This is a genomic window from Runella limosa DSM 17973, from assembly GCF_000482465.1.
Lineage (GTDB): Bacteria > Bacteroidota > Bacteroidia > Cytophagales > Spirosomataceae > Runella > Runella limosa.
Map to the genome: position 1 here is coordinate 57,672 of NZ_KI519422.1, position 57,671 is coordinate 115,342.

General features: G+C 44.9%; 56 protein-coding genes and 1 riboswitch (2 of these 57 cut by a window edge). Of the genes, 22 read left to right on the top strand and 34 right to left on the bottom strand.

The features are described from left to right. The 4 genes from rlmB to K339_RS0118145 form a co-directional block, all read right to left on the bottom strand. Positions 1-787, bottom strand: partial view of a 23S rRNA (guanosine(2251)-2'-O)-methyltransferase RlmB gene (gene rlmB, locus K339_RS0118130; RefSeq protein ID WP_028524865.1) — the 5' portion only. The gene continues 2 nt to the left of window position 1, outside the view; only the first 787 of its 789 coding nucleotides appear in the window; the start codon lies at positions 785-787; only part of the stop codon is in view: it crosses the left edge, with 1 base visible at position 1. Between the two features lie 87 nt (positions 788-874). Continuing rightward, positions 875-1,135, bottom strand: a complete 261-nt coding sequence (rpmA, locus tag K339_RS0118135) for a 50S ribosomal protein L27 (protein WP_028524866.1) — start codon at positions 1,133-1,135, stop codon at positions 875-877. 45 nt (positions 1,136-1,180) lie between these two features. Continuing rightward, positions 1,181-1,492, bottom strand: a complete 312-nt coding sequence (rplU, locus tag K339_RS0118140) for a 50S ribosomal protein L21 (protein ID WP_028524867.1) — start codon at positions 1,490-1,492, stop codon at positions 1,181-1,183. A gap of 88 nt (positions 1,493-1,580) precedes the next feature. After that, entirely contained in the window at positions 1,581-2,396 is an 816-nt protein-coding gene (locus tag K339_RS0118145) for an Fpg/Nei family DNA glycosylase (RefSeq protein ID WP_028524868.1), read from the bottom strand. 161 nt (positions 2,397-2,557) lie between these two features. On the opposite strand from K339_RS0118145, the gene K339_RS0118150 reads away from it, so the two are divergent. Then, complete coding sequence (locus K339_RS0118150) at positions 2,558-3,823, top strand: DEAD/DEAH box helicase (RefSeq protein ID WP_028524869.1); 1,266 nt, start codon at positions 2,558-2,560, stop codon at positions 3,821-3,823. A gap of 63 nt (positions 3,824-3,886) precedes the next feature. Here K339_RS0118150 and K339_RS0118155 read toward each other — a convergent pair whose 3' ends face one another. Then, the gene (locus K339_RS0118155; protein WP_028524870.1) at positions 3,887-5,164 is read right to left on the bottom strand and encodes a sensor histidine kinase; all 1,278 of its coding nucleotides are present in this window, start codon (positions 5,162-5,164) and stop codon (positions 3,887-3,889) included. Between the two features lie 6 nt (positions 5,165-5,170). On the opposite strand from K339_RS0118155, the gene K339_RS0118160 reads away from it, so the two are divergent. Then, entirely contained in the window at positions 5,171-5,857 is a 687-nt protein-coding gene (locus tag K339_RS0118160; protein WP_028524871.1) for a 2'-5' RNA ligase family protein, read from the top strand. A gap of 7 nt (positions 5,858-5,864) precedes the next feature. On the opposite strand, the gene K339_RS0118165 is transcribed toward K339_RS0118160, so the two are convergent. The 7 genes from K339_RS0118165 to K339_RS0118195 form a co-directional block, all read right to left on the bottom strand. Then, positions 5,865-7,307, bottom strand: a complete 1,443-nt coding sequence (locus tag K339_RS0118165) for a sigma-54-dependent transcriptional regulator (RefSeq protein ID WP_028524872.1) — start codon at positions 7,305-7,307, stop codon at positions 5,865-5,867. A 109-nt stretch (positions 7,308-7,416) separates the two neighbouring features. Further along, positions 7,417-8,589: an ABC transporter permease gene (locus K339_RS0118170; protein ID WP_028524873.1), complete on the bottom strand. Its 1,173-nt coding sequence runs from the start codon at positions 8,587-8,589 to the stop codon at positions 7,417-7,419. Between the two features lie 5 nt (positions 8,590-8,594). Next, a complete protein-coding gene (locus tag K339_RS0118175; RefSeq protein ID WP_028524874.1) occupies positions 8,595-9,845 on the bottom strand; it encodes an ABC transporter permease in 1,251 nt (416 codons plus the stop codon). An 11-nt stretch (positions 9,846-9,856) separates the two neighbouring features. Continuing rightward, positions 9,857-10,522 (bottom strand): ABC transporter ATP-binding protein, encoded by a 666-nt coding sequence (locus K339_RS0118180; protein ID WP_028524875.1) that lies wholly within the window; start codon positions 10,520-10,522, stop codon positions 9,857-9,859. A 24-nt stretch (positions 10,523-10,546) separates the two neighbouring features. Continuing rightward, a complete protein-coding gene (locus K339_RS0118185; protein ID WP_028524876.1) occupies positions 10,547-12,022 on the bottom strand; it encodes a TolC family protein in 1,476 nt (491 codons plus the stop codon). A gap of 7 nt (positions 12,023-12,029) precedes the next feature. Beyond that, positions 12,030-13,280, bottom strand: a complete 1,251-nt coding sequence (locus tag K339_RS0118190; RefSeq protein WP_028524877.1) for an efflux RND transporter periplasmic adaptor subunit — start codon at positions 13,278-13,280, stop codon at positions 12,030-12,032. Between the two features lie 153 nt (positions 13,281-13,433). After that, on the bottom strand, positions 13,434-14,357 hold the full coding sequence (locus K339_RS0118195) for an Rpn family recombination-promoting nuclease/putative transposase (RefSeq protein WP_028524878.1): 924 nt from the start codon (positions 14,355-14,357) through the stop codon (positions 13,434-13,436). A 243-nt stretch (positions 14,358-14,600) separates the two neighbouring features. On the opposite strand from K339_RS0118195, the gene K339_RS0118200 reads away from it, so the two are divergent. The 4 genes from K339_RS0118200 (at position 14,601) to K339_RS0118215 (ending at position 19,664) form a co-directional block, all read left to right on the top strand. Further along, entirely contained in the window at positions 14,601-15,065 is a 465-nt protein-coding gene (locus tag K339_RS0118200; protein ID WP_028524879.1) for a (2Fe-2S)-binding protein, read from the top strand. A gap of 10 nt (positions 15,066-15,075) precedes the next feature. After that, positions 15,076-17,205, top strand: a complete 2,130-nt coding sequence (locus K339_RS0118205; RefSeq protein WP_028524880.1) for a xanthine dehydrogenase family protein molybdopterin-binding subunit — start codon at positions 15,076-15,078, stop codon at positions 17,203-17,205. A 130-nt stretch (positions 17,206-17,335) separates the two neighbouring features. Then, complete coding sequence (gene lpdA / locus K339_RS0118210) at positions 17,336-18,727, top strand: dihydrolipoyl dehydrogenase (RefSeq protein WP_028524881.1); 1,392 nt, start codon at positions 17,336-17,338, stop codon at positions 18,725-18,727. Positions 18,728-18,890: 163 nt separating this feature from the next. Continuing rightward, positions 18,891-19,664 carry a hypothetical protein gene (locus tag K339_RS0118215; protein ID WP_028524882.1) on the top strand — a complete coding sequence of 258 codons (774 nt, stop codon included), beginning with the start codon at positions 18,891-18,893 and terminating at the stop codon, positions 19,662-19,664. Between the two features lie 3 nt (positions 19,665-19,667). Here the strand turns inward: K339_RS0118215 and K339_RS0118220 are convergent, their stop codons facing one another. From K339_RS0118220 to K339_RS0118235, 4 genes are read right to left on the bottom strand one after another with little or no spacing between them, the layout of a single operon-like run. Then, positions 19,668-20,174 (bottom strand): hypothetical protein, encoded by a 507-nt coding sequence (locus tag K339_RS0118220; RefSeq protein WP_028524883.1) that lies wholly within the window; start codon positions 20,172-20,174, stop codon positions 19,668-19,670. A 57-nt stretch (positions 20,175-20,231) separates the two neighbouring features. After that, positions 20,232-21,362, bottom strand: coding sequence for a hypothetical protein (locus tag K339_RS0118225; protein WP_028524884.1), 1,131 nt, complete (start codon positions 21,360-21,362; stop codon positions 20,232-20,234). A 38-nt stretch (positions 21,363-21,400) separates the two neighbouring features. Then, positions 21,401-22,552, bottom strand: coding sequence for a Ppx/GppA phosphatase family protein (locus K339_RS0118230; protein WP_028524885.1), 1,152 nt, complete (start codon positions 22,550-22,552; stop codon positions 21,401-21,403). Between the two features lie 19 nt (positions 22,553-22,571). After that, positions 22,572-23,021, bottom strand: coding sequence for a hypothetical protein (locus K339_RS0118235; RefSeq protein WP_028524886.1), 450 nt, complete (start codon positions 23,019-23,021; stop codon positions 22,572-22,574). 370 nt (positions 23,022-23,391) lie between these two features. On the opposite strand from K339_RS0118235, the gene K339_RS0118240 reads away from it, so the two are divergent. After that, positions 23,392-24,051 carry a porin family protein gene (locus K339_RS0118240; protein WP_028524887.1) on the top strand — a complete coding sequence of 220 codons (660 nt, stop codon included), beginning with the start codon at positions 23,392-23,394 and terminating at the stop codon, positions 24,049-24,051. Between the two features lie 93 nt (positions 24,052-24,144). Here K339_RS0118240 and K339_RS0118245 read toward each other — a convergent pair whose 3' ends face one another. The 10 genes from K339_RS0118245 to rplM all read right to left on the bottom strand — a co-directional run bounded on the left by K339_RS0118245 (position 24,145) and on the right by rplM (position 30,780). Continuing rightward, positions 24,145-24,525 (bottom strand): LytR/AlgR family response regulator transcription factor, encoded by a 381-nt coding sequence (locus K339_RS0118245; protein ID WP_037301173.1) that lies wholly within the window; start codon positions 24,523-24,525, stop codon positions 24,145-24,147. Positions 24,526-24,781: 256 nt separating this feature from the next. Next, a complete protein-coding gene (mscL, locus tag K339_RS0118250) occupies positions 24,782-25,120 on the bottom strand; it encodes a large conductance mechanosensitive channel protein MscL (RefSeq protein ID WP_028524889.1) in 339 nt (112 codons plus the stop codon). A 57-nt stretch (positions 25,121-25,177) separates the two neighbouring features. Beyond that, positions 25,178-26,068, bottom strand: coding sequence for a DUF3078 domain-containing protein (locus K339_RS0118255; RefSeq protein ID WP_028524890.1), 891 nt, complete (start codon positions 26,066-26,068; stop codon positions 25,178-25,180). 33 nt (positions 26,069-26,101) lie between these two features. Further along, a complete protein-coding gene (locus tag K339_RS0118260; RefSeq protein WP_028524891.1) occupies positions 26,102-26,932 on the bottom strand; it encodes a mechanosensitive ion channel family protein in 831 nt (276 codons plus the stop codon). 1 nt (position 26,933) lies between these two features. Continuing rightward, on the bottom strand, positions 26,934-27,137 hold the full coding sequence (locus tag K339_RS34085; RefSeq protein WP_037301054.1) for a hypothetical protein: 204 nt from the start codon (positions 27,135-27,137) through the stop codon (positions 26,934-26,936). 24 nt (positions 27,138-27,161) lie between these two features. Further along, positions 27,162-27,782, bottom strand: coding sequence for an RNA polymerase sigma factor (locus tag K339_RS0118270; RefSeq protein WP_229598769.1), 621 nt, complete (start codon positions 27,780-27,782; stop codon positions 27,162-27,164). A 195-nt stretch (positions 27,783-27,977) separates the two neighbouring features. Beyond that, complete coding sequence (gene tsf, locus K339_RS0118275) at positions 27,978-28,817, bottom strand: translation elongation factor Ts (protein WP_028524893.1); 840 nt, start codon at positions 28,815-28,817, stop codon at positions 27,978-27,980. Positions 28,818-29,021: 204 nt separating this feature from the next. Next, positions 29,022-29,828: a 30S ribosomal protein S2 gene (rpsB, locus tag K339_RS0118280; RefSeq protein ID WP_028524894.1), complete on the bottom strand. Its 807-nt coding sequence runs from the start codon at positions 29,826-29,828 to the stop codon at positions 29,022-29,024. A gap of 119 nt (positions 29,829-29,947) precedes the next feature. Next, on the bottom strand, positions 29,948-30,334 hold the full coding sequence (gene rpsI / locus K339_RS0118285) for a 30S ribosomal protein S9 (protein WP_028524895.1): 387 nt from the start codon (positions 30,332-30,334) through the stop codon (positions 29,948-29,950). Between the two features lie 2 nt (positions 30,335-30,336). Beyond that, complete coding sequence (gene rplM / locus K339_RS0118290; RefSeq protein WP_028524896.1) at positions 30,337-30,780, bottom strand: 50S ribosomal protein L13; 444 nt, start codon at positions 30,778-30,780, stop codon at positions 30,337-30,339. A gap of 276 nt (positions 30,781-31,056) precedes the next feature. Here rplM and nadB point away from each other — a divergent pair, with 276 nt between their 5' ends. Both nadB and K339_RS0118300 read left to right on the top strand, forming a co-directional pair. After that, positions 31,057-32,640: an L-aspartate oxidase gene (gene nadB, locus K339_RS0118295; protein WP_028524897.1), complete on the top strand. Its 1,584-nt coding sequence runs from the start codon at positions 31,057-31,059 to the stop codon at positions 32,638-32,640. A gap of 106 nt (positions 32,641-32,746) precedes the next feature. Then, the gene (locus tag K339_RS0118300; protein WP_028524898.1) at positions 32,747-33,991 is read left to right on the top strand and encodes a DUF5690 family protein; all 1,245 of its coding nucleotides are present in this window, start codon (positions 32,747-32,749) and stop codon (positions 33,989-33,991) included. Positions 33,992-34,135: 144 nt separating this feature from the next. On the opposite strand, the gene K339_RS0118305 is transcribed toward K339_RS0118300, so the two are convergent. Continuing rightward, positions 34,136-35,050 (bottom strand): RraA family protein, encoded by a 915-nt coding sequence (locus K339_RS0118305; RefSeq protein ID WP_028524899.1) that lies wholly within the window; start codon positions 35,048-35,050, stop codon positions 34,136-34,138. Positions 35,051-35,274: 224 nt separating this feature from the next. Between K339_RS0118305 and K339_RS0118315 the strand changes: the two genes are divergently transcribed. From K339_RS0118315 to K339_RS36085, 3 genes are all read left to right on the top strand, one after another. Next, a complete protein-coding gene (locus K339_RS0118315; RefSeq protein ID WP_051398097.1) occupies positions 35,275-36,708 on the top strand; it encodes a mandelate racemase/muconate lactonizing enzyme family protein in 1,434 nt (477 codons plus the stop codon). Between the two features lie 307 nt (positions 36,709-37,015). Further along, positions 37,016-37,435, top strand: a complete 420-nt coding sequence (locus K339_RS0118320; protein WP_028524901.1) for a hypothetical protein — start codon at positions 37,016-37,018, stop codon at positions 37,433-37,435. Between the two features lie 133 nt (positions 37,436-37,568). Continuing rightward, positions 37,569-37,985 (top strand): hypothetical protein, encoded by a 417-nt coding sequence (locus tag K339_RS36085; protein ID WP_157607650.1) that lies wholly within the window; start codon positions 37,569-37,571, stop codon positions 37,983-37,985. 492 nt (positions 37,986-38,477) lie between these two features. Here the strand turns inward: K339_RS36085 and K339_RS0118330 are convergent, their stop codons facing one another. Next, a complete protein-coding gene (locus K339_RS0118330; RefSeq protein WP_028524902.1) occupies positions 38,478-39,911 on the bottom strand; it encodes a TonB family protein in 1,434 nt (477 codons plus the stop codon). Between the two features lie 149 nt (positions 39,912-40,060). Between K339_RS0118330 and K339_RS0118335 the strand changes: the two genes are divergently transcribed. Together K339_RS0118335 and K339_RS0118340 are read left to right on the top strand one after the other, a co-directional pair. Further along, the gene (locus K339_RS0118335) at positions 40,061-41,335 is read left to right on the top strand and encodes a glycosyltransferase family protein (RefSeq protein ID WP_157607651.1); all 1,275 of its coding nucleotides are present in this window, start codon (positions 40,061-40,063) and stop codon (positions 41,333-41,335) included. Positions 41,336-41,366: 31 nt separating this feature from the next. Then, positions 41,367-42,686, top strand: coding sequence for a serine hydrolase domain-containing protein (locus K339_RS0118340; protein WP_028524904.1), 1,320 nt, complete (start codon positions 41,367-41,369; stop codon positions 42,684-42,686). Between the two features lie 80 nt (positions 42,687-42,766). On the opposite strand, the gene K339_RS0118345 is transcribed toward K339_RS0118340, so the two are convergent. Beyond that, positions 42,767-43,648: a hypothetical protein gene (locus K339_RS0118345; protein WP_037301058.1), complete on the bottom strand. Its 882-nt coding sequence runs from the start codon at positions 43,646-43,648 to the stop codon at positions 42,767-42,769. After that, positions 43,645-44,583 carry a stage II sporulation protein M gene (locus tag K339_RS0118350; RefSeq protein ID WP_028524906.1) on the bottom strand — a complete coding sequence of 313 codons (939 nt, stop codon included), beginning with the start codon at positions 44,581-44,583 and terminating at the stop codon, positions 43,645-43,647. The genes K339_RS0118345 and K339_RS0118350 overlap by 4 nt, the downstream gene beginning before the upstream one ends. A gap of 112 nt (positions 44,584-44,695) precedes the next feature. On the opposite strand from K339_RS0118350, the gene K339_RS0118355 reads away from it, so the two are divergent. The 8 genes from K339_RS0118355 (at position 44,696) to pruA (ending at position 53,662) form a co-directional block, all read left to right on the top strand. Then, positions 44,696-45,406, top strand: a complete 711-nt coding sequence (locus tag K339_RS0118355) for an RDD family protein (protein WP_028524907.1) — start codon at positions 44,696-44,698, stop codon at positions 45,404-45,406. Between the two features lie 22 nt (positions 45,407-45,428). Continuing rightward, positions 45,429-47,141, top strand: a complete 1,713-nt coding sequence (locus K339_RS0118360; protein WP_028524908.1) for a GMC oxidoreductase — start codon at positions 45,429-45,431, stop codon at positions 47,139-47,141. A gap of 10 nt (positions 47,142-47,151) precedes the next feature. Next, complete coding sequence (locus tag K339_RS0118365) at positions 47,152-47,601, top strand: nuclear transport factor 2 family protein (RefSeq protein ID WP_028524909.1); 450 nt, start codon at positions 47,152-47,154, stop codon at positions 47,599-47,601. 323 nt (positions 47,602-47,924) lie between these two features. Then, positions 47,925-48,377, top strand: coding sequence for a hypothetical protein (locus tag K339_RS0118370; RefSeq protein ID WP_028524910.1), 453 nt, complete (start codon positions 47,925-47,927; stop codon positions 48,375-48,377). A gap of 127 nt (positions 48,378-48,504) precedes the next feature. After that, positions 48,505-49,122: a hypothetical protein gene (locus K339_RS0118375; protein ID WP_028524911.1), complete on the top strand. Its 618-nt coding sequence runs from the start codon at positions 48,505-48,507 to the stop codon at positions 49,120-49,122. Between the two features lie 38 nt (positions 49,123-49,160). Further along, positions 49,161-49,721, top strand: a complete 561-nt coding sequence (locus K339_RS0118380; RefSeq protein WP_028524912.1) for a YceI family protein — start codon at positions 49,161-49,163, stop codon at positions 49,719-49,721. 133 nt (positions 49,722-49,854) lie between these two features. Beyond that, positions 49,855-51,948, top strand: coding sequence for a prolyl oligopeptidase family serine peptidase (locus K339_RS0118385; protein WP_028524913.1), 2,094 nt, complete (start codon positions 49,855-49,857; stop codon positions 51,946-51,948). Between the two features lie 82 nt (positions 51,949-52,030). Continuing rightward, entirely contained in the window at positions 52,031-53,662 is a 1,632-nt protein-coding gene (gene pruA, locus K339_RS0118390; protein ID WP_028524914.1) for an L-glutamate gamma-semialdehyde dehydrogenase, read from the top strand. A gap of 78 nt (positions 53,663-53,740) precedes the next feature. On the opposite strand, the gene K339_RS34095 is transcribed toward pruA, so the two are convergent. From K339_RS34095 to K339_RS34100, 4 genes are all read right to left on the bottom strand, one after another. Continuing rightward, a complete protein-coding gene (locus K339_RS34095) occupies positions 53,741-54,028 on the bottom strand; it encodes a 2TM domain-containing protein (RefSeq protein ID WP_037301062.1) in 288 nt (95 codons plus the stop codon). A gap of 249 nt (positions 54,029-54,277) precedes the next feature. Continuing rightward, complete coding sequence (locus tag K339_RS0118400) at positions 54,278-54,496, bottom strand: hypothetical protein (RefSeq protein ID WP_037301065.1); 219 nt, start codon at positions 54,494-54,496, stop codon at positions 54,278-54,280. 71 nt (positions 54,497-54,567) lie between these two features. After that, complete coding sequence (locus tag K339_RS0118405; protein WP_028524916.1) at positions 54,568-57,120, bottom strand: TonB-dependent receptor; 2,553 nt, start codon at positions 57,118-57,120, stop codon at positions 54,568-54,570. Then, a riboswitch (TPP riboswitch) is annotated at positions 57,111-57,206 on the bottom strand. Its footprint overlaps the gene before it by 10 nt. A 62-nt stretch (positions 57,207-57,268) precedes the next feature. Next, positions 57,269-57,671, bottom strand: the 3' portion of a protein-coding gene (locus K339_RS34100; RefSeq protein ID WP_037301067.1) for a phosphatase PAP2 family protein. Its footprint extends 194 nt past the window's final position; the window shows 403 of its 597 coding nt (coding positions 195-597); its start codon lies beyond the right edge, outside the window — the gene reads right to left on this strand; it ends in the stop codon at positions 57,269-57,271.

Here is a 57,671-nt window from a genome sequence, read left to right on the forward strand (position 1 = left end):
ATCCCCGTTGGCGGGCTGCCTCGTAGATAATCATTCCCGCAGCAACTGATACATTCAACGAAGCTACTTTTCCAGTCATTGGAATTTTTACGGCCATGTTTGCGCGGCGAATCACATCAGTGGATACGCCGTCTTCTTCTGAGCCCATTACAATAGCCGTAGGGGTCGTAAAGTCAATATTTGAAGTAACTTGTGCCGCTTTTTCGGTACAAACCACTACCTGAACACCGCTATCTTGCAAATACTGCACTGTATCTATCAAGTTATTTTCACGACAAACAGGAAGGTGATTGAGCGCACCTGAAGAGGTTTTGAGCGCATCGCTGTTGATTTGGGCCGCTCCACGCATAGGGACTACCAACGCATGAACACCCATACATTCGGCCGTACGGGCAATAGCTCCAAAGTTACGAACATCGGTGATGCGGTCGAGGAGCAATAATAAGGGCACTTCGCCTCTTTCATAGATGTCAGCCAACACGTTATGAAGCGAAACGTAGCGAATCGCGGACATAAACGCAATGACTCCTTGGTGGTTTTTTCCAGTAATGTTATTCAACTTTTCCATCGGAACGCGCTGAACGGGTATTTCACGCTCGTTGGCTAGCTGAATCACTTCGGCGAAACTCTGTTCGCGATAGACCATAATTTTATCAATTTCGGTCCCTGCGCGGAGCGCTTCTAAAAGCGGTTGTAACCCAAAAATAAGCTCTTTTTCGCGAGCCTTGTCCACGGGCTTGGTGGTATGAATGCGGCGTTTGGGATTTTCGTCTCGTTGGTATGCCATGGGATTATTTTTTAGAGCATGGTAGCAAAAAACCCGTCCGAATATCTTCAGACGGGTTTTTTACCAAAATTTCTCTGTAAAAAATGCTTATGCTTCAGCCAATTCGATATGAACAAATGACTTGTTGTCACGGCCACGGCTAAATTTAACCACCCCGTTTGTCAAAGCAAAAAGCGTATAATCGCGGCCTACACCTACGTTACGACCTGGGTGGTATTTAGTACCACGTTGACGAACGATGATGTTACCCGCTACGGCTGGCTGACCACCGAAAATTTTAACGCCAAGGCGTTTACTTTCTGATTCGCGACCGTTTTTCGAACTACCTACACCTTTTTTGTGTGCCATTTCTTTAGGTATTTAAAAATTTCAAAAAGCTATTTAAGAAAAAAATTAAGCTACGATTGCGTCGATTTTAACCTTTGTCAAAGCTTGACGGTGACCGTTTTTCTTCTCGTATCCTTTACGGCGTTTCTTTCTGAAAACGATTACTTTCTCTCCCTTAAGGTGTTCTACGATTGTAGCCTTTACACTCGCACCGTTTACCGTCGGCGCGCCTACGCTGATGGCACCTGCATTGTCCACCAACAAAACTTTGTCAAATACGAGCGCAGCGTCCAAGTCACCAGCCAAACGGTTGGTAAAGATTTCTTGGCCCTCTTCTACTTTAAATTGCTGTCCCGCGATTTCTACGATTGCGTACATGATGATTATGATTAAAACAGTTTTTTCCAAAAATGGAGTGCAAAAATAATGGATTTCGCAGGATTTAGCAACTTCTGTTTGAAAAATATTAGGGAATTACTTGACATACAGGGCAAAAGTACGTAGCTCGCCCGCCTACTCGGGTCTGCACAATGTCGGCATGGCCTTCGGGGCAACGTTTGTGCTGGTCAGGCGTATCAAATGGTGATGTATCCCATTCGCGTGCATGTATCAAAAACGAGCGCGGAAAAAGCCCATAATTCGCCTCGTGTTCGATGGCAGTACGCAATACAAATCCAATCGCTGAGTGAATCCGCTCAAGCTCTGACGCAGTAAGTTCATTGGCTAGCCGCTCGGGATGTACTTTGGCTTGAAATAAAACTTCATCGACAATCCAGTTGCCAATACCAGCGACGGTACTTTGGTCGAGAAGCACAGGCTTAATCGGAGATTTCCGTTTTTGAATATTTTCAGCCAATTGTTCCAAGGTAATTTCTAAACCATCGGGGGCTATTTTTTTTCGTTTCAAATACTCTTCGACGCTTACCACAAGCCCAATGCGCTCAAATTTTCGGGGGCAAATAAAGCCCAAATTGAACCCCGAACGAAACACAAAAACGATGCGAGCGTGGCGAGGTCGAGGCAACGACGAATGATAATATTCCAAATCGCCCGTCATCCCAAAATGAAGATGTAGCGTGTGCCCTCCGTCCGTAAAGGCAAATAAATTTTTTCCTACCCGTTTCGTAGCCACAAACAACTGTCCCACAAGCGTTTCAGTGAGCGTAGCATAATCGGTCGTAAGTAACTTTCGGTCTTCTACTTCAATAGCCTCTATGGCTTGGTGAAGAGAAGTTGCTTCAAAATAATGGCGGTACGTTTCGACTTCGGGTAGTTCAGGCATAGTTGACTCGCATTAGGTTTTGTTTAGTAACCATTTTTAAAGCGAATTTGATTTCTTTTTGGCTCGCTTTTAAGGAGGTTTTTGGCCTAAACGCACACTTAGTGTCAAAACACCAATCTACTTCGTACCTTTGCAAAATCAACCTCTGATATTAGCTGCAAATGAAGTTTGAAGATTATCACATTTCTGGCGTTGTAAAACAAAACCTCGAAAAACTAGGTTTTCGCCGCCCCACCGACATCCAATACAAAGCGATTCCGTCGATTTTGAAAGGAGAAGATGTATTGGCTATTGCTCAAACGGGAACGGGAAAAACGGCCGCTTTTGCGATTCCGATTCTTCATTTACTTCACGAGCGCAAACGCAACTCTCGCCGCCCTGATGGCGTAAAATGCGTGGTTATGGTGCCCACGCACGAACTTGCCATTCAAATTACGGAGGTATTTGAGCGTCTTGGCCGTGGCACGGACGTGAAAACATTAGGGTTATTTGGAGGGGTTTCGCAAGATCCCCAAATTGCCCGCTTGGATAAAGGAATGGACATTGTGGTGGCTACCCCTGGGCGTTTGTTTGACTTGGTAAGCCAAGGTCATTTACGCCTCGAACGCGTGGAACTCTTGGTGCTCGACGAAGCCGACCACATGCTCGATTTGGGCTTTATCAAAGACATTCGTGATTTGCTCAAACACTTGCCACGCCGCCGACAAACGCTGTTTTTTTCGGCGACGATTGATGATAAAATCAAAAAGTTAGCCTATTCTATCATTCATAGTGCGGCCATTCGTATTCAGATTTCCCCCAAAGACCCCGTCTCTAAAAACGTTGACCACTTTGTAACGCACGTTGAAATGGACGACAAGCGCTTCTTTTTAGAACGCCTGATCAACGAACACGCGGACAGCAAAATCATGGTTTTTGTGCGAACAAAAGTACGTGCCGAACGCGTGGCTCATGCGCTCGAACGTATGGAGATTCAGAGCATGACGCTGCACGGCGATAAAGAACAAAAAGAGCGTTCGCTGGCATTAGGGGCCTTTAAAAGCGGAAAAACAAAGGTGTTGATTGCCACCGACATCAGTGCGCGGGGCATTGATATTCCCAACGTTGACTACGTCGTTAATTACGATTTGCCCGACGAAATTGAAAATTATGTACACCGCATTGGGCGTACAGGCCGTGGAACACAACGTGGGAATGCGGTTTCGTTTTGCAGCACGGAAGAAAAACCCAAACTTGCGGCGATTGAAGAGTACGTTGGAAAACCTATTACGGTGCTTCAACTCAGCAAAGCCGAATACGAGGGCATTGTGGACACGAGCAACGACCCCGCAGGAAATATTAAGTCACTTCTCCAAGAAATCGAAGACCTCGAAGCCGATAAAAAGCTCCGCCAAGGGAGAAAAAGAGGGAAGAAAAAACGAGGGTAGTAGGGTTCTGTAAAAGTGTTTTCTTAAAGCTTTTTCGCAAGAAAAAGTCTGACAGTGAAACAATTAAAACCCCACTCGAAACACCGTTTTGCCCACTTCTTCGGTTTGGAGGGAGGCTGAGAAACCGTGATTGTGCAAGATTTCACGTACTAGCGTAAGACCAATTCCTTGACCGTTTTTCTTGGTAGAAAAAAACGGGGTAAACAACTGATTCGCCACGTCGGTGGAGATTCCTGCGCCGCTGTCGATGATTTCAAATTGGGAGGGCGACGTTTTGAAGACTACTTTTCCGCCACGCCCGATGCTCTCAAACGCGTTTTTGAGTACATTTACCAGCACTTGCTCCAACTGCTGACGGTCGGCGTCGAGCCAAATCGGCTGGGGGTGAAGCGCCCATTCCAACGTTATTTCGCGGCTTCGGGCGTTGAATTCCATCAATTTGGCCATATTTTGAAGCAATTCGTGTAAGTCAAGGCGTTGTTTTTGAGGCATTGGCAAACGAACGATGTCCGCAAAATTTCGCATAAATTGATTGAGGTGGTCGTTGCGTTCCATTGCTACCCGCACCGCACTTTGGACGTCAGGATTTTCGTCCAAATAATACAAGGTCGAGTCTAAAATCGAGTTAACGGCGCCAATCGAGTTGTTGACCTCGTGGGCCATCAGGCGAATCACTTTTCCGTAAGCATTCTTTTCTGCCGCCAGAATCTCCGCCGTTAGTTCTTCCAACATCACAAAATACCGAGGAAAACCACGGTCGATAAAATGGGCTTTTTGGCATTTAAACAACGCTACCCCGTTGAAATTGAACGTGCGCGCTTCACCCGTTTTTAAGCGGCTCAAGGCTTGTAAAATGGGATGTGAGCTTTCGGTCAGCGACTGTTGAAGAAGCTGCCGAGCGGGCACTCCCAATATTTCTTCGGCCTTGGGGTTTAGGTCGGTGATGTGTTGGTCAAAATCCAACATCAATATGCCCGTTGGCGAAGTGGCAACGAGTTTTTGAAGAAAATAATGCTGTTCTTGTTGCTGCGTCCGCTCGGTACGGAGTTGGTCAATCATTTGATTATAGACTTCAATGAGTTGGTCCATTTCGTACTTGCCCGTTTTTAAAAACTTAACGTTAAAATCGCGGTCGTGAATGGCTTCCACGCCCGTCATCAACAGCTTTAGCGGCTGAATGAGGTCTTGATATACCTGCCAAGCAAAAAACAGCGAAAGCAATATGAACGCCTCCGAAAGAATAAACAGCAGCGGTTTCGTAAAAAAAATAGCGAACGAAAGTCCCAAGGCTACCAAATGAATGATAGCAATAAAAACAATAAATTTGGTGCCTAGTCTCATAACTCCATGAATTTAGAAGCGCATTACCAACAGATGTGGCTCGCGGCCAACGAGGGGTTCGCCAACGGCCATTTTGAGTATGATTATCTCATCGACTCACCCAGCGACTCTCGCCGTGGTATTACGCTTATTGGGCGCCCTTCGGAAGAAAGTAAAAAGGCGATTGGGAAAATGCTTCAAAACCTACTTCCGTTAGAGCCACAGCAATATTACTATCCTTCGACGGATATTCACCTTACTGTGTTGTCGATTATTTCGTGTTACGAAGGTTTTTTGCTTTCAGCGATTCATCCGCAGGAATACATTGACCGAATCCGTGAGGTTATTAAAAAATATGCAGGTTTTCGGGTGCGTTTTTCGGGCATTACTGCCTCCTCAAGCTGCGTACTTGTACAAGGCTTTCCGATGGATGAGACCCTGGCAGCCATTCGCAACGACCTCCGAACGACCTTCAAAACGTCGTCGTTGCAGCATTCTATTGACAAACGTTATAGTATTCAAACGGCACATTCGACCGTGATTCGCTTTCGTGTGCCGCTCGTGCAGCCCGTTGCTTTTGTGGAGGGTCTTCAAGCATTTTATGCGCACGATTTTGGTACGTTTGAGGTCAATATGCTAGAGCTTGTGTATAATGATTGGTACCAACGTTCCGAAAATACCCTGCTACTAGAGTCGTTTTATTTGGGTAACTAGCTCAACTTTACTCATCCTCAAAAGGGATATTAAACTTTTCCAATCGTCGGTACAAGGCCGAGCGGGTGATACCCAGCGACTTGGCTACCCGTGCCACTTTCCCTCGATGAAACTCCATGGCACGACGAATCATCTGGATTTCCATTTCTTCGAGCGTCATGCTGCCTACATCAGGAAGTGTCGAAGACGAAGTAGCAGGTGTTGAATTTTTAGCACCTTGGTAATTTTGCTGAAAATCGTCAATCGTCAGTACGTCGCGGTGGCTAATCAGTACGGTTCGTTCTACCAAATTCTTAAGTTGTCGAATGTTGCCTGGCAAGTTCAGATTTTTTAACCACTGAAGCGCTTCCCGCGTCACTTGTAAATGGGGACGTTGGTAGATTTGGCGTAAGTTATCCACAAAAAACTCCACCAACAGTGGAATATCATTGGGGCGCTCGCGCAAGGCAGGCAAATGCACCGTAATCAGGTTGATTCGGTACAGCAAATCCTCCCGAAATGTCCCTTTTGCCACCATTTCTTCGAGTACACGGTTCGTAGCGCAAATCACGCGTACATCTACCGATTTGGTTTTACTACTTCCCAGCACTTCGTAGGTTCGGTCTTGCAATACCCGTAACAGCTTGACTTGACTACTGGCGTCTAATTCACCAATTTCATCTAAAAAAATCGTCCCTCGATTAGCCATTTCGAAACGTCCCGTTCGGTCAAAGCGAGCGTCGGTGAAAGCTCCGCGCACGTGCCCAAACATTTCGGACTCAAAAAGGCTGGTCGAAACGCCGCCCAAATTTACCTTTACAAACGGTCGTTTACTGCGTTGGCTATTTTGGTGGATGGCCTCCGCAATCAGCTCTTTCCCCGTGCCGCTTTCTCCCAAAATCAGTACAGAAGCGTCGGTTTGGGCAATTCTTCCAATCGTTTGTAAAATTTGGACCAATTGCGGTGATTCACCCACAATTTGCCCAAAATCAAACTGTTTGTCCAACGCACGGCGGGAAAGCGCAGTGGGCAAAGGGCGAGGGGCAATCGGTGAATAATTTGTGTTTTCCTCTATCTTTTCCTCCTTGCCCTTTGCTTCTGAATTGGCCAGAGACAGCGCTGTCCGCACCGACTGCATCAAATGCGCATTTTGCCAAGGTTTGTTGATAAAATCAGCCGCGCCGAGCTTCATTCCTTGTACGGCCAAGTCGATGGTAGCCCAGCCCGTAATGAGAATCACGGGCAGCGATGGTTTCAAGGTTTTTAGCTCCTGAAGCATTTGTAATCCATCTCTGCCCGAAGTTTCGTTGGAAAAATTCATGTCGAGCAATACCAATGTCACTTCGTGCCGCTTCAGTATCCGAAACGCGTCGTCGGGGTTGTGCGCCACGGCCACGTCAAACCCCTCCTTCCGCGCCAAAAGCGAAAGGGAAGTACAAACGGCAATATCGTCGTCAATGATTAGAAGCATGGAAGTAAATTAACAAAGAGCAAGAGGCAAATTTGCAATAAGTAAAAGAGAAATTTGCCTTTTGCTCTTCGGATTTTTGCATTTTGCCCCTTGCATTTTGCTTTTTAGGCTATTCTTCATGAAGCACCACCGCGGGCTGCAACACTGACGCTTGGCGGCTTGGGTAAAAGGCACAAATCCCAACCAAAACGTAAATAAAAATTACCGCCAGTAACATCCCAATCAAATATACACTTGCTTCGATGTCGAAAACATTGAGTAACGGAAATTGAACGGCAAAAAATAACCCCAAAATCAAACCGAACGTGGCGATAACGGCCGTTTCTCCAATAAAATGCCATAAAATTGCTCCCTTAGTAGCGCCCATAGCGCGGCGAACGCCAATTTCTTGCTTACGGCGATTGATGGTCTGAAACAACACCCCAAACATCCCTAGAGCAACGTTAAAAACCAAAAAGCCGCAGATAATCAACAAGATAATGACGGGTACCAACACCAGGTTATTACGGTTAGATTTCATTCCGTCCATCTGCTGAATCTCAATCGTCCAGTCTTTGCCAAGGCGCGCCAATTCGCGCACAATTTTGGCCTCAACCTCCGCCCCACTCCCTGGCTTAACCTTTAGCACCATCGTATCGTCCCACTTTTCAGAGGGTCGGAAGAGGCTATTATCCAGTTCTTGAAAATCACTTTTGTGTTTGTAATAATCGACTACGCCTACCACTTTCATTTTTTTACTTTTTGCCGCCTCTTCGCCATCTCCGAAGATTTTCCCAACGGCGTCTTCTGTACCAAACAAGTCTTTGGCCAAATGTTTGGTAATGACCACAGGGACAAAGTTGCCCGCCATATCGGCCTTGGTAAACCAACGACCTTGGGCTATTGTCATACTCATTGCTTTGGGGAAATCGGGTTCTACTGTGATGACATCGCTCGATACTTTTTTCTTATTATAAGCCACGCTGTTGCTCATCGTGCTAAACGTAAACGGCGCGTTTGAGCTCGTATAAGAAAAGCTTTCTACCTCAGGATACTGCTTTAATTGTTGGCTAACCAGCTCTTTGTACTGTACTTTGGCCGTATCATTTGCTGTATTGAAGTTAATAAAAGCCACCCAGACGTTGTTGGTTTCTAACCCAGCGGGCGTCATGTAGTTTTGAAAATTATACACTCCAAGCGAGCATACGGCAAACAAAATCAAGAAGGAAAAGAAAATTTCGGTCATCATCAGGGAGTTACTTTTTCTTCGCTTCCAGATGAGTTTAAACAAATGTTTTATCATGGCTTTTAATATTTTAACGCATCTACTACCTGTAACTTTGACATCCTCCAAGCAGGGTAAACTCCTGATAATAAGCCAAATAGTAGGCTGATTAGAATGGCTATCGAGAATACTTTCCAGTTGAAACTTAGGTCGATGTAAGGAATGAGATCGCTTTGATTGATGTAAAAAATCACGAGCGAGGACAAAATCAAGGCGATGAAACCACCGATGAACGTGAGAATGATATTCTCAATCACAAACTGCATGACCAGTCTTTTACTCGATGCTCCAAAAGCCTTTCTGACGCCAATTTCGGAAGCTCGTTCCATGATTCGACTCATGTTGATATTGACTAAATTGATGGCAGGTAGTGACATGAACAAGAAAATGATTCCGATCAGGATGGAGATAATGAACGCAGAGCCATCACCGTCACCCGAACCTTTGAGTTCTCGGGTAAAGCTTACAAAATAGGTATCGGCAAACACGTATATTTTGTCAGGATTAAACCATTTGTCGCCTGTCTTTGTGGGTTTGATTTTGGCCGCAACCGCCCTAAATTCTTCCTGTAATTTAAGCTTATCTTCGGGGTTATTGGGTAAAATAAGGGCTATGTAATCCCCCCGTAAGCTCGTCTTTTTTAAGTCCGCTTTCGACGTATTATAGGGAAAATACAAATCCGAAGTTGTGTGAAGACGTGTCACTGGGCATCCTTTAACAACCCCAATGATGCGGTAGTTTACGTTGTCAATTTCAATCATTTTTCCTACTGCCGACTGGCCTTTGCCTACGTATTGGTCACGCACATGGTCGTTGATTACCACTACGTAGTCGTTGTTGGCGATGTTTTGAGCAGTGTAGCTTTTTCCTTCCAAAAACTCGAACGAGGTAACGTCCCAAAAATTTGCATCAGTATAGCGATACATTACCTTGATTTTGTGATTATTCAGGTAAATATTAAGGTTGTTAAACATACTCACCGCCGCTATTTTGGCGGGAGTTTTGAGCGTCCGAATGTAGGTGTTGATAAACGAAAAACTCACAGGCCCTGAGCTAGAGCCGCCGTTTTTGGTATCTTTTTCTTTAATATTCCAGACGTAAAGCGAATTGTCACGATTAGCTTCAGGATAACCAGCGGCGACCAAATGGTCAAAAAAAGCAGTTGTCACCACCAATATAGTGAGGGTAAAACTGATACCAAACAGGCTGATAAACGTAAAAAACTTTCGACGTTTTAGGACAGCAAGGGTGATTTTGAGGTAGTTAAATAGCATAGCTTTAAAAATTAGGATACCTGTGAACCGTCAAATAATCGAATTAAACGATGGGTGCGTTTGGCCATGTTTTCGTCGTGCGTTACCATCACAATCGTGGCTTTATCGCGCTGGTTGAGCGTGAGTAAAATGTCCATAATCTCGTTCCCCATGTTGCTGTCCAAATTTCCCGTTGGCTCATCGGCCAAGATAATTTCGGGCTGACCCACAATGGCCCGCGCAATGGCCACGCGTTGCTTTTGTCCCCCCGAAAGCTGGTTGGGATAATGTTTCATTCGATTGCTCAACCCTACTTTTTCGAGTGCTTCCGAGGCCAAGCGGCGGCGTTCGGCACTCGACACGTTGCGATAGAGCAAGGGCAATTCTACGTTGTCCAATACAGGTAAGTCATTAATCAAATGGAAACTTTGGAAGATAAACCCGAGGGTTTGGTTCCGAAAACTCGCCAATTGCGCATCCGAAAGACCATTAGTTTGTTTTCCGTCGATTTCCACTTGCCCCTTCGAAGGCTCGTCGAGCAGCCCGATGATGTTGAGCAGGGTACTTTTTCCGCAACCCGAAGGCCCCATAATCGACACAAATTCTCCTTTTTCGATGTCCAAATTCACTTTGTTGAGCGCAACGGTCTCTATCGTGGCTGTGCGATAGACTTTTTCGATGTTTTTTAGCTGTATCATGGTTTATTGTTTTATTTAGTTACTCTACTTGGTTCTCCCTTGGGGGGCTAAAGGGCTGTTGGTTTCAAAATCGTACAAAGTCAACTGCCGAAGCTTGTAGTAAGCGCCCCAATAATCGCGCAGGGCGTAAATATAGTCGCGTTTGGCTTGGTCTTTTTCGGTAAAAGCAATGCTCAAGTCGGTGATGCTCAAATTGCCTAATACGTAGCGTTCTTGGGCTATTTTGTATTTTTCTGAGGCAATGCTATCGGCTTCAATAGTGAGCGCCAACTGGTCGCGAAGCATCTCAAAGAGCGATACTTGGGTGTAAATTTCTTGACGAAAATTTTGTTGGTCTTGCTCCACAGCATACTGTGTTAATTGGCGCTGTGCTTCGGCGGTTTTGGTACGTGACTTCGACCGTCCCCAGTCCAAAATCGGGATGTCAAGTTGTAGTTCAACGGTTTGTTGGTCTTGGGGTTTACGGTACAGCTCAGGCACGGTTAGCCCTCGGTTCGAAAATCCCATCGTGGCCATCAGCGTAGCATTGAGCCCGTTGTCGCCTTTGGCTTTGGATACAGCGCGCTCGGCCTCTAACTTCCGACGGCTAAACCCAATGGCATCGGCCCGATTGGCAAACGCCTCCGTTATGGCCTTGTCCGTTGATAATACCATTGCAATAGGAGGGCGCGGCGTATTCAAAACTATCTTTCCCTCGTTTTGAAGACCGATAAAACTTTTCAAATTGAGCGACGCGATTTCCAAATCACGCTTTGACACGCCTACTGCTTTTTGGGTTTTGAGCAACTCCAACTGCAATTGAAGAATTTCGTTACGGCTTGTTTTTCCCAATTCAAACTTCTCCTTGGCTACTTTTAGGATATTATCGGTATTGGTCAAGTTGGTTTCGGCAATCTGTAAATTGACTTGCGCCAACAACAAATCGAAAAACAATCCACTGGCCTGCAACGAGATTTTCTCCAACGATTCTACGTAGGCTTGTTGGCTTTCGTTAAATTTTAAAGGCTCAATTTTTTTATCCCACTTAAACGAGTTGAAGCGTAGCAACGGCTGCATGTACCCAACGGCAAAAGGAGTACCGTTGTAAAGGGTATTTTTACGGTCAAAATCATCAAAACGCTGCAACTGCGACGTGGCATAAATACTTCCACCCGTCGCTGCAATGCTCTGGCTTAGGGATAAATTAAGGGATGAATTGTTGTTGCGCACGGGTTGGAACTGAATCGTCCCATCGGGCTGACGTACTTCGATAAACGACCGACTAAAAGCGGGCAAATTTCCGTTGAGCGTCAGTTGTGGTTTGTAGTTCGACAAAAACGTGCGGTATTCCCAGTACTTCGTTTCTTTCGTCGTGGCCGCTTGCCGCGCCGAAATCGACTGATTACGAGCCATTTCTACTACTTCCGAAAGTGTCAGTCCACCTTGTCCCCAAAGCAGCCCCCCTTGTCCCCAGAAGGGGAGTATAAGTGCAATAAATGCGAATAGATATCTGTTTTTCATGCTGCTGTTAGGGAGTAAGTTTGACCTCTTTCGCGTTTTTAAACTTGCTCATGTCTGAGATAATCACCTTCTCTCCCGCTTTAATACCTTCCAAAATCTCGACATAATCAAAGTTAGCTAAGCCCACCTTTACCGTGCGACGCTCGGCTTTTCCGTCGTTGCGAAGTACAAACACATCCTGTACAGGCACGCCCGTAAAGCCCGAACCATTGGCAACCCGAACGACTTTAGAGTGGGCATCCGTAATCGGAAAGACCTCGACCTTCATTTTAGGGCGTAGAAGTTTATGCCCTTTGTCGTCGAGTTGAATGTCAAAATTGACGATGTTGTTTTGAACCGAAGGAGAGATATTCGTCAACGTACCTCTAAGCAACGTCTCATTGACCCTGACCACGACTCCCATACCGATTCGGATTTGTTCGGCATAATTATCCGAAATAGCTCCAATGATTTTGAAACCACCCAAGTCGGCCAAACGCGCCAAAACCTCCCCTTCTGCGACCTTGGAACCAATATTTTTATTAACAAACGTCAACACCCCCGAGCGGTTCGCCGTGATATTTGCTTGTTGTAATTTGCGCTGAAGTTCCTGTAAATCTTTCGCCTGAATTTGTGCCTCAATTTCCGACTCTTTGATGTCGGCCTTCACCGTTTGTTGTTTGATACGGATGTCGTTTTCGAGTTGGCGTTTTTCAAGTTGGGCAATCCGCAACGTCTGTTCTGCTTGCTCAATGGCCTCCCGTGTACCTCCTCCTGCGCGAAAGAGTCGCTTGGCATTTTCAACTTCCGCCCGAAAGCTATTGATTTTTAAGCCTTTGATGGAGTCATTGATTTTTAAGTCATAGACACTTTTATCCAACTCCCAGCGAAGTTTGACAATGCCGTTACGCTTTAGTTCGAGTTGGTCTTTTTGTTTGTCAAAACTTAGTTGGGTAAACTCTTTGTCCAACTCCAGAATCTTGTCACCTACTTTCACCGAAGCCCCAGGCTCTAGGTACGTTTGCTGAATCACGGCCGTAATGGGGCTAGTAATCACAGCTTCAAAATCAGGTTGCACTTCACCTGAGGCCGTGAGCGTGTTTTCGACATCTCCCACTTCTGCGGTAGCGAGTCGCACGTCTTTTTGGTCTATGCTATTTCCAAAGGAATTTCGCAGTAACCACACTGCAAGGACAATTCCGCCTGTGCCTACGACTATCCAAAGCCAGCGTCGGCGCGATTGTTGCTTTTTACTTTCTTCTGGTAACTCTCTGTCCATTTTTGAAAAATTTTGGCTGTTTCTCTTTTAATGGCTTCAATACCCATACCAGAAGTCAATTGTCTATTTATCAGAATATTAGATTTGTTTAAAAAAAGAAAAAGTGTTCGAAATCGAACACTTTGTTTGAAAATGGAAGGCAACTTTTATAAACTAGCGCAATGCCTCTATTTCTTCTGGGGTTAATCCTGTTAGGCGCATAATTATTTCAACGGGCATATTTTCAGCAAGTGCAGAACGTGCTATCGTCTTCTTACTTTCAATCACCCCCTGTTCTCTACCTTGTTCTCGCCCTTGCTCAATGCCTTGTTCGATACCCTGTTTTAGACCTTCTTGCAAACCAGCAAGGTGCCCCTCAGAAGCTGCGGTATCAATCACATTCTTTAAATCTCGGTAATATTTTAGGCTGGCTTCGTACCCTGCCAACTCAGCCGCAGAAAACTTCGCGATTTCGGCCGCTTCAAACAGTTTAGTGAAAATTTTTTCTTGCAAAGCTACAGGACGTTTTTCCAAATAAGGCAAGTGTTTTAGAACATACAACCACTTATCATAAGGCGTTTCGAGTTCAGCCTCCGTCTTCGTAAAATGGGGCATTTCGAGGTAAATAAACGTCAGCTTTTCGTAAAAAACACGATTGTGTTGGTCTTTCAACTTTACTTCGTGACGAACTTCTTTTTTATCACTGTCTTCCGTAAAAACAAAGTCTAGTATCCCAACCGTATATATCTCAGCTAGTTTAAAATTCCAATCCCCGCGCTGTGCTTGTTCTTGAATTGGGAAGGAAGCATAAAACACACTACGGTCTTTGAAATAGTTCTGCTTCGCTTTTTGCATTTCTACAATAAAACGCTCTCCGTTTGTTCCTACGCAATACAAGTCAAAAATGGCCTTTCGGTCGAGCTCTTTTTGTCCAAGATGTTCGTTTTTAGCATACGACAAATCAGCGATTTTATGACGGCTCGGCAGTACAACTTCATTCAAAAAATCGATCAGCAAATCCTTATTTGGTTCAGAACCAAAGAGTTTCTTAAAACCAAAATCAGTAAAAGGATTAACGTATTTGTCTTGTAAGGCCATGAGTTACTAATTTTAAACAAAGTTATCCTTTTATAGATAAACTTTGACGATGAATTACTTTTGTGTTAAGTCTGGCTTTTAGACTTAGACGAAATCAACCACCCAAAGTATCAAGCTGTTACCTAGTTGGGTTATTAATCTTGAATCTCCCACGATTCGTCGCGAAAAATAACCTTTCATTGTATCAAGGCTAACTTTTTAGACTGACTTTATGTTATAGTTCCAACTTTAATCTTCTCTAACATGGCATTATTTCAACTCAAAATCAACGGCAAAAACTATCCTGTTGATGTCGATGCCAATACCCCGCTTCTGTGGGTATTGCGCGACCACCTCGACTTAGTTGGCACTAAATACGGCTGCGGAATGGCCATGTGCGGTGCTTGTACCGTACACGTCAACGGCGATGCAACGCGCTCGTGTGTGCTTCCAATTTCGGCGGTTTCTGCCGCCAACATCACGACTATTGAAGGGCTTTCAGAAAAAGGTACTCATCCCGTCCAAGAAGCTTGGGACGAAGTGGATGTTCCACAATGTGGGTATTGTCAAGCGGGACAGATCATGACAGCTTCGGCCTTGCTTTCTAAAAATCCCAACCCATCTGATAAGGACATTGAGGAAGCGATGGTCGGTAATATTTGTCGGTGCGGCACTTACCACCGTATCCACGACGCAGTAAAAGTGGCGGCAACCAAAATGAAAAAATAACCCTACGAACATGAGCACAAATCAATCCAGAAGAGATTTTTTTAAAACAACTGCCGCCGCAGGTGGTGGCTTGGTGTTGGGGTTTAGTTGGTTCTCCTCGGAGGCTTTTCAACCTCAAGTGGTAGGTACAGCAGCCGCTGACGCCATCGACTTTAACGCTTACTTAGCTATTTCTCCCTCAGGGACTGTTACCATATTTTCACCCAATCCCGAAATTGGTCAGGGCATTAAAACGGCGTTTCCTATCATCGTTGCCGAAGAACTTGATGCCGACTGGGAAAAGGTAAAAGTCGAACAGTCACCGCTTGATACGAAAAAATTTGAACGCCAACTGACGGGCGGAAGCGGTGCGATTCGCCACTCGTGGGAACGCCTCCGCAAGGCAGGCGCTACGGCCCGCGCATTGCTTATCGAAGCAGCTGCGCAGCAGTGGGGCGTGCCTGCCAGCGAATGCAACGCCCAGAAAGGAATGGTTGTACACAGTTCTGGCAAAAAACTTAGCTACGGTGATCTTGCCGTTGCGGCCTCTAAACTGCCCGTTCCAAAAGAAGTAAAGCTCAAAGCTACTTCCTCTTTTAGCCTCATCGGAAGTCGTGTCAAAGGGGTTGACAACAAGGATATTTTGACGGGTAAAAACCTATTTGGGATTGACTACAAACGCCCAGGTATGCTCCACGCCCAAGTTCAACGCCCTCCTGCTTTCGGTCTTAAACTCAAGTCGTTTGATGCCACCGAAGCCAAAAAAATGCCAGGGATTGTCAATGTCGTTTCGTTTGGAAACAAAGTGGCGATTGTGGGTAAAACCAACTGGGAAGTAATGCAAGCCCGCAAGGCGGTGAAAATTGAGTGGGAAAAAGAAAAAGACCTTGAAAGTTCTGCCGACCACGACCGTTTGTTCAAAGAAATGCTCAACGGCACCAACGTCACCGTTCAACGCAAAGACGGCGACGTCGAGGCTGCTTTTAAGAATGCCCACAAGGTTATTGAAGCCGAGTACCAGTGCCCATTTTTGCCGCACTCGCCCATGGAGCCCATGAATTTCTTTGCTCATTTCAAAGGCGATAGCATTGAGTTGGCAGGGCCAAGCCAAACGCCCGAAGCAGCGCAGAAGCAAATTGCCAAAATGCTCAACATCGCGCCCGAAAAAGTAACGTTAGAACTTACGCGCATGGGAGGGGGCTTTGGCCGCCGACTAAATACCGACTATGCCGTTGAAGCAGCGGAGCTTTCGAGCATCATCAAAGCGCCCGTGAAAGTAACTTGGACGCGCGAAGACGACATGACAGGCGGAATCTATCGTCCTGCCGTTCGTTATCGTTTCAAAGCTTCCATCGACAAAGCGGGAAACATGACGGGCTTCATGCTCCACGGAGCAGGTATGAACGCGGGTAATTCGACGCGTCAAGACAATTTCCCCGCTGGTGCTGTCGATAACTTGTTGATTCAATCTTCAGATCATAAATCTCCGATTACGACAGGCCCGTGGCGAGCACCTATCACCAACTTCTTGGCCTATGCCGAACAAGCGTTTTTGGATGAAGTTGCGGCGGCGGCGGGCAAAGACCCCGTTCAATTCCGTCTTGAGCTGTTGGACAAAGCCGAAAAGAGCCCCGTCGGTAAAATCACATACGAAACTAAGCGCTTCCGTGAGGTGATTAAATTGGCAGCTGAAAAATCAGGTTGGGGTAAAAAGAAAAAAGGAATATCTCAAGGCTTTAGCGTTTATTTCTCCCATGCTTCGTACGTGGCGCAGGTTGCAGAAATGACGATGGCCAAAGGAAAGCCTGTGTTAAAGAAAGTGTATGCTGCCGTTGACTGCGGAATCGTCATCAACGAAAGTAGTGCCAAAAACCAAATTTATGGCGCGATTGTCGATGGAATTGGCCACGCTATGTACGGCAACTTGACCTTCAAAGACGGGGCTCCGCAACAAGAGAACTTCAACAAATACCGCCTCATTCGATACAATGAAGTGCCAGACATTGAAGCTCATTTTGTGAATAACGGCATCGAACCCACAGGTTTGGGCGAACCTGCACTTCCACCAACGGGAGGAGCGTTGGCCAATGCGATTTTCAAAACTACAGGAAAACGCCTCTACAATCAGCCATTTGCCGACCAAGATGGGCCGCTCGGTTAGGGTTTGCGGATAGTTACTTGTCAAACCAACTTTTAAGCCTATTTTTGCGTTCGTTTTCAGGGAGGTTGTTTGCTTTCCCAGCAACAATCTCCCCACAATTCGAACATCCAACTACTCAAAATTAGAAGAAATGGCTTCACAGTACGATGTAATAATTATCGGCAGCGGGCCTGGTGGCTACGTGGCTGCCATCCGTGCTTCACAATTGGGCTTGAAAACAGCCATCGTTGAAAAAGAACACCTCGGTGGAATTTGCTTGAACTGGGGCTGTATTCCCACCAAAGCATTGCTTAAAAGTGCCCAAGTTTTTCAGTACATCAACCACGCCAAAGATTATGGTATCACGGTAGGTAGCGCAGAAGCTGATTTCGGTGCTGTCATTAAGCGTAGCCGTGACGTTGCCAACGGGATGAGCAAAGGAGTGAACTTTTTGATGAAGAAAAATAAAATCGACATCATTGACGGACTCGGACGCGTTAAGCCTGGCAAAAAAGTAGAAGTAGAAAACGACGGTAAAAAAACCGAATATACTGCCAACCACATCATTATTGCCACGGGAGGCCGTGCACGCCAATTGCCTAATGTACCTATCGACGGTCAGAAGGTCATCGAGTACCGCAAAGCCATGTCACTCGAAAAACAACCTAAGTCGTTGTTGGTGATTGGCTCAGGAGCAATCGGTGTTGAGTTTGCGTACGTTTACGCAAGCATGGGCACGAAAGTAACCATCGTAGAATTTATGCCAAACATCGTTCCAGTAGAAGACGAAGAAATCTCGAAAGAGTTGGCAAAACAATACAAAAAACTTGGTGTTGAGATTTATACTAACTCTAGCGTAGAGAAAGTAGATACCAGCGGCGCAGGTTGCGTTTCGACCGTAAAAACTCCTTCGGGCGAAATCAAAATTGAGACCGATGTGGTACTTTCTGCGGCGGGTGTAGTCGCAAATATTGAAAACATCGGTTTGGAAGAAACGGGTATTAAGTTGGAGCGTGGCAAAATCGTTACCGACGATTATTACCAAACCAACGTTCCTGGTTACTACGCCATCGGCGACGTTACCAAAGGCCAAGCTTTGGCGCACGTAGCTTCAGCCGAAGGAATTATTTGTGTAGAAAAAATTGCAGGAGAGCATCCGCACCCACTCAATTACAACAATATCCCAGGCTGTACGTATTGCTCACCTGAAATTGCGTCGGTTGGATACACCGAAAAAGCTGCCAAAGAAGCGGGCTACGAAGTTAAAATCGGAAAATTCCCGTTCTCGGCTTCAGGTAAAGCCAAAGCAGCTGGTGCTCCCGAAGGATTTGTAAAAGTGATTTTCGACGCGAAATACGGCGAATGGCTTGGTGCACACATGATTGGAACCAATGTAACCGAAATGATTGCCGAAGTAGTGGTAGCTCGTAACCTCGAAACGACAGGCCACGAAATCGTTAAATCGGTTCACCCTCACCCAACCATGTCTGAAGCCATCATGGAAGCCGCGGCTGCCGCTTATGGCGAAGTGATTCACTTGTAAGATAGACACTGCTGGTAGGACTTAACTACCTTTGAAAAAAGCCCTTAGCTCGTTTGGTTAAGGGCTTTTTTCGTTCTTATTTTGCAATAATTAAACCACTCATCCGTTTTGGATTGCGAATTAACACCGCAATCACCACCTTCGCGTCAAATCTCACATAGCCATGACTCGTCTCTTATCCTACTTCATTGTATTCGCTACAAGTGCATTATTTTTTGCCTGTTCTACTGAAAACGAAAAAAAGCCCGTTACCGAAGGCCCCATTTATACCTTGGTGTTTATGGATAAAACCCAAAGTGTAAACGTGAACAAAGCCTTTGTTACGCAAAAATACCAGCAGATTCTCACCGATTTGGTTGAACAAAACATTCACCAGAAAGGCGATAAAATGGAAGTATATTTTATTCACGAAAATACCCAAAAAGCCCGCGCGTTGTCGCTCACTTGTCGTACCGAGGTGGATGATGTCAGCCACATGAACGCCACTGACCGCGAAGCAGCCGAAACCACCGCCGACCTTGGTATCCAGCGCGAGCGCATGATTTTCTTGAAGCAATTGTTGGCAAAACTTAATGTGCAAAATGTAGGCGTATCGCAGCGCCAAACTGATATTTGGGCCAGCCTACCTGTTATTACCAAAGCCGCTGAAACGGGCGCTGAAGTACGGGTATATTACCTAAGTGACATGATTGAAAGCATGAAAGGTACCAATCGCCGCGATTTTCACTCAAACCCTCCTAAAGACAATGCGCAAGCCGACGAATGGGCCAAGGCCGACGCTAAACAAATGCAGCAGTATGCCTTGAGTGCATCTTCTATCAAAATTGCGTTGCCGTTTGAGCCCACAAGCAGTACCAAAGAAAACAACCCCACGGTGACGCAGTATTGGACAACCCTTCTGCAAGAGTTGGGGGCTGGTTCGGTAGAGGAATTGTAGTGGTTAGCCAAAGAGCTTGCGCCATCCCCACAGCAACAATACAAGAAGCAACGCAAAAATGACCAGTACGTACTCAAACTTGAGGTACGAAAATACTACTATGCGTGTGCGGTCAACAATCCACATGATGGCAATGGTGGCAAAAATCATCAATACCAAACCACTGAGCTTCTGAAATCCTGGGATGTAATCAAACGACACCACGTTTCGACGAATCAGCCAAAGGGTCAGAAACATGGAGAAAAAAGGGAGAATCTGGGTGTAAATGTTGAAATCGAAGATGCTTCGTCGTTCAAACAAAAATAGATACACATTGAGCGTAACGGAGAAAATCCCTGGAATACAAATCAAATAAATCAAGAACGCATAAAAGTAATTCCAAGGCGGAAGGTGCCCTTCATTTTTGCCTAGAAGTCCTGCCAAAAACGCCATCAATGGCACTACTGCAAAATAAAAAAGCACCCAATCAGGGCGTTCTCCAATTCGGTCAAAAAACTGTTGTAAGGTCATGGGTTGCGTCAAAAAAAACTTCCCGAAAGGTTGTAGCTTTCGGGAAGTTGCGTCATCCTAGTTAAAAATATCCGTAATACCGCCGCCCGCATTTTTCTGCTCCGAAGTGAGCTTATAATTGGGGTTTGAAATCCGATTGGAGTCGCTTACCTCAAACTCGCCTCCTTTGATTTGGTTGGCAAACGTCTCTAGGCGAGCATAGGCACGTTCATCGTTTGGATTAAAGTCTCTCACAATGCTGTCCAAATCGCGAATATTTGCTTGGGTGCTGGCAATATCGCTGGCAATTTGTCCTGAAATCACTTCCAATGCGTAGTCCAACTGCCAATCTTGGCTTTGTCCTAGCACTTTGCGGGCGCGGGTTGTTGCGTTGTTAGCCGCTGCCATCGCACGAGACTCTGTTTTAAGCAAGTTGATGCTTGTGGCAAAGTCTTTCAATTTTTCGTCAAATGCGTGGCCGTAGCCTACCAACTTGCGGTCAAGTTTGGCAAACACATTGGCACGAGAACCAAAAGTATCCACCAATCGCTTATAGGTTTCGGCTTCCGATACAGCGCGATTTCCGTCACCAATGGCCGCGTTGAGTTTACCTTCCAAATGGACAAAATCGTCAGTTTCGCGCGCGGCGTCACCACCCTTTTCTATCATTTTGTCTAACTTTACTTTCAATGCTTTGGCCTCTTCTTGGCAATACACTACTTTTTGACCCGCATCTTTGGCTAGTTTCTCGGCTTTTACGGCTTCTTGTTTCATCTGAATCTTACAAGCGTTGATTTCGGCCTTTACCTTTTCAAATTGTTGACGCGAATCTTTCATTTTGTCTAACTGGTCGTCAAGTTCTCCAAAGGGATCTACTTTAATCAGAAACTTGTGCAATCCGCGCACCAATCGACGGAATAGTTTAAAAATAAACGGCGCCAACATTACGCCTAATACCACCGTACCTACAACCACCAATGCGGCCAGTGCCTTTGTAAAAGCCGCTACGATGACGGGAAGTACGAACATGAAAAAGCCGTATAAAATCCCCAGCATCAGGATAAGCCCCACAAACCAGGCAATCGACTTTTCGCCTTTTTTCCAGTTGGCCATGTTTTCTGGCAACACTTTTAATTTATTTTCTCCGCCATCTAAATGTTTTAAGATAGGCAGGTCGCTCAGTTTTGTCAATGCTTGATTATTGTCCATGAGAAAAGAAAGTTGGTTATACTTTGTCAAAAATAAGTTTATTTGGCTTGAAAATCACCTTTGTACGTATCATAAACGGTGGTATTAATCCAATACGCATCTCTGGTAAAATAGAACGTCTTGCGTTCGGGATTTCCGATTTCTCGGATAGCTTGCAACACCAGCGAAATTCCCGCTAGGCACGCATCGCGGTTATATACTTTTTTGGTGGCTTTGTCGAGGTCGCGCACCATCAACTCTTTCAGCTTCGCATCCTTGACGTTATCAAATTTTCGAGTTTCAAACTCCGACCATCCGTCGGGCATGCGAAGCATGTTATAAAACTTCAATAAATCGTCGTATTTAAACTCGATGATTTCGTCTTGGACTTTTTCGGGAACCAACCACGTGATAAATTGGTACGAAACCCCACCTGTGGTATAAACGATGTTGCGCGTCGCCGAGCGAATCTCAGGATTATCGTTGAGTGACGAGCGAATCAACGGCGCAATTGAGTCTTCGACCATACTTTTCAAATCTTGTACGTAGGACTCAAATCCGTTGGTACGTTTCAAGATACGTTCTGACAAGCGGCGGGCTCCGTACTCGATGTTATACGATTTGAAGGTATAGCGTTCGCGACCATCGGCCCCTACGTATTTCTGCAAAATCCCCCCTTTGGTATTTCCTCCGCCTACGTCCACCAAAATTGCCGAATCGAAGTCTTCGCGGGCCAACCCTGCCCTTGCGCCGTAGGTGGCTTCGGCTTTGGCAGGCATGTTGATGTTGACGCGCATACCGAGGTTTTTCTGGGCTAGTGCGTCTAAATCGCCAATGTTAGAAGCAATATTCACCCCCGAAGACGCATAAATGATAAAGTCTTTGTTGGTCAATTTATACACCGACTTTACATCTTCCATCATTTCTTGTACAAAAGCAATCGCTTCTTGAATGTCAGCGGGACGAAGTTTACCCCCGTTGGTTTCCATCCCTTTTACCAAACCTACGGTTTCTTGGCGGTCATAGACGAGTTTATAGCGCAGTTTGTTGTTTTGGAAATAAAAGCCCATCACTGACAGTTTTACTCCCTGTGAGCCGATGTCAAACCCGCCGCGATAACCCGCGTATTTGGGCGTTTGTGCTATTGTTTGTAAGGCTACCATGCAAAAAGCAAGTAGCATAAGTAAGCCTTTATGTATGTATTTTTTCATGTTTAGAGAAATTTTAACCCTAGATATCTACTTCAACATCTTCGTTGTTTTTCGACTTCTTTTTAGGTTTTGTTGGTTCTGCCGACTCTTTTTTCGTCACCGATTTTTTGGTCGTTGCTTTTGTCTTTTTAGGTGCCGTAGTCGTCACCTTTTTTGCAGGTTCGGCAGCTTTTGCCGCCGCAGGAGCCTCGTCAACGGCCACGTCGTTTACGTTAGGCTGCGCTTTCTCTTCTACTTTCGAGGGCTCTTTGCTATCCGAAGCAACTTTATCCGTCGAAACCGAAGTGTTTGCTCCATCTGATACCGCAACTGTATCAGCACTGGCCGTCGTTGTTGCTGTTTCTTCTTTTCCGTTTTTCAAAATATACCAAGCAGAGCCACCTAACACGCCTGCAACGACCAAAAAGATGAGTACTTTTGAAAAAGTAGTGAGTTGTGACCAAAATCCGCGTTCTTGTTGAGGTTCCATGAGTGGTTAATGATTGTTAATTGTTTTTTGATGTAATAACTAGGCTGCCAAGTAACAGACGAAGTACCGAAACTATTTTAACAGAACCAAGTGAGAATAGCATATCTATGAATTAATGTGCTGTAAAACAGTGGGTTTGCTTGAATGTTTTGACTGATTCATTGATTTAACGGTTCAAATGTATGAGGTAGTTGGGTGCTATTTGTAAGATTTTTATGAGTGGTTAAGGAGGTGTAAGAGGTGCGTTTTTTAAGTAAGATTGGTATCATTTTCAAATTTAGAAAATTCTGTAAACAATCTCGACGATACTGTGGGCGTTAATCCGTCATCATTGTTATTATTTTTACACAATAACTCTCTATAACAAACCATGAAAAAGGTAATTTTGGCGTTTTTGGTTCTATCTGCTGCTTTACAAGCCAATGCGCAATTTAATCGCAAATTAGTTTTTGTCGGTGTGCGCGGAGGAGCAAACTTCTCACAACTTCAAACCGAAGGACTGAGCATCACGCGTCCAGGAGCATCTGTTCAAGATTTTTTTAAAAATAACTCAGGTAATCGTACAGGATACGTAGTCGGAGCTTATGCCCGTATTGGTCGAAAATTATTCATTCAGCCAGAGATTCTTTTGTCATCAAAAGGAGGGACATTTGAAATTCTTAAAAGTGGTAGCACCACTCCCGTCAATGTAGATGTGAAGTTTAGCCAGATTGATATTCCTGTTTTGGTAGGTTTTAAATTGGGGCCATTGCGTTTTAATGCGGGTCCAATGGCATCACTCAACGTTGCACAAGGAAGCCAATTGGGAGATGCCCTGAAAGTATATTCGTCTCAGAATATCAACAAGACCATCGAACAAGCCACTTTTGGATACCAAGCAGGTATTGGTTTAGACATTCGGTCGTTCAATATTGATTTACGTTACGAAAGTGGGCTTTCTAATATTTCGCAATTGAACTTACAGAACAATGCGCAGTTCAACAGCAAAGTGTCGTTGTGGCAACTTACGGCGGGTTTCACCCTGTTCTAAAATGAATTCGTCCTGCCGATGAGTCGGCAGGACGATATTTTATCAATTAACCCACTAAAAAAAAATCTTTATTCTGATAGAATTGTTTTCTGACTAAGCTGCACGCCTCAATACTGGGCACACTTCGCGAATCCGACGGCGTGATATGGCAATCTCTCTTCCCCCTTGCAACCGCAATGATCGGTCATCCTCACAGTAATCTTGCAAAAATGCCAAGTTGATAATCCAAGATTTGTGAACACGCAAAAACACGGTCTTGTCCAAAATATCTGCATAACTCTTCAGTGTTTTAGACACCAAATACCGTCTTCCGTCACTTGTATAAATATAGGCATAGTTTCCTGAGCCTTCCATGCACACCAACTGACTCATAGGAATTACTATTTGACGCGTACCATTCGGAATAATAATGCTATTGTTTGAATGTGTCCCCGAAGAAGTAGGGATGCTAGTAAGTAGAGGTTGTGTGTTCATGATAATGTCAGTTTTAGCGTGAGGGGGATAGGGGCTTGCCATCTAATTTGACATCACAAACATACTAGAAAAAAAGAGGGGAGTAAAACGCGTATAAATACGTATATGGATGTAATTATTTGAAAATCAGTCATTTATATGGTTGTTTGGTTTGATAATGCCGTACTACCACTTGATAAAACACGTAGAAATACGTATATAAAAAAGCCCTGCTTACATGGAGTAAACAGGGCCTGGGTAAATGATAAAAAGCTAATTATTCTTTGGGAGCTAGAGAGTTTGAAAGTTTGGCTTTGTTGGCCGCCTTCACAATGAGGAAGATTACCCACATTGTAATCAAAAATTGGATACCAACATTGATAAAGCTACCGTAGCGTATTGCCACTTCGGCGGTTTGGGTAGCAGGATCTGCGGCTTTTAATACTACTTTGAGGGCTGATAAATCAACGCCACCAATAGCTAGTCCTACGACAGGATTGATGATGTCATCCATAAAAGCAGTTACTACTTTTCCGAAAGCAGCACCTACCAATACCCCGACGGCCAAATCTAGGACATTTCCTTGGGCAATAAACTTTTTGAATTCTTGAAGCATAATTAGTAGTTGTTTAGGGTTGCGTAGCTAATTTACAAAATCATTTTAAATGCTCAATTACCAGCTGTACAAAAAGCCAAAGTTGATGGATTGTGCCAGCTGCATTTTAGCGATTTGATCTTGGTCATAAATGGCGATTAAGCCAATGTTAACGTTGAAATACTTGGCAAACTTTGCAGTTAATTGGGCGTCCAAACGATTGTCGATGGCTGCTAAGTCTTTGGCACTGGCAAAAGCCTGATAACGCCATTTTAAATTGACATCTTTCACCAAATCTTTGTTGTAGTTCATCACCAATTGCATTATTGCCACCTCGTTCCGAATGGCTTTTCCACGCTCAACACCATAGTTGGAAAACTTGTATTCTGGACTTAAACGGTCAATGTCTAAGTAGAGATCTTTATTGCCCAAAATCGTTTGACGAATGGCGCCTGGGGCAAACTGCATGTTGAAAAACTTATTTGGTTTCCATTCCAACCCTATGGCTTCGGTAATGTAGGCTGGCGTAAAGAACCCAGAGATAAACGGCCGTCTATCGTTTGTAAAGTCGCGACCATTGGCTACTTGCGACAAGAAGTTTACATTGGCAAAAAACAACCATTGTGAGTTCGTGCCTAGTTTATAACCGTACTTTGAATCAAAGAAGAGGCGGTCAATGCTTTTACGAAAAGCATCTCCTCGGTTTTGGATAGCTCCTAGTTGGAACTGAAAATCATTGACCCAGTTCTTCCGTGCTCTCGTATATTCACCTTTAGAATTGAGATACACCCCCAAGGCAATGTTGTTGATACCCCCACCTTGCCAACTATTACTAAATGTACCTTGGCTTAAATTTACCCCAAACTGTGATTTTTTCTTCCAGTAACTGGTGTCTTTGACGGCTTCTTGTGCCCAAGCTCCGAGCGTGGTAAGGACCATCATTACAACTAATGTACTAACTTTTTTCATGGCAAAACTGATTTGTTTTCAGTGCGATTTATTCTATTTGTCAAAAATTTCTACTTTTTTTGATTGCAATGCTTGCAATGGGAAGACGGTTTTTGACTCGCCCGTTTCGAGGGTAATAGAGGTGGTATCAAGGGCAATGATTTTTCCTTTGACATCGTCTATTTGAATGATCTGACCTTCTTGGTATTTGTTTTTATTGTAAAATGAAGAGAGCAGGTTGGCCAAAATATCTTTTGAGGCAAAGCCGTATCCAACTGCAAAGGCCAAAACAATTCCACCCATCAGAAGATTAAAACTCGATTCTAACAATTCGGTATTGACACCTGCTTGGCCAAGGGCGCTGATGATGGTAATCACCAAGAAAAAGGTAAAGACAATTGAGCCAATCAATTTTGCCGAAGGTACATTAAAGGATTTACAAATAGATACCACCGCATTTTTAATGGCCTCTGAGACCAATACCCCAATTTGAAGCATGATTGCCGCTACAATAAGTTGGGGAACAAAATTGACAAGTTTTTCTACCAAACTTGTAATAGCACCGACTCCTAATGTACGCGTAGCATCCGTAACAAAACCAAGCATGATAAAGTAGTACAATACTTTTGATACAATATGGCTTAGTTTAATTTCCGTTTGAAGCTGTTTTACAATACTAACTTCGTTGAGTTTATCACCAATTTTATCAAACCCTACGCGCGCTAATACCTTACTTGTAATCACTGCTAACCCTTTGGCGACGGCATAGCCAATCAACAAAATAAAAGCAGCGAAAATAAAGCGGGGGACAAACTCTACAAATTGATTGATTAGTTTGGTAAGCGTACTAATGAGTATTTCGGTGAGGTTGGGTAATTGTTTCATTCTAGCTAGAGGTTTTGTCTTGATTAGGTACAGCTTTATTTAGCTCATTGCTTGCCATGGCACCAGCGGCACTAAAAAAATGCCCCACATAGAGCGTTACAAGCTCCATAGTGTTTCTAATCGTGTCAATTTCTGATACGATTGCTTTTTTTAGCGACTCGGGTACCTTATCGTCGGGGTCGATGTCGAAAAAAGGATTATTCATTTTGCGATTTTAGTATTCCTAATGTTAGTGTTTCAGCCACCACTTCACTAAGATGGTTAATTTGGTTATAATCAGCATTGTGAACATCGCGCCTTCGAGGTAGCGTTTCTTGAGCTTTTCTTTGGTGCGCTTTAGTCGCATTTTAACGGCGCTCTCAGTCAACCCAAAAGTATCGGCGATGTCTTTGATACTAAAGTCGTCTTGATACTTCATGAGTAGAATTGTTCGCTCTTCGTGCGAAATCCCATCCAAAGCTTGACGAAGCCGTTTAGCATCCATTTCTATTTCTTCAATATCATCTCCATCTTCGGCCACATCAATAGTTTCGGTCAATTCATCTTCGGCCATTTTCTTAGTTAACCTCAACTGATCCATGCAATAGTTGTAGGTAATAGAAAATAACCAAGTAGAGAATTTTGAAGACTCTTTGAACGTGCCAATCCGTACGATTAATTTTAGAAAAATATCGTGGGTAAAGTCCTCCGCTTTTGCCTGGTCTTTCACAAAAGACAGACACTTCCTATACACTTTATCGGCGTATCGCTCATAAAGTGCTTCAAAAAAAGTGTTGCGTTGCGTGTCAACATACATGCGCACCAACTGCTCGTCGGTATAGTGATTCATTCCAATTGAGTGTACGCTCATTAGGACGGTAAGATAGGTTTAGAGTAACAAGAAAAATTGAAGTAAAATACAGAAAATCTTCTAACACTGCACACAATGAGGCATTTAATTTTGCTCGTTATGGCTATTTAATAAGCTAAATACGTTTATTTATATAATAAAAATACCCTCAGATATAATTTTCTGAGGGTATTAGTTATATCTAAAAGGAATAAACTAGGCGCCGATAGCGATGTGCTTGAATGCCTTAATTGTAAGACCTTTTTGAGTTTTGTCTAATAATTGAGAAATTGTCAAAGAACCATCTTTGATAAATTCTTGGTTCAACAAAGTATTTTCTTTGTAGAATTTGTTCAAACGACCCAATGCGATTTTCTCAAGCATTGCTTCTGCTTTGCCTTCGTTGCGGGCTAGTTCTTTACCAATTTCGATTTCGCGCTCGATGACAGCTGCATCCACATCGCCTTTATCCACTGCGATTGGCTTCATGGCTGCGATTTGCATCGCAATGTCACGACCTACTTCTGAAAGGTCAGTTCCTTCAGTTACGCCATCAAATGCGACCAATACACCACGCTTGTTGTTTGAGTGAATGTATGAGCTAATCGCGTCAGCTGTTACGTTTTCGTAACCTATTACTTCAAGTTTTTCACCGATTTTACCAATCAATTCTGTGATAAGCTCCTGAAGTGTTTGGCCGTCGGCTTGAGGAGTTGCCAAAAGTGTTTCTTTGTCAGCAGCGTTAGTAGCTACTGCTTGGCTCATGATATTGATGGCCAAATTTTGGAAACTTTCTACTTTTGATACAGGTTCAGTTTCGCAAGCCAATGCAACGATTTTGCCGTTTTTGCCATCAGGGCTTACATGAACCAATACTACGCCTTCAGATACAACGTTGTCAGCGCGTTTGGCTGCTACTTTTTGACCTTGTTTACGAAGGATGTCAACCGCTTGCTCAAAATCACCATCTGCTTCGGTAAGGGCTTTTTTGCAATCCATCATACCAGCGCCAGTCATTTGGCGGAGCTTGTTTACATCTGCTGCGGTAATTGCCATTTTTTATAAAAGTTAATTTTAGTAATTTAATGATTAATAAGTACTGATTTCCAATAAAATAAGTGACTTGGTAAAACTACGCAATCGGTTTTGTATTTGTTTCACCTCTTACTTTATGAAATCGTTAAACGGAATAGCCCATAGCCTATGAGCAGCTACGGGCTATCCGACCGCCGCCGAAGCGGTGGTATATATATTGAGTTCTTAGTCCTCGTCAGTTGCTTTAGCTACTGGAGCTTTGGCGGCTGGCGCTTCTGAACCTGTGTCTTCCGAACGCTTCGCGTCTTCTTCTTCGGCCATACGTGCGTCATCGCGCTCTTGCTTACGTTCGATGAGTCCTTCTTCGATTGCCTTACCGATGGCAAGGGTAATCAATGAGATTGACTTATAAGCATCGTCGTTTGCGGGGATTACGAAATCTACTTCATTAGGGTTTGAGTTTGTATCGCACATTGCGATGACAGGAATACCCAAACGTTTTGCTTCAGCTACTGCAATGTGCTCACGCTTCACATCTACTACAAACAAAGCTGCTGGCAAGCGCGTCAAATCAGCTACACCACCCAACAAACGCTCCAACTTATCTTTCTCACGACCTTTGATAAGGCGCTCACGCTTTGCAATATTGCTTGCAGTAGCTTCGTCACCCAACAACTTCTCCAAGCTCTGCATTTTTTTCAATGACTTACGAATGGTAGCGAAGTTTGTCAACATACCACCTAACCAACGCTCGGTTACGAATGGCATTTTCAAGCGACGTGCTTCTTCCGACACGATTTCTTGTGCTTGCTTCTTAGTAGCTACAAACATCACTTTACGGCCTGAACGAACTACGCCTTTTACGTATTGGCAAGCTTCGTCAAGTGATGCGATTGTTTTATTAAGGTCAATGATATGGATGTCGTTTTTCTCCATGAAAATATATGGAGCCATACGGGGATCCCACTTACGTGTCAAGTGACCAAAGTGTACACCTGCATCCAACAGGTCTTTGTACTCTAATTGTGCCATTTTATTAGCTAAATGTAAATGTTGTTAGAAAAATTTTGAATACGCAGCACCGCGCAACGGACACCATAAGCGCAGTCTGGACAAATTCCCACAACCCCGTTGGGGGAGGAGGGCAGGTATTAGCGTTTCGAGAATTGGAAACGACGACGAGCCTTAGCGCGACCGTATTTCTTACGCTCAACCATACGAGCATCACGTGTCAAGAATCCTTCTTTCTTAAGAGCTGGACGGAACTCAACATTGATTTCGCACAATGCACGAGCAATCGCCATGCGAGTTGCCTCAGCTTGACCACGAACACCACCACCGCGAACGTTCACTTTAATATCATAATTTGAAGCTACATTAACGGTTGTCAAAGGCTGCTTCAAAATGATTTGGAGCGTTTCGATTGGGAAGTACTCAGCAAACTCACGGCCATTCACCTTGATATTTCCTTCTCCGGCTGATACGTAAACGCGAGCTACGGATGTTTTTCTTCTACCTACTGTGTTAGTAACTTCCATGATTAAAATTTAATTTCTTTCGGTTGTTGAGCGGCATGTGGGTGTTCTGCACCTGCATACACGTGCAAATTAGTGTAAATGCTACGACCAAGACGATTTTTTGGCAACATACCTTTCACCGCCATTTCAATGACTTTGTGTGGTTGTTTGGCCAAAATTTCACGCGGAGTAGCAAAACGCTGACCACCTGGGTGACCTGTGTGGCGAACGTATTCTTTGTCGGTCATTTTCTTGCCAGTCAAACGCACTTTATCGGCATTGATGACAATTACATTGTCTCCACAATCTACGTGAGGAGTGAAATACGGCTTGTGCTTACCGCGTAAAATTTTGGCAATTTGGCTAGCCAAACGACCCAAAACTTCACCCTTAGCATCTACTACTATCCATTCCTTTTGTACGGTAGCAGCGTTAGCCGAAACGGTTCTGTAACTGAGTGTATCCACTTTGTTAAGTGTTTTTTCGTTGAAAATCAATTAATTAACTATATAAACGGGCATTATGAGGCGAAAATCGGACTGCAAATATAGCGGTTTGGTTTTTGAAACACAAAATGATTCAAAAAATTAAATTTTTACTGATTTATTCTTTATCCTTGCAGGCGCAGACAACCGCGCCATTTCTAGGTAATCACCACCTGTGCAGTCGCCGCTGTATTGGTAGTTTTGGTTTTATTAAGACTTTAACATTCGTATTTCAAACCTTCGTCATTCTACATCAATATGCCTCAGTTCGATTTTTTAGTGGTAGGTTCGGGGATTGCGGGCCTTAGCTACGCCGCCAAGTTGGCGCGCCATTTTGATGCCCAACAAGAAAAAGTTTCTATTGCTGTCATCACTAAAGTACAAGCCGATGAAACCAACACCAAATACGCCCAAGGGGGTATTGCTGCCGTGTGGTCGGAAGAAGATTCTTTTGAAAAGCACATCGAAGATACGATGGTGGCTGGAGGTGGCATCAGTAAACGAAATATCGTTGAGATTGTGGTCAAAGAAGCCCCCGAACGCATCATGGAGCTGATTTCGTACGGAACTCGCTTCGACAAAGAAGCTGACGGCGATTATGATTTGGCCAAAGAGGGTGGGCATTCTGACCACCGAATTTTGCACTTCAAAGATGCCACGGGAGCGGAAATCGAACGGGCATTGCTCGATGAGGTAAAACGCCATCCTTCTATTCAGATATTTACGCATTATTTCGCCGTCGATTTGATTACGCAACACCACTTGGGTGAAACCGTCTATCGCCACCGCGATGATATTAAATGTTTTGGTGCGTATGTACTAAATACCAAAACGGGGAAAGTTGAGAAGTTTTTGGCCAAAACGACTATGTTGGCTACAGGAGGCATTGGCAATATTTACCAAAATACGACCAATCCTCGCATTGCAACGGGTGATGGCATTGCAATGGCCTACCGCGCCAAGGGCGTGTGCGACAACATGGAGTTTATTCAGTTTCACCCAACGGCGCTTTATCAACCTGGCAAAAAGCCTAACTTCTTGATTTCGGAAGCAGTACGAGGTTTTGGAGGCATTCTCCGTAACAAAAAAGGGGAAACATTTATGGAGCATTACGACCCACGTTTGTCGCTCGCTCCGCGTGACATTGTGGCGCGGTCGATTGACTCCGAAATGAAAAAATACGGAGACGAACACGTGTACATCGACGTGACGCATTGTGATTACGAAAAATTTATTGAACACTTTCCCAACATCACTGCCTATTGTAAAGAACAATTAGGTATCGACGTTCGGAAGGATTATATCCCCGTTGTTCCAGCCCAACACTATATGTGCGGCGGAATCAAAGTCAATGAGTTTGGACAAACCAATATTTTCTATCTGTACGCCACTGGCGAATGTGCCTGTACTGGTTTACACGGAGCCAATCGCTTGGCTTCTAATTCGTTACTTGAAGCGGTGGTATTTGCGCATCGGGCGTTTGTAAAAACAATCGAAAACCTATCGGATGCGCATATTCCTGAAAACATTCCCGAATGGAACGACGAGGGTACGACGCATCCTGAAGAGGCGATTTTGGTGACCGAAATGACCAAAGAGTTGGAAGCAATTATGTCTAACTACGTGGGGATTGTCCGTACCAACCGCCGTTTGAAACGCGCACACGACCGCGTGGAATTGATTTATAAAGAACACGAAGAACTCTATTGGCAATCGAAAGTGTCGGTGCCGATTATGGAGCTTCGCAACATGATCAATGTATCGTATTTAGTACTAAAAATGGCGATGGCGCGGCGGGAGAATGTGGGGCTGCATTTTAACCAAGACCATGTGAAAAAATAATTTAAGGTTTCGGGTTGCTGGTTTCCCGTTGGCTAATCGGCTATCAAACCAGTTTGGAAAAATAACATTACCGCAACATAGATTTTACTATTTCTAAACCCTTTTTATGAAACGACCTTCAGAATCCCGCCTCATGCTTTGGGGGGCTACCGCTGCTTTTTGTGCTTATGCCTGCATGTACGCTTTCCGACGAGGGATTACCGCCGCTACTTTTGATGGGATGGTTTTCTGGGGGATTAACTACAAAATTTGGCTGATTACTTTACAGGTTTTTGGCTACGCACTTTCTAAACTCATTGGTATTAAGGTGGTTTCGGAAATGAAGCCTGCCCAACGCGCCATTTATTTACTGTCGTTTGTGGGGTTTGCGGAGCTTGCCTTGCTGGGTTTTGCCCTTGTCCCAGCACCTTATAATATCCCATTTTTGTTTCTCAACGGGCTGCCGCTGGGAATGGTCTATGGAACGGTATTGGGCTTTTTGGAAGGACGCCGCCAAACCGACGCCCTCGTGGCAGGGCTTACAGCTTCGTTTATTTTTGCGTCTGGATTTGTAAAAACCGTTGGCAAAACCTTGCTCAACAACGGCATTTCGGAGTTTTGGATGCCTTTTCTGACAGGATTGATGTTTGCCGTACCACTCGTGTTTGCCGTTTGGGCATTGGCCAAATTGCCCGCCCCTTCGGACGAAGACCGCGCCGAACGCACCGAACGCGCGCCGATGAACGCCGCTGACCGTAGTCGTTTTATCAAAACCTTCTCAGTAGGGTTGATTACCTTGATTGTATCATACGTTTTCTTGACGGCCTTCCGCGATTTCCGCGACAATTTTGCCCCCGAAATCCTCAAAACTGCGGGCGTTGACGACCCACTTATTTTTACCCAAACCGAAACCTTTGTCTCCGTTTTTATCCTGATTTTGATGGGAACGTTGCGCTGGGTGAAAGACAACTGGAAGGCGTTTATGCTGATCAATGTACTTTTGGTGGCGGGAGGACTTACCGTGGGCATTAGTACGTGGATGTACCAGCAAGGAATGCTTTCGGCGGGCGTATGGTTTACGCTGACGGGCGTGGGGTTGTATTTGGCCTACGTGCCTTGTAACGGCCTTTATTTTGAGCGTTTTGTGGCTTCGTTTAAGTACGTGAGCACGGTGAGTTTTGTGGTGACACTCGCCGATTGGTGGGGATACTTAGGGACAGTATTGGTGCTGCTTTACAAAAACTTCGGCCAACCCAACATCAGTTTCTTGGATTTCTTTATCTACGGAGGCTATATTTTGGCGGTGGTATATGTGGTGTTGGTGGTGGTATCGTTTGGATTTTTTAAGCGAAAGTATGTAAGTTTACAATAAAACTGCGCGATTAGAACACGGATTTAACGGATGCGAGCAACACGGATTGATTAGAGAGCTTATTATTGATAATTGGGCTCGATAAATTTCTACTTCGAGCCAATAACTAAAATTAATTACTGGCTCGAAGTAAATCAGCTTTCCTTACTCCTTCGACAAAAACTTCTCAATCTGCTCGCTCGTCAAATACACTTTTCCTGAACGCGTTTTGATGTGTTCGCGGAAGGCATTTTTGATGGCATCGCTCCATTTCATGTCGATTTCGCCTGGGGTGAATTTGTTTTCACGGAGCATTTTGTGTCCAAACTCATCTTGTAATGCAATAAACTCGGACTGATTCACCACTTTCTCGGCCAAATGCGCGGGAATAAAAATCACACCTTCAGGTTTGCCCAACACCAAGTCTCCTGGCAAGACCGACGCACGACCAATACGAATGGGACAGTTGATGCAGGTCATGGTCATGTCTTTGATGGCCGATGGGTCGTAGCCACGCGTAAAACCCACAAAGCCGTCGATGGCGCTGAGTCCTTCGAGGTCGCGCACGCCTGCGTCGAACACCACACCTGTTTTGGATTTGGCATAAATGGAATTGCCAAGGTTATCGCCAATGAGCGTTCCGTCAATGATTTTTCCGTACCCATCGGCTACATAAACGTCGTTGATTTGAAGCGCGTCGATGGGCCATGAGTTGGTGTTGCCTCGGCGGCCTTCAGCTTTTCCTTTTTCCTTAATGGGCTTTTCCATGTCGGGACGTGCGGGCATATATTGCGCCGTCAAGACACGGCCTACCAATGGCTTTTCGGGGTGAATGATTTGAAAATTTCCTTCAAACTGGTTGTTATAACCATCTCCCCGCATGATTCCCCAGGCTTCTTCGATGGATACATTGGCCAAACGTTTTACAATTTCATCGGGGACTTTAGGACGGCCATCGGGGAAGCGCTCCCCTTTCCACTCTTGGGTATAAAACTGAATAAGCTCTTTGGGTGCTTGAATTTGGGCAAATAATGGAGAACTCATTGCCGCCAAGAAAAGGGCTTGGATAACTTTTTTCATAATCATCATGCTCCCCACCCCCAATGGGGAGATTTGTTTAGTTGTATTAATTCCCCCATCGGGGGTGGGGGGCTTGGTATTTACAAAATACCGACAATTTTGTCTCCCACACTTCTATCTTTTTCCATCGGTGATTTTTGAAATATTTTCAGAAAAAATTGACCTAATCTTGTATCATTAATACAACTCTTAACCGTGCGTACGCACCTAATTGACAAACCCCAATGAAAAAATTTACACAACGTTTTAAGTTGCCCGATTCCCACACCGCTTCCGAAAACAATCGCCGCGACTTTTTACGCAAAGGCTTACTTGGTGGCTTATCCATGGGCTTGATGTTTGACGGAAAGCCCGAAAAAGAAATGGAATTTATTACCCAAAAAGTAAAACGTGATTCTAAGCCTTCGGAGCTAAAAATCACCGACATGCGCATTGCTCATTTGCAAGGAGTTCCGTTTAAAAGTCCTATCATTCGTATCGATACCAATCAAGGTTTGGTGGGCTGGGGCGAAGTACGTGACGGCGCTAGTCCTAACTACGCCCTGATGCTCAAGAGTCGTTTGTTGGGTCAAAACCCGTGTAACGTCGAGAAAATCTTCAAAGAAATTAAGCAGTTTGGGGGACATGGGCGCGCTGCGGGTGGTGTATGTGGGGTTGAAATGGCCCTTTGGGACTTGGCAGGAAAAGCCTATAACGTTCCTGTTTATCAGATGCTTGGTGGGAAATACCGTGATGAAGTTCGACTTTATGCCGATACGCCCGAAATCAGCGATCCTTCTACTTTTGCCAAAAAACTCAAAGAAACACGCCTTGACAAAGGTTACACTTTTTTGAAGATGGACTTCGGGATTGGGCTGTTGGCAGGTAAACCTGGTATGCTCATTGGGGACAATGTTTGGAAACTTTCGCAGCGTGACAACAAGACCAAAACCGTAGGAAACTACGGCATGACGAAACACCCTTTTACACGGATTCAGATTACAGACAAAGGCTTGGAGTATATTGCCGAATATGTCAGCAAAATTCGGGAAGGTGTGGGATACAACATTCCTGTATCCGCCGACCACTTCGGGCATTTTGACGTAAACACGGCTATTCGCTTGGGTAAAGCCGTTGAAAAGTACCAGTTGGCGTGGCTCGAAGACTTGGTGCCGTGGTTCTATACCGACCAGTGGAAGCAAATTTCGGACGCGATTGAAACGCCTACCCTGACGGGCGAGGATATTTTCTTGAAGGAAGAGTTTATCAAACTCATTAATGCCAAAGCGGTGGACATGATTCACCCCGACTTGGCTTCGTCGGGTGGAATTTTGGAAACCAAAAAAATTGGGGACTACGCCGAAGAACACGGCATTCCGATGGCGATGCACTTTGCGGGAAGCCCAATTTCATTTATGGCCAACGTACACTGTGCCGCCGCTACCGAAAATTTCGTGGCCTTGGAACACCACGGCGTGGATGTGGAAGGCTGGGAAGACATTGTAACGGGCAACAAGCCACTGGTTGTCAACGGATTTGCCCCCGTTCCTAACAAGCCAGGTTTAGGGGTAGAGCTCAACGAAGAAGTAGCGAAGAAGTTTTTGATAAAAGACCAGAAATGGTTTGCTCCCACCGACGAATGGAATGCCAAAGATTCGTGGGACAGAGATTGGAGCTAGTTTTGGAGTGTCGAGTGGTTGAGTGCAGAATGTCGAATCCGTGTTGAGGGTTGCTCACAACTCGAATTCCGTGCTGAGGGTTGCTCACAACCCGAATTTTTGTGTCAAAGGTTGCTCACAACCCGAATCAAATCAAAAAAGCGTTGGTCGATGAAAATCGGCTGACGCTTTTTTGTTTCCAACTATTTGGGGGGGTTAGGCGTCATTGGTAAAAAAATGGAATACGGATAACGGTGATTGAACAGATTGTCACGGATAATGTCTGGGTTTTTCCAATTCTTTCCAACCATTAAAAAACTGTAAACTGATGAAAAATGTTGTTTGGGTTTTCTTTCTTGTTTTAGGTATTTTCTCGTGCAAAGAAAAACAGCTTACTCCTGAAGAAATACAGCCGTTGGTAGGAAAATGGAAACTCGATGCCATTGAGCAAGCGGGAGATGCAAAAAAATGGGAATCTATAACTTCTAAAGATGGCTATGTATTTGAAATCCGCTACGACGGGGTCATTCTTGATGCCAATGGCTTGCCTGCTTGCTGCGTTCCAACGTATTTGGTATATCAGGGCAACAAGTTTACCATTGAACCCAAAGAAAAACTTGCTCCTAATCCCTCGTGTGCGTTGGTATTTTGCTTGGCTTGTGATACGTGGTATTTGGAAATAGAAAACGGTCAGTTGATTACAAACCTATGTAATTCGGGTGGGCGAAATCGATTTACACGACTCTGATTCTTAGTATATTATCTAACTATTTGGCGTGTTTAGGCGTCATCGGTCAAAAAATGGAACACGGATAACGCCGATTGAACGGATAATGTCTGCGTTTTACCAATTCCTTCCAACCATTAAAATTGTCAGGCTCGTGAAAAATGTTGTTTGGGTTTTCTTTCTTGTTTTAGGTATTTTTTCGTGCAAAGAGAAACAGCTTACCCCCGAAGAAATACAGCCTTTGGTGGGAAAATGGCGAGTGACTGCCATTGAGCGAGCCGACAAAAAGGAATGGGAATATGTTACCCAGAGCGGTCAACACCAATTTGAAATCCGCTATGATGGTGTCGTTCTTGATTCAAAAGGTTTAGCTACTTGCTGTGGCCCTCTGTATCTTACTATAAATGGCAAGAAGTTTAGCATTGTTCCCAAAGAAACAGTTCCAGACAATCCGATGTGCGCTTTGATTAATTGTGTTTATTGTGAAACATGGCACATGGATTTGCAAGACAACGTACTAACGGTTAGTTATTGTAATGGATTAGCACGGGTTCGGTATGTCAAGATTTGAAAAAATGTAAGTTATTGAATATTAAGTAGTTGAGCAAAAGCTCTACAGTAATTCAAAGTAGCCTCGGTAGAGGCACAACATTTGTAGTAGCAGAAGGATATTTTTTTAATTTTTGCTTCGGAGAAGCTTTGTTATGCTTTCGCACGTGCGGCTCTGTCCGAAGCAAAAAAGATTCAAACTTTATGAACGAATTTTTCTTCTACAAAGGTTACGCTTCCGCACAGGCGGCCCTGTCCGAAGCAATATAAACTACTAATACACTAAAATTTACGCACAATTACTTAAACAGATAAATCAATGAAGGCAAAGTTGCTGCTGTTTTTTTAGTAATGGTGATAGTATGGTCGTGTGATGAAAAGCGTCTCGCCCCTGACGAAATAAAACCTGTCGTTGGAAAATGGGTGCATTTCTGTCATTATTCATAGTTTCTACTAAGATGTAGCTCCTCTGGAGCAATAGATAGTAGTTCCATATTTTGATACGTTAACCCCATCAATTTAGCATAAAAGTAACGGGCAAATTATACTTGACCCGTACCTTTTTACCTCGCTGGACGCCTGGTTGCCATTTACCACTCATTTCTTTCACTACCCGTAGCGCTTCTTCGTCGCAGCCGCTTCCGATGCCCTTTAGTACTTCGTAATTACACAAAGAGCCGTCTTCACAAACGACAAAAGTGAGGTAAACTTTCCCAGATACTTTTTTACGGTAAGCTTCTTTAGGGTAACGTATGTTTTGAGTTAAAAACTGTCCCAAAGCGGGGAATCCACCAATAAATTCGGGATTTTTCTCGGCTTCGGTGTAAGTTCGTACGTCACCTTTGTCATAAACCGTACCTTTAGATAGTACCCCATCCGAGTACAATTCATCAATGTACAACGTGCTGTCAGCGAGTTTTGAAACCCATCGACCTTCTTTTTTGCCGTTGACTAGCCGTCCTTGACTCGTAGCTTCTCCCTCTTGTTTTATGGCCCAGCCATTGCCCTCTTTCACGTATTGTTGGCCTGTTTTTGACCAAAGCGCTATGGTTCGTACAGTCGTCGCGATTATTTGATTTTTAGGTTCTATCTGAATGATTTCAGCGATTTGCCCATTATCGTACCAATGTATTTCCCTAAAATTGGAGCCATCTACCATCATTGTTTCTTTCAAAGAACCATTGGAATAATAATGTGAATAATTAGCTTTCTCAAGCCCCTTTTTGTACTCCGTCACCGAAAGCAACTGACCATTGGTTTGAAATATCATTTCGGGTACGTACGAGTTCCAATCTTGGTCGCGCGCACTAATACTGTATGCGGCCAGAGAGTCAACCTTGCTTCCGTCATATATTTTATACATCATCGGCTTTTTGGAGTACGTTGCCGACATATACGGCTTCCACTCTTTTTTCTTGAATTCTTCAAAAACTACGTCCGCAGTCACTACCCCGTTGTTATCAACAGGAATCAAGCGGCGGAAGTGGTATTCCTTTGGTTCTTGGGTATATTGAAATTTATCATTGAAATAATCGACCAAGCTATGCGAAGTACTGTCGTAATTGGTGATAGGATTATCGGGAAAAACGACTGAGTAATTAAACGCTTGCCGTACGGGGTTGCCGTCTTTGAGTGCAGGCTGCCATGCTCGATACAAGCCTACTACCCGCAATGCTTCTTTATCGGCTTGGGGCTGAAGTCCTTTGACAATTTTTAGTTCCGACACACTTCCGTCGGGTTCTACTACCCCGCTCAAAAACATGCGTCCTTTTATCCCCGCCACGCGTGTAGCAAATGGCACTTGTAAATTGGCTTTGACATATTCTTGAAGTAATGGAATACCTCCTTGAGGGGTAGCGGCTTTATCAACTTCTTGAGCCTGAAAAATGGTTTGGGCGTTGGCTGCTATGTTTACAACGCATAGGATAAGGAAGGCTATTTTTTTCATACGTTTGATGACTGTTTGAACGTAAAACTAACACAACAGTAATAATGTGCCAAATTTTTCTTGATGGAAGGTGTTTGGGGGTATGAGTAATTTATACTTTTATTGCGGTGATATTTACGGATATGACGTTCGTACCACAAACATTACCCATGAAAATCGGATTTGTCGTTTCTTTTTTTGATTTCCGCAACGATGTGCGGCGAGTTATTACGGAAGTTGCCCAGCAGCACCAAGTTACTATCTTTGGTCGCCCTGAGAACAAAGAGGAGATTTTGCGTCACTTGCCTGCGGGCGTAGAGTTTCGACTCATCAATGAGAAAAAGGGAGGCTGGTGGAATAACCTTTGGATAAAACTCTACATCCTTTTCCGACAAATTCCCGAAAGCCGTCACAATTTCTTTTTGATGGAGCTTTTTAAAGCATCGCTTGCTACGGACGCTGCTGTGCTGAAAAAAAACCACCAAATTTTGGCGTGGGTGCGTCGATTACCCAAAATCATTTCTTACGATTTTTACCTGAACCGACTTCAGTACCGAGCCCAAACCGACCTCAAGGGTATCGATCAATTTGTGTGTTTTACGGCCATTGCCGACGATTTTTTGATGGCGCGTTTGGTTCACGAAAATCACCCCGTGAAGGTCTATGTCTATAGCTGGGACCACGCCTGTAAGCATACCTGTTTTTCGTCGCGTGCGACCTACGTCTGTTGGAATGAGCGCATCCGCGAAGATTTGATTCATTTGCAACACGTATCGTCCTCGCGGGCTAGTGTGGTGGGTGCCAGTCAGTTTGCCTACATTCACGAATACCGTAAGGTAGCGGCTCAGTTGCCCCGTACGTATGATTTTCCTTACGTCTATGTCGGCTGTGCGATTGGCGTCGTTGACCTTGTCCGCGACGAAGTGAGTGTGGTCAAACAAGTGGCAGAAACTCTGCAACGAGCCCGCCCTGATTTGAAGCTGGTGGTTCGACCGTATCCTGTGCAGGGTAACTGGGAGTTGTACGCACCGCTGCGCAGCCTGCCCAACGTGGTGATGGACGATGGTTTCCGAACGTTAGATTTGTCGGTTAAAGACAGCCACATTTTGGAGAAATTTGAAAAAATCGCCCACGCCGATGCCTTCTTCCACATGGGAACCACCATGGGCTTGGAGGCTTGTTTTACCGATACGCCTTCGTTTATGCTCGACTTTGGCTATACTTCCACCGACGGCTTGAGTTTGTACGGTTTTATTCATCAATACCAAAACGACCGACACTTGATTGAACTCGCTCCTCAAAACGATGTGCGTTCCACGGAGCAATTGGCGGATATTTTCAAAAACTTGCCTTCGCCTACCTACCGAGCCCTTAATCGTTTGGTGCAAAGCCAATATCAAATTAAGTCCTTTAAGGAGTTTGCAAATGACTTAATAGCAGTATAACTTTACTGACTATCAAACCTTAACCAATCATATGAACCTTCTGACTTTTTTTCGGACGTCGGCGTTTGTGGCTTTGACGACCGTAACGGTATTTGCCCAAACAGGCACCCAACAAAAACCACCTTTACTTACTGCCGCTGCCCCCGAAACCGTTGGGATGTACAGCGAACGCCTCAATCGCATTGATGGTGTTTTGAAGTCGTACATCGACAAAGGCGCATTTCCTGGCGTGGCAGCGATTGTGGTTAGAGACGGAAAAATCGTTTACCACAAAGCCTTTGGGAAAGCCGACCTCGATGCCAACAAGCCTTTGGGCAAAGATGCCATGTACCGCATCGCGTCCATGACCAAAGCCATCACGTCGCTGGCGGTAATGATGCTCCATGAAGAAGGTAAAATCATGCTCGATGACCCCATCAGCAAGTACATTCCTGAGTTTGCCAAGCCCGTTGTTATGGATCAATTTAACCCCAAAGACAGCACCTTCACGACTGTTCCTGCCAAACGCGAAATTTCGGTTCGGCATTTATTATCGCACATGTCGGGGATTAATTACAACGCCATCGGGAGCGACGACCGCATCAAGGCCGTGTATTCAAAGGCGGGAATTGTGGATGCTTTTACGACCAAAAAACTGACCATTGGCGAAAACATCAAGAAATTAGCCAAGCTTCCCCTCACGCATCAGCCAGGTGAAAAATGGACTTATGGACTAAGTACCGATGTGTTGGGATATTTGGTAGAAGTTGTATCTGGCGAAACGTTGGAGCAGTATTTTCAGAAACACATTTTTGAGCCGTTGGGCATGAAAGACACGCATTTCTATTTGCCCGACGCCAAGAAAGACCGCTTGGTTCCGATTTATTCCGAAACCAAAGAGAAAACACTCGTCAAAGGTAGTCTCGATAATCTCGGAAGTGATCCCGATTATCCCATCAAAGGGGCTAAGTCGTATTTTTCGGGCGGTGGCGGGCTCACCAGCACTGCCTACGACTACGCGGTTTTCTTGCAAATGTTGCTCAACGGGGGTACTTACAACGGCAAACGCTTATTGAGTCGCCGAGGAGTGGAGTTGTTTACCAATACCAATCAAAGCGGTACGCTATTTCCCGATCCACGAAATTATTTCAGCTTGGGTTTCAGCGTGATTAATGAAGCAGGGCGCGCCAACGATATTTACAGCAGCGTCGGCACATTTAGCTGGGGCGGAGCCTTCAGTACGCATTATTTTGCCGACCCAAAAGAGAAAATCTGTGCCGTATTGATGAAGCAAATGTGGCCTACCAGCATGGGCGGCGAGCTCGACCGCAAGTTTGATTTAATGATTTATCAAGCACTGGATGATAAATAGCAGGCAAGGGGCAAAGGGTAGTTCTTTGTCATTCCGAGGGAACGAGGAATCTATGGCCGTGCCCTTTGCCCCCTTGCCCTTTAAAACTCTTCTTCGCGTAAATCGGTGCGGGGAGTGTCGGTTTTGCCAATATTGTCGATGGCGTCGAGGATGCCTGAGCCTTCGCGGCGCTCGACTAAATTGTAGTATTGAAATACGATGGCTATCAGTACCAATGAGCGTACCAGTCCACCTCCGACGGTGCCAATGACCCCGCTGATGGTCATCAGCACTTCGGTGTTGGCCAGCTTAACCTGCAACGAACTCATGATTGTCAGGATAAGGGTAGGGATTTGGAAAGCGTATCCAATGATGGATGATACAATGCCCATCACAAAGAGAAGTCCAAACGTGGACCACCATTTGTCTTTGATGAGGTAAAAACAGCGACGGAAAGTATCGCCCAAATCGAGGTTTTCGCGCATCAATATCATGGTCATTAGCGAAAGCGTAACGCCCAGGTAAATGCCAGGAAGTAAGAAAAATACGATGCCCGCTACAACGGCGATACCCATCACAAAGTTGAAAATGAGTGCTTTGCCGATATAGCCTTTCAAACGATTCCAGACGATTTCGGGGGTGATGTTTCGATTTCCTGCCTCATATTCCAAAAAATAAGCCCCAATGACTAGAGAGGAAATGATGTTAGCCAAAATCAAAAAGAAGCTCAACAAAAACACGGTTCCTACCATTTGATAGATACCATCAAAAGAAGAAGAGCCACTTTCGAGTACGCTTTTTTGCATTTCTAAGATACCCGATTGGTAGGAGCCCATAAAAAAACCACCCACCAACGAAAGTGGGCCTGCTATGTATAAAAGGCTAATTGCCAATGGTTTGAAGTTTTGAACAACAAAGTCGAACGTCGCGTTGATTTTTTGCCCAAAATCGCGTTGTTGGAGAAGGATAATTGGTGGTTTCATTTGAATTGATAAAGCTGTCGAGGATAAATTACAAAATACCAAACAATAAACACGGCCGAAACCAAAATAATGCTTCCGCTAACAAAAGCGGGCAAGGAGAGGCGTGTAACAAAACTTTCGAGAAAGCCTGCGGTGACAAAAATAGGTACCAGACCAATGACGATTTTTACCCCTTTTTTTGCACCTTGCTTGAAAGATTCGAGTCGGCTGTAGGTGCGCGGAAACAACAGACTGTGCCCCATCACCAAGCCTGCCGATCCTGCAATCACAATGGCCGAGATTTCGAGCGTCCCGTGAATCCAAATTTTTAGTACGGAGTCGAGAAGTAGTCCACGTTCAAAGAAAAAGAACTGAAAAGCACCAAGCATGACCCCATTTTTGAACAAAATGACAATGGTGCCAAACGAGTAAACAATCCCTAACACAAAGGCCACGAAGGAAACCCGAATGTTGTTAAAAGTAATTTGCAAAAACATACTTATTTGACCCGTATGTCCATAAATCGCCAACGGGTCGCCTTTTTGGATGTTTTCGAGGGTTTGATTAACGTAAGCATCGCCCAAAATAAGTCGAACGAAGGTGTCATCGTTGGCCGCTGAAACCCAACCCAACACGCAAGCACTCATGAAAAACACAAACGAATACAAGAGCTTAAACCGCGATTCGTACATGAGCAATGGCAGCTCTTCGCGCCAAAAACGGGCAATACGGTTGCGATCTTCGCGGCGGTTGGAATAAAGTTTTTGGTGAAACTGTGCCGTGATACCGTTGAGGTAACGTGTTACGTTTGCCTTGGGGTAAAACGTCCGAGCGTACGAAAGGTCGTCGGTCAGTTCGATAAACCGTTCGGTGAGTTGGTCGGGGTCGTGGGTGGGCGTCGATTCGTACGCTTGCCACTTTTCGGTATTACGTTTTACAAATACGGCTTCTTTCATGAAAAATGCGCAAATGAAGTAGTAACTAACTGCCTGATTTTTCTATTTTGCGCAAAAGTTAGGAAAAACTCCTCACTCATTTGCTAATTGTTTACACACTCTCTATAAAAATATGTCTGTTAGAATCCAAACCTCCCAAAATGTCGATTTAGAGTATGAGCCTGCGAGCATAGGTGAACGTATCGCTGCCAACCTCATAGACCGCCTTATTTACATTGGTTGGGTGATTGCTTGGATAGTCGCCTACGGTGCAATGGGCAGAGGAAAAGGCACAAGTACATTTGTGATGATTGTGATTGTTGTTTTGCCAATCATGCTCTACCCAATTTTAACAGAATATTTTTTGAATGGTCAAACCCTCGGTAAGCGCGCCATGCGGATCAGGGTAGTGCTGCTTGACGGAAGCCCTCCCACGTTGGGGGCGTACCTATTGCGATGGTTGTTGATATTGGTCGATACCGAAATCTTGACGCCATTGGTAGCCATTATTACGATTGCAGCCAACGGGAAAGGACAGCGAATTGGGGACATTGCGGCGGGAACAACGGTGGTCAAAACCACCAAGCGCGTCACCCTCAGTCAGGTTGTGTACCAAGAACTTCCCGACGACTATTTGGTGACCTATGCCACTGCCAACCAGCTCAAAGACACCGACATCGAAACCATTCGTCAGGTGTTGCGTACATCAAACGACGAATTATTGGAACGGACTGCTGAAAAAGTAGCCGAAGTTTTGGAAATAACGTCTCCGTTGGAACACCGTACATTTTTGCTGACAGTAGTCAACGATTATGCACATTTGGCAAACAAAGAGGAACAGTAAAAACGGTTTTTTAAAATACACTATGTACTTCAACATTGATGCCAAGCAGGCAAATCAGTACGATGCCATTGTGATTGGATCGGGCATTTCGGGGGGCTGGGCGGCCAAAGAGTTGTGCGAAAAAGGTTTGCGTACGTTGGTGCTCGACCGAGGGCGCAACGTTGACCACGTTACTGATTATCCCACGGCCATGAAAAACCCGTGGGAGTTGCCGCACCACAATCGGTTGCCTCCGTCGTTTCGGGAAAAAAATCCGATTGTAAGCCGCTGTTATGCGCTAGATGAAGCTACGCAACAGTTTTTTACCAAAGATGACGAACAGCCTTACATCCAAGAAAAACCGTTTGATTGGATTCGGGCGTATCAGGTAGGTGGAAAATCGCTGCTGTGGGCGCGGCAGGTGCAGCGCTGGGCCAAATACGATTTTGAAGGTCCCGCCCGCGATGGCTTTGCGGTGCCTTGGCCTGTCACTTACGACGAGCTCGCGCCTTGGTACAGTTACGTAGAGCGTTTTGCGGGAATTTCGGGAAATAAAGATGGATTGGATGGTTTGCCCGACGGTGAGTTTTTGCCCCCGTGGGAGCTCAATTGCGTAGAGAAACACCTTCAGCAGTCGTTCAAAAAACACTATACCGACCGTCATTTGATTATCGGTCGATGCGCGCATTTGACCAAACCGCAACCTTGGCATACGGCTTTAGGGCGGGGGCAGTGTCAGGCGCGGCATTTGTGTTACCGTGGCTGCCCATTTGGGGCGTATTTTAGTTCGCAGTCGGCCACATTGCCTGCCGCTCGTAAAACGGGTAAACTGACCATTCGTCCGCACTCGGTCGTACATTCTATTATTTATGATGAAAAAGCAGGAAAGGCAAAAGGAGTTAGGATTGTGGATGCTAATACGCTCGAAACCATTGAGTATTACGCAAAAATTATTTTTCTAAATGCGTCCTGTTTGGCCTCAAATCAAATCTTGTTAAATTCTACCTCAAATCGTTTTTCCAACGGACTTGGCAACGACAACGGTATGTTGGGGCATCATGTCGCTTTTCACAATTACCGAGGCCATGTGTATGCCGACATCGACGGTTTTGAAGATAAATACTATTTTGGTCGCCGACCTACGTCGGGTTTTATGCCGAGGTATCAGAATGTGCACAAACAAGAAACCGACTTTTTGCGGGGTTACTTGGTGGCGATGAGTGCCGCAAGAGGCGGCTGGGGAAGCGCCGCTGGCGAAGAAGGTTTTGGGGCGGCTTGGAAAGAAGCCAATGCAAAACCAGGGCCGTGGCATTTGTTTGTGCAGATTCAGGCAGAAACCATTCCCAAGTACGAAAACCACGTGCGTTTGAGCCAAGATAAAAAAGATAAATACGGTATTCCGCAGTTAATTACGTCGATTGGCTACGATGAGAACGATGAGAAAATGCTGAAACATTTTTGGGAAACCAACGTTGAAATGTTAACCAAAGCAGGTTGCAAAAATATTCGGACGATTGATACCAAACAGTCGCCTGGGTTAGATATCCACGAAATGGGAGGTATCCGAATGGGTGCCGATCCCAAGACGTCACTCGTGAACAAGTGGAATCAGCTTCATGCTTGCAAAAACGTGTTTGTGACCGACGGTGCCGCCATGACTTCGATAAGTACCCAAAACCCCTCGTTGACGTTTATGGCCTTCACGGCACGAGCGGCTAATCATGCCGTTGCAGAATTAAAAAAGAAAAATTTATAAACCATCTCTTATGAAAACCATCTCTCGTTTTACCCTAATAGCCGCCATACTGATGCTTTGGGTATGTAAAAGCTACGTAGTTTGGTCGCAAACTTCGACCGAAATTGCCGTTGCCACCATTGAAAAAGAGCGTTTTGCTGCATTGGTAAGCAAAGACTACGCTTATCTCGACAAAGTACTCGCCGAAGACCTATATTATTGTCACTCCAACGGGCTTATCGACACCAAAGCGTCGTTTGTTCAATCCATCAAAGACGGAAAACTTACTTATCAAGAAATGGTACCAGAAGATTTGAAGGTGCGTGTTTATGGTAAGACGGCCGTCATCACGGGTATGTGTGCGGCAAAAGTGCTTAGTAATGGCCAACAGCTCAACACGCGCTTTCGATTTACGGATGTGTATGTAAAAAACAAAGCGGGTTGGCAAATGGTAAGTTGGCAGTCGCTGAGAATGCCATAATTTATTTTTGATGGGATTACAACCCCGAAACCGTCGTTTGCGTCTTTATTCAAACTCAGGTCAGACGATAGTCAGACCGTAATACAAAGGAAGCCAAAAAGAAGGCCAGACGATAGTCAGACCGTGGCTTACAACAGCCCGACCGTAACTGAAACCAAGGCTAAACCATACAAAATAGGCGGTTAAACGTAGCTTTTACCGCAAAAACTTGCAGATTTTTCAAAAAAAACTGATATTCGGGCGCAATATTTAAGCTTTGGCTTAGGTTTTGTATGTATTGAGGTAGAAAGACACGGTTGTTTTTAAAACATAGCACAGAAAACATGACACGCATTTGTACATTCTTAGGAGCTGCAGTGGTAGGTATTTTCCTATTATCGGGGTGCAAACCCAACGCCAAACCCCTCAGCGAAATCATAGCACGAGTTTGGAGCGCCCAAACCGTAAAAGAAGGCTCGACGACGGTTTATACCAAAGGCGGAGCCAGTAATGCCAAAGCGGGATACGTAAACTTTCGTTTGGACTTGAGTAGCCCTACGGCGGTGTCGTACAAAGAATTTGACGGAAATACTTTTACAGGTCAGTGGGAAGTACAAGAAAGCGCGGCTGGAAATACCCTGACACTCAAAAGTTTGACGCCTCAACCTACAGGTACTTCGGGCACGATTCAGTTTACGATTAATTCAGCTTCTGAAACAGAATTGGTACTTACTCGTACAACTGCCAGCCAAAAAACGGGCGGAACAATCAACAACTACGCCTTGGTATCTCCTTAGGATTTGAAAAAAATATTCGTGAAGCCGCACCGAAAGTGCGGCTTTTTTTGTGCCGACGCATCCATAACGCTTTCTTTTACGTAGATGTAGCTACATATATTTTACTACCCTACTTAATTGAAAACTTATGAGAAAAGTGTTACTTCTGGCACTGCTGTGCCTGACAAGCAGCGCCTACGCCCAACTGAGTCTGACCGACACGCTGTTGGTGGACATCAAAGACAGTTTACAATCTCCCGTACTACTTCCCCAAAAAATGATTTTTACCCAAAAAATGCTTTGGGGACATCATGGATTGATGCGCCACTGGATGCCGCTCAACCGCCAAAATCGCCAGCAAGAATTTAAAATCCGTCGGACTATGTTTAATATCCACCAAGCGGCGGGTTTGCTGACCTTTGCGGGGATGGTGGCACAAGGAGTGGTAGGAGGAAAAATGTACAAAAACTACAGTGACGACCTCCGCGCTGCCCACCGCGCCCTTGCCAAAGGCGTGAATATTGGCTATACCCTTACGGCGACGATGGCCCTTACCGCTCCTTCTGCTATCGTCCATCGAAGAGGATTAAGCAGCGCCAAAGTGCATCGAATGTTGGCGATGGTGCATTTATTGGGTATGATAGGTACCAACGTGCTAGGCCACCAAATTTCCAAAAATCCTGAGCTAAAACCCTATCACCGCGCAGTGGCCTACACCACCGTGGGGGCTTTCACGGCCAGTATCCTGGTTTTTCAGTTCCGCTGATTGGTTTTATTGTTACTCTCCTAATCGTGTAAATTAGTATGAAAAAGATCATATTTTACGCCTTGGCAGCCATGGCCGTGCTGTCGGGCTTTGCGTTTGGTCCTAAAACCCTCAAACGTAAATTATTCAGTAATAAAGCTAGCTCGTGGATTAGCTACGAAGGAAAACATCCACTACACTCGTGGAAAGCCGTATGCCGTGAAGTGGACTGCGTAGTGACGTACGACGAAGACGAGGCAAAACTCGAAACTGTCGCCATTAGTGCCAAGGTGATGGCGTTCGACAGTCGGAATACCAATCGTGATTCGCACGCCTTGGAAGCACTTGAAGCACTGACGTACCCTAAAATCAATTTTACCAGCGCCCAACTTTCGCGAAATGAAGCGAATTTAATCATCAACGGAAGTCTCAACTTTCATGGCGTGACCAAACCAATGAGCATCACGACAAAAACCTACACTGAAGGAAATACGATTCGGGTAGAAGGGGCTTTTCCCGTAAAGCTATCGGAGTTTAAAGTTGATCGGCCTGCATTGCTTTTTGTCAAAATTGAGGACGAAATCACCATTCACTTTTCGTTTACTTTTCGGACGCAATAGGGGGACAAATTGAAATAAAAAGTTGTCAAAGCAAGATTTTTTGGTGTCGCCTGCTAACAAGCGGGCGACATTTTCTATTTTTGTTCGACACTTTCGTTTCGTCAACACTAATTAAAAACCTAACAGTCACTCCATGTCCAAATCCTTTCTAGTCTTGGCGTTATTGTCCGCCACAGCTTCCGCCCAAATGATATACCCAACCACCCGCAAAGTAGATCACGTGGATGAGTACCACGGCACTAAAGTAACCGATGCCTACCGCTGGCTCGAAGACGACCGCTCGGCCGAAACAGGCGCGTGGGTCAAAGCCCAAAATGAGGTGACGTTTGCGTATTTGAATAAAATTCCGTTCAAAGGAAAGATATTCAGTGATTTAGAAAAAGCCTATAACTACCCCAAGTATTCGGCTCCCCGCAAAAAAGGCGAGTATTTTTATTTCTACAAAAACGACGGTTTGCAAAATCAGTCGGTGTTGTATCGTCAAAAAGGGCTTAATGGAACTCCTGAATTGGTCATGGATCCCAACAAGCTTTCAGCCGATGGTACGACGCGTTTGACGGTTTTTAATTTGTCAAAAAATGGAAATTATGCCGTTTGTGGCTTTTCAAAAGGAGGCTCGGACTGGCAAGAATACCAAATCATGGACATGAAAACCCTTCAAATGCTTTCTGATAAAATTGAATGGGTGAAAGTATCGGGAGCTTCTTGGCAGGGCGATGGCTTCTACTACAGTCGTTATCCCAAACCTGAAGGGAGTGCTTTGGCGGCCAAAAATGAAAACCACCAAGTGTTTTACCACAAAGTAGGAACCGCACAAGCTGCCGACGAATTGATTTATGAAGACAAAGTAAACTTACAGCGTTTTCACGGGGTGTATGTGAGTGAAGATGAACAATTTGCCTTCCTAAATCTCTCAGACCGTGGAAAAGGAAAAGACGGAAATGCGTTGTTTTATCGTGCCAAAGGCCAAAAGGAGTTTACGCCGATTGTAAGCGAAATTACCAATTTTAGCTACAGCGTGGTTGACAACGTGGCGGGCGGATTTTTGATTAATACCAATGAAAATGCACCCAACGAAAAAGTAATGCTTTACGAAACCGCTACCAAAAAGTGGAAACCGTTTTTGTCCGAAAAACCTGAACCATTGACAGGTGTTGGTACGGCAGGTGGTAAGTTGTTTGCATTGTATTCAAAAGATGTCACGACGCGCGTGTATGTCTATAACATGAAAGGCCAATTGGAAAACGAAGTTCCGTTGCCAGGCTTAGGTTCGGCTGGTGGTTTTGGCGGAGAAAACGACGATAAGTTTGTTTTTTATACCTATACTTCTTTCAATTATCCGCCTACCATTTTTCGCTACGACATTGCAACCAAGAAAAGCACGGTATTTCGCGAGCCTGAGGTGAGTTTCAAACCTACCGACTATGAAACCAAACAGGTATTTTATACCAGCAAAGACGGTACAAAAGTGCCGATGTTTATTACCTACAAAAAAGGATTGAAATTGGATGGTACTAACCCTACGGTTTTGTACGGTTACGGCGGCTTTAACATCAGCTTGACTCCTTCATTTAGCCCAACTCGAATGCCGTTTTTGGACCAAGGAGGTGTGTATGCTCAAGCCAACTTACGCGGAGGTAGCGAGTATGGTGAAGAATGGCATAAGCAGGGAATGAAACTCAAAAAGCAAAATGTATTCGATGATTTCATTGCTGCGGCTGAGTTTCTAATCAAAGAAAAATACACTTCATCGGCGCGTTTGGCGCTTCAAGGTGGGTCTAACGGGGGCTTGCTGGTAGGAGCTGTCATTAATCAACGTCCTGATTTGTGCAAAGTGGCGTTTCCTGCGGTGGGAGTAATGGACATGCTTCGCTTCCATAAGTTTACCATTGGTTGGAACTGGATTGCCGATTATGGCAGCAGCGACAACGCCGAAGAATTCAAAGCGTTGTATGCATATTCACCTTTGCACAACATCAAAACTGGAGTAAATTATCCCGCTACGCTCGTGACTACTGCCGACCACGATGACCGAGTAGTACCTGCTCACTCGTTTAAGTACGCCGCCGAGTTGCAAGAAAAGGCGGGGAAAAGCAGCACCAATCCGCTATTGATTCGGGTGGATGTAAACAGCGGTCACGGGGCAAGTAACACCAAAAAGGCGCTTGAAACTACTGCCGATACGTATGCGTTTATGTTCCAAAACATGGGACTTACGTGGAAGTAAATGGAGTTGAGAGTCGATAGTCCATGGACTATCGACTCTCGACCAAGGACTTTTTATAAAAAACTGAAAACCAAATAGAATCATGGCTACTGGATTTTTTAATGTACCAGCTCCAAAAAACGAACCTATAAAGTCATACGCGCCCAATTCGCCCGAAAAAGCGGCCTTGAAAGCAGCTTTGGCGGAAGCACGGAGCAAACAAATTGATATTCCGATGTACATTGGAAGTGAGGAAATTATGACGGATGAAAAATACGCTGTAACTCCTCCTCACGACCACCAACACGTTTTAGGTTATTATTCGTTGGGTGATGCGTCGCACGTGCAAAAGGCAATTGAGGCTGCTTTGGGCGCGCGCGAAAAATGGGCCAACTTAAGCTGGGAACACCGTGCCAGTATTTTTCTAAAAGCGGCCGATTTGTTGGCAGGCCCTTACCGCGCGGAAATCAACGCGGCAACCATGCTTGGGCAATCAAAAAATGCGTACCAAGCCGAGATTGATTCGGCCTGCGAAATGATTGATTTTCTTCGCTTTAACGTTTATTACGCTTCTCAAATTTATAAAGAACAACCACAGTCGTCGGATGGCATCTGGAATCGCCTAGAACACCGCCCACTCGAAGGCTTTGTGTTTGCGTTGACTCCGTTCAACTTTACGGCCATTGCTGGAAACTTACCTACTTCGGCTGCTTTGATGGGCAACGTGTGCGTGTGGAAACCTGCTTTGACGCAAGTATATGCGGCCAATGTCTTGATGAAAGTATTCAAAGAAGCAGGTATCCCCGACGGTGTCATCAACCTCATTTACGTGGATGGCCCCGTGGCGGGCGATGTCATTTTTAGTCACCCTGACTTTGCAGGAATCCACTTTACGGGAAGCACAAAAGTGTTTCAGCACATTTGGAAAACCATTGGCGATAACCTTCCGCGTTACAAATCGTTTCCAAGAATTGTGGGTGAAACGGGAGGAAAAGACTTTGTTGTAGCCCATTCGTCGGCCGATGCTAAGGCGGTGGCCGTTGGATTGGTGCGTGGAGCTTTTGAGTACCAAGGCCAAAAATGTTCGGCTGCGTCGCGGGCGTATTTGCCTTCAAACCTGTGGGAAAGCATCAAAAACTACATGGTAGAAGACCTCGCCACGATAAAAATGGGCGGAACCGAAGATTTCTCCAATTTTGTGAATGCCGTCATTGACGAAAAATCATTTGATAAAATTGCGACCTACATCGCCAACGCCAAAAACGACCCTCGGGTAACGGTCATTGCGGGTGGGAATTGTGACAAATCGAAGGGGTATTTTGTCGAACCTACGGTACTTCTAACCACTGACCCGAACTACACGACGATGTGCGAAGAAATCTTTGGCCCCGTGTTGACAATTTACGTCTATGAGCCAGAGAAATTTGAAGAGACATTGGCATTGGTAGATGCGACATCGCCGTACGCGTTGACGGGTTCTATTTTTGCCCAAGACCGCTATGCGATTGAGTTGGCCAGCAAGAAATTGGTGAATGCCGCGGGTAATTTTTACATCAACGATAAGCCAACGGGTGCCGTGGTAGGACAGCAGCCGTTTGGTGGGGCGAGAGCGTCAGGCACCAACGACAAAGCAGGTTCTATTCTCAACTTGTTGCGTTGGGTATCGCCTCGTACGATTAAAGAAACCTTTGTATCGCCTATTGACTACCGCTATCCTTTCTTAGGAGAAGCTTAAAAATACGTGACTGGGGTTGCTCACAACCCCAGTCTGCGTGATCGGGTTGCTCACAACCCGACCACTCTCCAAGTTTGTTTAGTCCATTTTCTTCTCTTTAAGCAGTTTCTCGTATTCTCGCTCAGTCGCTTTTTTAGCGTCGAAAGACAAATAAGCGACGATACCGTGAACGGCTAGTCCAAATCCCCACGACAACCATAACTCTATGGGAAGCTTGCCGTCAGAAAATAAACAAAGTGCCGAAATAAAAGAGTTAACAAGAAGGTAAACAAACGCGTGCGTCTGGAAGCCTACCCGACGACGAGCAGCTTTCATCAAAAATTCATCGTAGTTGTTTTGATTGGCGGAAGTCATGTTAGTGTTCATGGTCGTAAAGGATGTTTATAGTTTAGATTAATTAACTGTTTTACCGTTTTCTGGCTGTTTTGATGATTCAAAGGTAGAGCCCAAAGACCAAGCTACCAGCCCTTTCCCGACGAAGCGTAGGTTTGGGCAGATGGAGTTTTTTGTTGTAGGGATGAAGGGGGATTATAAAAAAAGCCTCAAGACTTGGTCGTGAGGCTTTTTAGGTTTATGTTGTTCATTATTTTACTTCAATCGTTTCTACCTGATAACTCATAGCTCTTGCAGAAATTGACGAGCTGGACGGCTTTTCATTTCTCCTTTCTCTACGCTTCGAACTTCCTTAATACTTTGGCGAATGTTTTCTAGTACCTGCTCGTCGGTATCCTCGTCAGGATGAACTTCTTTTATTTTTACAAAGGGTAGATTCTGAAGAAGTTCTTTGAAAAACTTCAATTTTTTATCTTCTATTTCAATGAGGAGAGTTGCCATAGCTATTTTTTGAGTAAAGATAATGAGAAATGCCTCTTCTCGAAAGTATCAAACTTTCGAGAAGAGATTCCCTAAAACTTCAACCCCAAACTCACTAAGAAGTTTCGTCCAGCTTGTGGATAGTAGAAGTTCTCAGTAGTAGTTTGTCCACCATAGACGTAGCTATATGTGTAGCCGTTCGATTCGTACAATTCATTTAAAACGTTGTTGGCCAATGCACTTATCGTGATTTCGTTCAACCACTTAGGTTTAATGCGATACACCAAACGAAGGTCATTGGTAAAATACGCGTCCAAGCGGCGAGTTTCGTTAGAGGTATTATCAAGGTACTGCTTGCCCACGTATTTGCTCAACAAAGCCAATTCAAGATTTTTGGCAGGCGTAAAGACCAACTGACTTCCTACCACGACGTTGGGCGAAAAAGTGATGGTTGAGTTGCCGTGATTCGTTACTTGGTAGCCGCCGTTTTCGTCGTCGTAGTTGATGACATATTCGGTAAAATTCTTGATTTTATTGCGGCTAAATGTCGCATTTACGTTCCATTTCCACTGTTTACTGAGTTGGGCACCTGCTTCAAGCTCAATTCCTGCGCGATAACTTTCTGGAACATTGATTTTGATGGGATTACCCACGTCATTCAATTGCCCCGAAACCACCAACTGGTTTTTGTAATTCATGTAGTACCCCCCAATCGATGCTGCCACACGACCTTTCTGAAAACGATAGCCTAGTTCCAAATCCCGTAAAGTCTCAGGTTTGGGTTGAATCTGTTGGGTTGATTCGGTAAAGTCATCGCGGTTGGGTTCGCGGTGGGCAATACTAAACGAAGCAAAAGCTGTGCTGCTTTCCGATACTTGGTATGTCAAGCCCGCTTTAGGATTAAAGAAATTGTAATTAACGTCGTGGTTTTGCTGACGGCGCTGGTTATCGTCTCCTTTTACAAAATAGCCGATGGTACGCAGTTGGGCATCGCCAAAAACGTTGAGCTTGTCAGTAATTTGGTAATATATTTTTCCGTACAGGTTAAAATCAGTTTTTAGCCCGACGTTTTCATAGTAGCGCTGACGAATGGCGCTGGTACTGGCGTAGCGTGCCCAAACGACCTCCCCAAAGTGATTTCCGTCGTATTGATTCCAACCTCCACCGATGTTGGCGGTGAGCTTTTTGAAACTGTTGTAATCCAACGAAAAGGTCGTTCCGTAAAAAGAGTTGTCCAACCAACGACGACGCACCAAATCGCTCCGACTAATGGTCTGACTTCCTACCACTACGTTGGGTAATTTATAGTTACTCAGCTTATCGTTGTCACGGAATTGTTCATAAAAACCGCGTCCTTTTACCATAAAACCATTGAGGTTAAATGTCCAGTTTTTAGAAAGTGTATGCGACGAAATCAACTGATAGTGATCTTGTTGATAGTTGTCCACTTGGTTGTCGTAGAGGTACAAATTGTACGTACGGCTGTTGGAATTAAGCAAATTTTGGGCGTCACGGTCGTTGAGGCCGTTACGGTCTATGTAGGCCAAAATTCCTTCACGGTCACCTTTGAGGCGGGCTTCTGGTGTTCCTTCCCACGCTTGGTAGGTGATTTCTCGTCCTGAAAAGACATTGAGACGGACAGAACTCTTTTTACCAAAATAAGCCCCCGATAGGTAAAACGATTTCAAGTCGGATTTGGCACGGTCGATAAAGCCATTGGAGGTGATTTTCGACAAACGAGCGTCCACCGTAAAGCGGTTGTTGATAAGACCCGTTCCTGCCAATACGGTGTGTTTGAAGGTGTTAAACGAACCCGCCGAATTGTTGATTTCGGCGTAGGCTGCTTTTCTAAATTCGTTGGTGTTGACGTTGACAGTGGCACCAAAAGCGGCCGCTCCGTTGGTGGAAGTCCCCACACCTCGTTGAATTTGTACGCTGCTTACCGACGAGCCAATGTCGGGCATATTGACCCAAAATGTCCCTTGACTCTCAGCGTCATTGTACGGAATCCCGTTGATAGTCACGTTGATACGTGTTGCGTCTGTTCCTCTGATGCGCATTCCCGTGTAGCCCACTCCTGCACCCGCGTCGGAGGTGGTCACGAGCGACGGCGTGAAATTGAGCAAGATAGGAAGGTCTTGGCCGAGGTTTTGTTTATTAAGTTCAAGTTTACCAACATTCGTGAAAGCCACCGCCGATTTTGCATTGGCACGGGTCGCACTGATGACGACTTCGTCGGCGTTGAAAGTGCTTCTCTCTAATTTGATTTCTCCCAATTGAAGACTTGGCTGTGAAAATTTTAAAGGAAGATTTTTTTTATCTGTTCGCTCCGCTGTAATTTTTGTCCCTTTGATAGTAGGGGTAGGTGTGTCTATAAACTTTCGTAGGTCAACCAAAAAAGAAGTATATCCTACAAAAGATATTTCTAAAAAGTCACTCCCATTGGGGATTCCAGAGATATAAAATTGACCGTTACTTTCGCTTACCGTTCCCCTAAAGCTTCCTGCCCGAACCGTAGCTCCTGGCAAAGGTTTTCCGTCTTCCGCGTCAACGATTTTGCCCGAAACGCTAAGTTGGGCGAGTGCAGGCACGCAAAGCAACACTCCCGTTGCTAGGGCCAAAAACCAAGATGTAAATTTTCGCATTGTAACTTCCCTCCGCTGGCATTACCCAGATCAGGTTTTAGGGTATGATCTCAGCCCGTCATTTTGGGGCACCCCTTTTTGAGATATGCTTTTGCGCAAAAGCAACGCAAAGGTAAGCGCATAACTTAGAAAAATGCAAATCTAAACGTTATTTTGCTTTCCGACGTAGCCATTTTTGTTGGATTTTGTACGTCAGCCATGCACTTGCAGCGCCCGTTACTGCTCCCGCCAACACATCGCTTGGATAGTGAAGCCCCAATCTCATACGTGAATACCCCACTGCACTGGCCCAAGCATAGGCAGGAACCGCTACGTACCATTTTGGGTAATGCAAAGTCAGGGTAGTAGCAGCATTGAAGGCCGTTGTAGCGTGCCCTGAGGGGAAAGAATAGTTGATGTCTTCTTCTGGAATACGTGCGGTAAATCGTTGAGGTTCAGCAGCGAATGGCCGTTCTCGTAATACAATTCGTTTGGTGATTTGGGTAATAGAACTGGCTACGACAAAACTCCCCAACGCGTGCCAGCCGTGTTGTTGTAAGGTTTTGTTTTTG

Coding starts and splice junctions, on each gene's coding strand:
- K339_RS0118405 (WP_028524916.1), bottom strand. CDS start 57,120: ATGCGAAAATTTACATCTTGGTTTTTGGCCCTAGCAACGGGAGTGTTG.
- rpmA (WP_028524866.1), bottom strand. CDS start 1,135: ATGGCACACAAAAAAGGTGTAGGTAGTTCGAAAAACGGTCGCGAATCA.
- K339_RS0118260 (WP_028524891.1), bottom strand. CDS start 26,932: ATGAAACAATTACCCAACCTCACCGAAATACTCATTAGTACGCTTACC.
- K339_RS0118240 (WP_028524887.1), top strand. CDS start 23,392: ATGAAAAAGGTAATTTTGGCGTTTTTGGTTCTATCTGCTGCTTTACAA.
- K339_RS0118345 (WP_037301058.1), bottom strand. CDS start 43,648: ATGAAACCACCAATTATCCTTCTCCAACAACGCGATTTTGGGCAAAAA.
- pruA (WP_028524914.1), top strand. CDS start 52,031: ATGGCTACTGGATTTTTTAATGTACCAGCTCCAAAAAACGAACCTATA.
- K339_RS0118170 (WP_028524873.1), bottom strand. CDS start 8,589: ATGATAAAACATTTGTTTAAACTCATCTGGAAGCGAAGAAAAAGTAAC.
- K339_RS0118160 (WP_028524871.1), top strand. CDS start 5,171: ATGAATTTAGAAGCGCATTACCAACAGATGTGGCTCGCGGCCAACGAG.
- K339_RS0118205 (WP_028524880.1), top strand. CDS start 15,076: ATGAGCACAAATCAATCCAGAAGAGATTTTTTTAAAACAACTGCCGCC.
- K339_RS0118375 (WP_028524911.1), top strand. CDS start 48,505: ATGAGAAAAGTGTTACTTCTGGCACTGCTGTGCCTGACAAGCAGCGCC.
- K339_RS0118255 (WP_028524890.1), bottom strand. CDS start 26,068: ATGAAAAAAGTTAGTACATTAGTTGTAATGATGGTCCTTACCACGCTC.
- K339_RS0118355 (WP_028524907.1), top strand. CDS start 44,696: ATGTCTGTTAGAATCCAAACCTCCCAAAATGTCGATTTAGAGTATGAG.
- mscL (WP_028524889.1), bottom strand. CDS start 25,120: ATGCTTCAAGAATTCAAAAAGTTTATTGCCCAAGGAAATGTCCTAGAT.
- K339_RS0118315 (WP_051398097.1), top strand. CDS start 35,275: ATGAAAAAATTTACACAACGTTTTAAGTTGCCCGATTCCCACACCGCT.
- K339_RS0118180 (WP_028524875.1), bottom strand. CDS start 10,522: ATGATACAGCTAAAAAACATCGAAAAAGTCTATCGCACAGCCACGATA.
- K339_RS0118360 (WP_028524908.1), top strand. CDS start 45,429: ATGTACTTCAACATTGATGCCAAGCAGGCAAATCAGTACGATGCCATT.
- K339_RS0118340 (WP_028524904.1), top strand. CDS start 41,367: ATGAACCTTCTGACTTTTTTTCGGACGTCGGCGTTTGTGGCTTTGACG.
- K339_RS0118335 (WP_157607651.1), top strand. CDS start 40,061: ATGAAAATCGGATTTGTCGTTTCTTTTTTTGATTTCCGCAACGATGTG.
- nadB (WP_028524897.1), top strand. CDS start 31,057: ATGCCTCAGTTCGATTTTTTAGTGGTAGGTTCGGGGATTGCGGGCCTT.
- K339_RS0118320 (WP_028524901.1), top strand. CDS start 37,016: ATGAAAAATGTTGTTTGGGTTTTCTTTCTTGTTTTAGGTATTTTCTCG.
- K339_RS0118220 (WP_028524883.1), bottom strand. CDS start 20,174: ATGACCTTACAACAGTTTTTTGACCGAATTGGAGAACGCCCTGATTGG.
- K339_RS0118300 (WP_028524898.1), top strand. CDS start 32,747: ATGAAACGACCTTCAGAATCCCGCCTCATGCTTTGGGGGGCTACCGCT.
- rpsB (WP_028524894.1), bottom strand. CDS start 29,828: ATGGCACAATTAGAGTACAAAGACCTGTTGGATGCAGGTGTACACTTT.
- K339_RS0118215 (WP_028524882.1), top strand. CDS start 18,891: ATGACTCGTCTCTTATCCTACTTCATTGTATTCGCTACAAGTGCATTA.
- K339_RS0118190 (WP_028524877.1), bottom strand. CDS start 13,280: ATGGACAGAGAGTTACCAGAAGAAAGTAAAAAGCAACAATCGCGCCGA.
- K339_RS0118270 (WP_229598769.1), bottom strand. CDS start 27,782: ATGAGCGTACACTCAATTGGAATGAATCACTATACCGACGAGCAGTTG.
- K339_RS0118200 (WP_028524879.1), top strand. CDS start 14,601: ATGGCATTATTTCAACTCAAAATCAACGGCAAAAACTATCCTGTTGAT.
- K339_RS0118350 (WP_028524906.1), bottom strand. CDS start 44,583: ATGAAAGAAGCCGTATTTGTAAAACGTAATACCGAAAAGTGGCAAGCG.
- rpsI (WP_028524895.1), bottom strand. CDS start 30,334: ATGGAAGTTACTAACACAGTAGGTAGAAGAAAAACATCCGTAGCTCGC.
- K339_RS0118195 (WP_028524878.1), bottom strand. CDS start 14,357: ATGGCCTTACAAGACAAATACGTTAATCCTTTTACTGATTTTGGTTTT.
- rplU (WP_028524867.1), bottom strand. CDS start 1,492: ATGTACGCAATCGTAGAAATCGCGGGACAGCAATTTAAAGTAGAAGAG.
- K339_RS0118225 (WP_028524884.1), bottom strand. CDS start 21,362: ATGGACAATAATCAAGCATTGACAAAACTGAGCGACCTGCCTATCTTA.
- K339_RS0118230 (WP_028524885.1), bottom strand. CDS start 22,552: ATGAAAAAATACATACATAAAGGCTTACTTATGCTACTTGCTTTTTGC.
- K339_RS0118165 (WP_028524872.1), bottom strand. CDS start 7,307: ATGCTTCTAATCATTGACGACGATATTGCCGTTTGTACTTCCCTTTCG.
- K339_RS34095 (WP_037301062.1), bottom strand. CDS start 54,028: ATGAACACTAACATGACTTCCGCCAATCAAAACAACTACGATGAATTT.
- K339_RS0118185 (WP_028524876.1), bottom strand. CDS start 12,022: ATGAAAAACAGATATCTATTCGCATTTATTGCACTTATACTCCCCTTC.
- K339_RS0118365 (WP_028524909.1), top strand. CDS start 47,152: ATGAAAACCATCTCTCGTTTTACCCTAATAGCCGCCATACTGATGCTT.
- K339_RS0118175 (WP_028524874.1), bottom strand. CDS start 9,845: ATGCTATTTAACTACCTCAAAATCACCCTTGCTGTCCTAAAACGTCGA.
- K339_RS0118150 (WP_028524869.1), top strand. CDS start 2,558: ATGAAGTTTGAAGATTATCACATTTCTGGCGTTGTAAAACAAAACCTC.
- K339_RS34085 (WP_037301054.1), bottom strand. CDS start 27,137: ATGAATAATCCTTTTTTCGACATCGACCCCGACGATAAGGTACCCGAG.
- lpdA (WP_028524881.1), top strand. CDS start 17,336: ATGGCTTCACAGTACGATGTAATAATTATCGGCAGCGGGCCTGGTGGC.
- K339_RS0118145 (WP_028524868.1), bottom strand. CDS start 2,396: ATGCCTGAACTACCCGAAGTCGAAACGTACCGCCATTATTTTGAAGCA.
- K339_RS0118155 (WP_028524870.1), bottom strand. CDS start 5,164: ATGAGACTAGGCACCAAATTTATTGTTTTTATTGCTATCATTCATTTG.
- K339_RS0118385 (WP_028524913.1), top strand. CDS start 49,855: ATGTCCAAATCCTTTCTAGTCTTGGCGTTATTGTCCGCCACAGCTTCC.
- K339_RS0118305 (WP_028524899.1), bottom strand. CDS start 35,050: ATGAAAAAAGTTATCCAAGCCCTTTTCTTGGCGGCAATGAGTTCTCCA.
- tsf (WP_028524893.1), bottom strand. CDS start 28,817: ATGGCAATTACCGCAGCAGATGTAAACAAGCTCCGCCAAATGACTGGC.
- K339_RS0118400 (WP_037301065.1), bottom strand. CDS start 54,496: ATGGCAACTCTCCTCATTGAAATAGAAGATAAAAAATTGAAGTTTTTC.
- K339_RS0118235 (WP_028524886.1), bottom strand. CDS start 23,021: ATGGAACCTCAACAAGAACGCGGATTTTGGTCACAACTCACTACTTTT.
- K339_RS0118380 (WP_028524912.1), top strand. CDS start 49,161: ATGAAAAAGATCATATTTTACGCCTTGGCAGCCATGGCCGTGCTGTCG.
- K339_RS0118245 (WP_037301173.1), bottom strand. CDS start 24,525: ATGAACACACAACCTCTACTTACTAGCATCCCTACTTCTTCGGGGACA.
- K339_RS0118370 (WP_028524910.1), top strand. CDS start 47,925: ATGACACGCATTTGTACATTCTTAGGAGCTGCAGTGGTAGGTATTTTC.
- K339_RS0118330 (WP_028524902.1), bottom strand. CDS start 39,911: ATGAAAAAAATAGCCTTCCTTATCCTATGCGTTGTAAACATAGCAGCC.